Origin of the sequence: Psychrobacillus sp. OK032, assembly GCF_900111345.1 — a bacterium.
GTDB lineage: Bacteria > Bacillota > Bacilli > Bacillales_A > Planococcaceae > Psychrobacillus.
Genome location: NZ_FOGY01000012.1, coordinates 1 through 53,647, shown reverse-complemented (window position 1 = coordinate 53,647; position 53,647 = coordinate 1). Strand labels below are relative to the sequence as shown.

Genomic DNA, 53,647 nt, shown 5'->3' with positions numbered 1-53,647 from the left:
ACACCCGTTCCCATACCGAACACGGAAGTTAAGCTCTTTTGCGCCGATGGTAGTTGGGGGATTCCCCCTGTGAGAGTAGGACGTCGCTGGGCACTAAAAAAGAAGTTGTTATCGAGTAATCGATAACAACTTCTTTTTATTTTTACCTAGGAAATAATAAGGTTTAGATTTATATATTAATTCTATATTTAAGAGGAACATGTTCTATTCATGTATAATAAAACTAGACAATATGACAAGCTAGTGAGGTAATATAAAATGCAAGAGAAACGACCATTAGTAGAAGCATTAGAAAAGTTTCATAAACAAAAAAGCATTTCATTTCATGTGCCAGGTCATAAAAATGGTCTTCTATCAGGTTTACCCAATGTAATGAAGGAAACCATGCGGTATGATTTGACCGAGCTAAGTGGATTAGATGACTATCATCATCCAGAAGAAGCAATTAAAGAAGCAGAGCAGCTACTTTCAGATACATATGAAACGCAGAAAAGTTTTTTTTTAGTAAATGGAACAACTGTAGGAAATTTAGCTATGATTTATGCTACTTGCAAGTTTGGCGAGCAAATTATTGTACAAAGAAACGCTCATAAATCTATTTTTAACGCCATCGAATTAGTTGGAGCCGAGCCTATATTTGTAGCACCAGAATGGGATGAGCTAACGAAAACCGCATCTTATGTTTCACCAGATGTTATTAATAAAGCGATACAACAATATCCTATGGCTAAAGCCGTTGTACTAACCTATCCTAGCTATTACGGTGTTGCATCTTCTAACCTAAAAGATATTATTGATTTGTGTCATGTGAATAATATCCCGGTATTAGTCGATGAAGCTCATGGGGCACATTTTCACGTGAATAAGGGATTTCCGAAGTCTGCATTAATGTACGGAGCAGATGTAGTTGTTCAATCAGCTCATAAAACATTACCTGCACTAACGATGGGGTCTTTTTTACATTTTAATTCGAGATTAATTGAAGTAAGTACGATAAATAAGTATTTGCGAATGCTACAATCGAGCAGTCCATCCTATCTCTTACTAGCCTCACTGGACGATGCGAGAAGTTATGTCGCTAGATACAATGAGATAGACTATAAACACTTTATAGACAGAAGAAAGTTATTTATTCATACGTTGGAAACTATTTATCTTCTGGAAGTAGTGCAAGTAGACGATCCACTTAAACTGTTAATACGAGTAGGAGCATATGCTGGTTTTCAAGTACAAAAAGCATTTGAAGCGCAGAATATTTATGTAGAATTAGCAGATACACATCAAGTATTATTTATTTTACCTTTATTAAAAGGAGAGCATGAATATCCTTTTGCAGATATTAGGAAGCGTATAAAGCAAGCAGTAGATGAATTAAGAAAAGAATTGCCAAATAGTCCAGCGGATATCGAACCAGTTATTCAACATTCTATTTCAACATTACATATGAGTGTAGGTGTATTGAGTGAAATGCAAGGAGAATGGATTCCATATACACGTGCGATTGGAAGGATAGCAAAAGGAATGGTGATTCCCTATCCGCCTGGAATTCCCCTTTTAATAGCAGGTGAGAAAATCACAGTGGCTATGCTAACCGAATTAGAAGAATGGCTGGAAAAGGGTGCGGTATTTCAAGGAGAACATCGACTTTCAGAAAAATTAATATATGTAGTGGAGGAGTAATAGTGCAAAAAAGAGGGTATTTTATAACTAGTGAAGGTCCTGAAGGGGCTGGAAAAACAACTGTAATGAATTTACTTGGAGATCAATTAAAACAAGAGGGCTATGATGTTGTAATGACAAGAGAGCCGGGTGGGATTATGATTTCTGAAAAAATAAGAAACATAATTTTAGATAATGAGCATACAATGATGGAGAGTCGTACAGAAGCTTTACTATATGCGGCAGCAAGACGGCAGCATTTAGTTGAAATAGTACAGCCTGCCATCGAAGCTGGAAAAATAGTTATATGCGATCGTTTTATAGATAGTTCGCTTGCATATCAAGGTTTTGCAAGGGGTATTGGTGTAGAAGAAATACTAGCTATAAATAAGTTTGCAATAGGTAATATAATGCCAAACAAAACAATTCTTTTTGATATTGACCCGAGTGTGGGACTTGCAAGAATAAATGCGCATGAAAATCGCGAAAAAAATCGATTAGATGTAGAAAGTCTAACGTTCCACGAAAAAGTTAGAGAAGGTTATTTATCGTTAGTTGATCAGTATCCAGAACGTATTGAAGTAATTGATGCTTCTCGTTCAATCGATGCAGTATTAGAAGATGTATATAAAGTAATAAAAGGCGAATTAGAAATAATTAGATAATTCATGTTATAATAGAAAGAAGAAAATACAAAAGGAGTGAGTATCGATGAAATTGATAGTAGCGGTAGTGCAGGATCAGGATAGTAATCGATTGTCCAATGCTTTAACCAAAGCAAAATTTAGAGCGACAAAACTAGCAAGTACAGGTGGCTTTTTACGATCTGGGAATACTACTTTTTTAATCGGTACAGATGACTCATTAGTAGCTTCAGCTTTAGAATTGATCAGAGATAATTGTCGAGCACGAGAGCAAATGGTTGCACCTGTCTCTCCGATGGGAGGAAATGCAGATTCATATATTCCATACCCAGTAGAGGTTGAAGTTGGAGGAGCTACAGTATTTGTTCTACCGATTGAACAATTCCATCATTTTTAATGAGGGAAGGGGTAGAAAAAATTGAAGATAAATCAAGACTTACGAGTAGGTCTAGATCAGGTAAGAAAAGATTCTATGCAGAATGGTCCACGATCTGCGAATTTTGGACAAATGGTTACTAGACATGAACAAAGAATGCAAACGGAAACTATAACTAAACTGTTAGGAGATATATCAACGGCAGGAGATCGTCTTGCACGATCAAGGAATTTACGTGATATGGCAAAGTTTAAAATGCTAATTCGAAAGTTTCTACAGGAAGCCGTAGATTTTGGAATGGGATTAAAACAATCTCATACATGGAATCGTTTTGGTGAAGGTAGAAAGTTAAAGATTGTTGAAACAATTGATGAGAAATTAGTGGAACTAGCCGAAGAGATTTTAGACCAAGAGAAAAGCTCCATTGATCTATTAGATAAAATTGGAGAAATAAAAGGTCTTCTTATTAACCTTTACACGTAAACTTCCCGTGTTTTCGCCACCTGCGAGACACGGGATTTTTTAAGAGATAAAAAAGTATGTAATATTGGTAACCTAGCATTTCAGTATCCTCCAATTATTAATGCTCTATAACATTTACTTTTTCGCTCGCAAAGCACAGAAAACAAGTTGCAAATAATCAAGTGGAATTGGATAAAAAGAAGGTGATAAGATGAATAACTGGTCATTTGAAGCTGTAGATAAACTACAACCAGTGGCAATAAAGCAAATACAATCGATTATACAAAAAAAACGCATAGGGCATGCATATATCATTGAAGGTGCAAAAGGGACTGGAAAAGTAAAGGTGATGCAATTTTTTGTACAACTTATTTTATGTGAAAATCCTACTGAAAATGTTCCATGTGAAACATGTCGAAGTTGTAAAAGATTAAAATCAAATAATCATCTAAACTTTAAGGAAATTGAACCAGACGGTCAATTCATTAAGCGAGGCCAAATAGATGATTTAATCCATGAAATGAGTAAAACAGCTATTGAAACTGGTCGTAAAATATATGTCATCCATCATGCAGATCAATTGAATGCTAGTGCTGCGAATACATTATTAAAATTTTTAGAAGAACCACAAAGTGAGATAACGGCAATACTTTTAACCGATAGAATGCATGCACTAATTCCAACCATTCGTTCTAGATGCCAGCATTTAAGTTTAGCAGCCATGCCTCAATCGGTCCTAAAACAAAGACTTGTAGAAGAGGGGATAACGGATTCTATGGCCTCTACTGTATGTCGGATGACGAATCAAGTCGAAGAAGCAATTAAATTGTCGAAGGACGAGCATTTTGGACTTGCGAGGAAATCAGTGTTAAAATTGGTTGAAGCGAGTGGAAAAAGTGTTCAAGATGCACTGATGTGCATTCATGAAGATTTTGGTCCATTGCTCAAAGAAAAGGAACAAGCAGAACAAGCATTAGATTTACTACTATTCGCTTATCGTGATATAGTAGCTATAAAAGCAAGTAACGTCGCAGTCTGTACTTATCCGGATATGATACATTATTGGAATCAAGTTGCTCTACATACTACGTATGAGCAATTATCCAAGCAATTAGAAATAATTTTACATGCAAAACAAAACTTGCATAAGAACATGAACCGGACACTGATGATGGAGCAGTTAATGCTAAACTTGCAGGAGGTATTCACTTTTGTATAATGTTGTAGGAGTTCGCTTTAAAAAAGCGGGTAAAATATATTATTTTGATCCAGTTCATTTTGCGTTAGAGAAAGACGACTATGTGATTGTAGAAACTGCTAGAGGGATTGAATACGGCAAGGTAGTCGTACCGATCAAGCAAGTAGGAGAGCATGATGTTGTTCTTCCTTTAAAACAAGTAGTAAGACCATCTACTGAGAAAGATCGTATCCAAGTAGATGAAAATCGTTTAGAATCTGTACAAGCTTTAGCTTTAGGAACTGAGAAGATTTTAGAAAGATCTTTAGAGATGAAACTTGTGGATGTTGAATATACATTTGACAGAAACAAAATTATTTTTTATTTTACTGCGGAAGGTAGAGTAGATTTTCGTGATTTAGTAAAGGATTTAGCATCTGTATTTAGAACCCGTATTGAACTAAGACAAATTGGAGTGCGCGATGAAGCTAAAATGCTAGGTGGCATTGGTCCATGTGGACGTATGCTTTGTTGTTCTACATTTTTAGGTGATTTTGAACCGGTATCTATTAAAATGGCAAAAGATCAAAATTTATCATTGAACCCATCGAAAATATCTGGTCTATGCGGACGTTTAATGTGTTGCTTAAAGTATGAAAATGATGAATATGAGGAAGCAAGAGAACAAATGCCGGATATTGGCGATAAAATTGAAACGCCGGATGGTATTGGTAGAGTGGTAAGTATGAATATTTTAGAGCGAGTTTTACGTATAGAGTTAAATGATCCACAAAGAGTATTAGATTACACGTTAGAAGAAATTATTAGCCATGCGGAAAATCCGGTACAATGGTCAAGGCAATGAGGTGAATGTGTGATGGACCGTAATTTTTTAGATACAATTATAGAATTTGAAAAACAATTAGAGTCCACGCAGCTGCAATTTCGAGCTTTAAAAGAATTTGTGGCGATAATGGTAGAAGAACGTCAAACGCTACAACAAGAGAATAACCATTTAAGACAAAGACTCGATGAAATGCATGAAAAAGAAGCATTAAATGAGAAAGTTCGAGAAGAAAAATTAAACAAAGCGGACGTTGGAGAAGGTCATGATAATTTAGCACGACTTTATCAAGAAGGCTACCATGTTTGTCATGTTCATTTTGGAAGTTCTCGTAAAGAAGAAGATTGTCTATTTTGCTTATCATTTTTAAATAAACAAAACGTATGATCAATTGACTGATGCCACTCCAAAAGTGGGTGTCAGTCTTTTGTTTTAAGGTAAGAAAGTATAAACTTTTTTACTCAGTATCGATCTAGCTCGGGCACCTCTCTCCTGTGCACTGCTCGTCGCAGAAAGAGCACTGCCCTCGAGGCAAACAATAGTGCTTGCGCTTTTCTAATACTTGGAGGAATCAATTATGGAACAATGGTTAAAGGATGACGAACGACTAGATTATTTATTGGCAGAGGATTTACGCATTATTCAAAGTCCTTCTGTTTTTTCGTTCTCATTGGATGCTGTATTATTATCAAGATATACATATGTACCGATTAATAGAGGGAAAATTGTAGATTTATGTACGGGTAATGGGGCGATTCCCTTATTTTTAAGTGCCCGAACGAAAGCAGAAATAATAGGGATTGAATTACAAGAAAGACTTGCAGATATGGCCACAAGAAGCGTCGGGTATAACAAACTTTCTGAGCAAATTACGATTAAGCAAGCTGATGTAAAGGGAATTGCTGCACAAATTGGATCGGAAAAATATGATGTCGTCACTTGCAATCCTCCTTACTTTCCAGCGCATGAAGCGAGTGAGAGAAATTTAAAAGAACATTTAGCTATTGCTAGGCACGAGATTCACCTTACGCTAGAGGAAGCTGTTATTTCCGCAAGTGAACTGTTAAAGCAAGGTGGAAAAGCAGCATTTGTTCATCGCCCTGGGAGATTACTTGATATCGTTACCGCGATGAGGGCAAATCGACTAGAGCCTAAGCGTATTCGATTTGTCTATCCTAAGGAAGGAAAAGAAGCAAATACACTATTAATAGAAGCAATCAAAGACGGTAAGCCAGATTTAAAAATTTTACCACCCTTATATGTATATGGAGAAGATGGGCAATATACAGAAGAAGTAAAAGAGATGTTATATGGAAAAGAATGAAAAGATTCATACTTTCTACGTTTTAGAATGCAATGATGGTTCCTATTATGCGGGCTATACAAATGATTTAGACAAAAGAATTAATGTGCATAATGAAGGAAAAGGGGCAAAATATACACGAGCAAGACGCCCAGTTGCCTGTATATATAACGAAATATTCGATACGAAACGTGAAGCAATGCAAGCAGAATATGCATTTAAGCAATTATCGAGAAAACAAAAAGTTCATTATATGGGAGGGCAAATAGATGATGAAATCTCAGAAATCGACGGAGCACGAACAAACTAGTTGTTTGTATTTAGTTGCAACGCCCATCGGCAATTTAGAAGACATGACGATGCGTGCCATTCGAATATTAAAAGAAGTAGATATAATAGCAGCAGAAGATACACGCAATACGAAAAAACTTTGTAATTATTTTGAGATAACGACGCCACTTATGAGCTATCATGATCACAATCAGCAAACAGGGGGAGAAAAGATACTAGACTTATTAAAACAGGGAAAGCGTATAGCATTAGTGAGCGATGCAGGACTACCTTGTATTTCAGATCCAGGGGCAGATATTGCAGCAAAAGCAGTGGATGAAGGCTTTGGAGTCATTCCAATACCAGGAGCAAATGCAGCACTCAGTGCATTAATTGCATCGGGTTTATCGACACAACCTTTTTTCTTTTATGGATTTTTAAGTAGAAATAAAAAAGAAAGAAAGGAGGAAATTACACAGCTTCAAAAAAGACAGGAGTCTATTATTTTATATGAATCTCCACATCGGATAAAGGATTCCTTAAAAGATATGCAAGCCATTATGGATGGTGATCGTCAAATTGTATTAGCTAGAGAACTGACGAAAAAGTTCGAAGAGTTTATAAGAGGAACTATTGATGAAGTGGTAAGTTGGGTAGAGCAAAATGAAATTCGTGGTGAATTTTGTATCGTATTAAATGGTAATGATAAAGAACAAATAGATGAATTAGAAGTTTCATGGTGGGATAAACTAAGTATAGAAGAACATGTGAACATTATTATAGAGGAAAAGCAATGTACTACAAAAGAAGCGATTAAAGAAGTGGCGATCCAAAGAGGTTTGCCAAAAAGAGAAGTTTATCAAAATTATCATGTAGATTAATTAAAAACATCCATATTCTAAAACAGAATACGGATGTTTTTATTATTTTAGGTTATTTTGAATCTCTTTAATTAATAATTCCGCACCCTCAGCGCTTAGAATTAATTTACCACCAACAAGACGAAGATTGTCATCTGATACTTCACCAGTTACAGCGCAAGTCATGTTTGGCATATATTTTTTTAGGATGATTTTGTCGTCGTCTACATAAATTTCTAGTGCATCCTTTTCTGCAATACCTAAAGTACGACGAAGTTCAATAGGAATAACTACGCGTCCTAATTCATCAACTTTACGAACAATACCTGTAGATTTCATAATATTTTTTCTCCTCTCAAGAGTGCAAATTTTTCGTCATTATTCGACATGAATCACTTTCATACATACAATCATACCAAGTACTACCATTTTCGTCAATAATTAAATTACCGAAATAGTTGCGTTAAATGATAAAAAAATGACTATTTTATAGAGTAATAGATAAAAATTTGATTAATAAAATTAAAAATAGTTATTATTTTGAAATATTAACTGTTTTATTTAATAATAGTCAGGTAAGTATTATTGTATAACTATACATTGGATTTCTTAATTATTTGAAACAAATACGTCCTTTAGATAGAATAGAATATAAAGTAGATTTTCGCATTGGAGGCATTTTTACATTGAAAGATCAACAAAAAACATTTTACTTAACAACGCCTATTTACTACCCAAGTGGCAAGTTTCATATTGGTACTGCGTACACAACAGTAGCATCCGACGCAATGGCACGTTACAAACGACTAAGAGGATATGACGTTAGGTTCCTTACGGGAATGGACGAGCATGGTCAAAAAATTCAAGAAAAAGCACAAGAAGCAGGTATGGAGCCGCAAGCATACGTAAATGAAATTGCGGAAGCAGCGAAAAAAGTATGGGCATTGATGGACATCTCGTATGATGATTTCATTCAAACAACAGAAGAACGTCATACCAAAACGGTCGAAAAAATCTTTCAACGTTTTTTAGACAATGGAGATATTTATAAAGGAGAGTACGAAGGTTCGTATTGTACCCCTTGTGAATCTTTCTTTACAGAAAGCCAATTAGTGGATGGCAACTGTCCGGACTGTGGCAGACCTGTTCATAAAGTAAAAGAAGAGTCATATTTCTTTAATATGAAGAAATATGCAGATCGTTTATTAGCTTATTATGAAGATAATTTAGAGTTTATTGAACCAGAGTCTCGAAAAAATGAAATGATTAATAACTTTATTAAGCCTGGCTTAGAGGATTTATCTGTTTCCAGGACATCTTTCGATTGGGGAATTCGAGTACCGGGAGATCCAAAGCATGTTATTTACGTGTGGGTTGATGCTTTAACGAATTATATTACTTCACTTGGTTATCTATCGGAAGATGATTCATTGTTTAAAAAGTATTGGCCGGCAGATGTACATGTTGTAGGAAAGGATATTGTAAGGTTCCATACAATTTATTGGCCAATCTTCTTGATGGCATTAGATTTACCACTACCTAAAAAGGTGTTTGCACATGGATTTATCATGATGAAAGACGGTAAAATGTCTAAATCTAAAGGAAATGTTGTTTATCCTGAAATGTTAGTAGAACGTTACGGGTTAGACGCAACACGCTATTTCCTACTACGTGAGCTTCCATTTGGACAAGATGGCGTATTTTCTCCCGAATCGTTTGTGGAACGTACAAACTTCGATTTGGCAAATGATTTAGGTAATTTGTTAAATAGATCGGTATCAATGATTAATAAATATTTCAATGGAAAAGTTCCAACAACTCAAAGTGAGCCTACGGAATTCGATGCAGCTCTTCAGCAATTCGCAAAAGAAACTATTGAAAAGTATGAAGCGAGCATGGAGAAAATGCAGTTTAGTGTTGTATTAAGCGAATTGTGGGCTTTCATCTCTCGTACTAACAAGTACATTGACGAAACACAACCATGGGTACTTGCAAAAGACGAGGCACTTCGTGGTCAGTTGGCTGCTGTAATGACCAATTTAGCAGAAAGTTTACGTCAAATTGCAACACTAATCCAACCATTTATGACGAACAGTCCAAAAGAAATGATAAACCAGCTTGGATTGACAGAAGAACACTTGGAATGGGATAAGCTTGGGAACTTCCACGTGATTGAAGAGGGAATAGAAGTAATTCAAACTGGCGTACCAATATTCCCTCGTCTTGATGTAGATGTAGAAGTAGCTTATATTCGTGATCAAATGCGCGGCTCTGTGCAAACACCACAAGAAGAAGCTGAAGAGGAAGTTCAATCCGAAGAAATTTCAATCGATGATTTCTTTAAAGTTGATTTGCGAGTAGCTACTGTTATAGAATGTGAACAAATTCCAAAGGCCGACAAATTATTAAAACTGCAATTGGATATGGGTTATGAAAAACGTCAAGTTGTTTCAGGAATAGCGAAGCACTATAAGCCAGAAGAACTTATTGGGAAGAAAGTAATTGTTGTTGCTAATTTAAAACCGGTAAAACTTAGAGGAGAACTTTCCCAAGGGATGATTCTCGCTGGTGAAAAAGATGGTTATTTAACACTAGCTACAGTAGATGAAAAGCTTGAAAATGGCGCACAAGTAAAATAATAGTTAAAATAAACCTGTCGCAAAAGTGACAGGTTTATTTATCTTCGCATCTCTTATGTTGGTTAGAAAAGAACCACCTGAAGCGGATAACCAGCTGTAATTCTTAGTTAAATACTATTTGAAAATACCATCCAATAAAATATATGTGGTAATAAAGGAGGAAAAAGGATGTTTATAGACACGCATGTACATTTAAACGCCGATCAATACGAAGAAGATTTACAGGAAGTCATTGATCGAGCATTAGAAGCAAACGTAAAGAAAATGGTTGTGGTAGGATTTGATCGTAAAACCATCGAACGAGCAATGAAGCTAGCAGAACAATATTCATTCATTTACGCGGTAATTGGTTGGCATCCGGTAGATGCAATCGATTGCACAGAAGAAGACCTTAAATGGATTGAAGAGCTTGCTGCACATGAAAAAGTAGTAGGAATCGGTGAAACAGGGTTGGATTATCACTGGGATAAATCTCCAATAGAGATTCAACAAACATTATTCCGAAAACAAATCCGATTAGCTCAAAAAGTAAATTTACCGATTATTATACATAATCGAGAAGCAACCGAAGACGTTATTCGCATATTAAAAGAAGAAGATGCTTATCTAACGGGTGGAATAATGCATTGTTTTGGAGGAAGTGTCGAAACAGCAAGACAATGTATCGACATGAATTTCAAGATTTCACTTGGAGGTCCGGTGACTTTTAAAAACGCAAGGAAGCCTAAAGAGGTAGCTACGGAGATTCCTCTAGAGCATTTATTAATCGAAACAGATGCTCCCTATTTGGCGCCCCATCCTCATCGAGGAAAAAGAAATGAACCTGCGCTTGTACCACTTGTTGCGGAAGAAATTGCACGTTTAAAAGGACTTACGATTGAACAAGTAGCGGAAGCAACAACGAATAATGCAGAGCAATTCTTTCGCATAATAGATAAATAAATGTAAAGCTTAAGATGCTCATGGTGTAGCCGGTTTATAGCGTATTTGAATAGTGCAAAAAAATATAAAAAGTTGACAAGACGGCGAGTACTATATATAATCACTCGAGTGAACAAGGAGGCGTTTTTCATGTCAAATAATACCATGAAAAACCTGTTCTTTCATTCATTGAGGAGCAAGCAAACATTAGTAACTATTGCATCTTTACTATTGTTTCTTGCAGTCGTTTCTTTCGTTTTATTCGAAGGAACAAAGAAAACTGTTGCTTTAACAGTCAACGGTGAACAACAAGAGATATTAACACATGCCAATACAGTCGGAGAACTACTAAAACAACGTAATATAGTAGTTGCAAATGAAGACTTTTTACAACCCTCAGTGAACACTTCAATCAAAAATAATTTAGAGATTGAGTGGGAGCAGGCTAGACAAATAGAAATTACAGTAGATGGTGAAATTCAAACAATCAACACTACTGAACATTTAGTTTCAGAAATACTCGCAAAAGCGAAGGTTCAAATAAATGAACACGATGCTATTACACCTGCTGCGGATGCAGAGGTTGGACCGAATAACAAAATTGCAATTGAAAAAGCGTTTGAAGTCACGCTTTTAGATGGTAAAGAAGAGAAGAAGGTATGGTCCACTTCGACTACGGTCGCTGACTTTTTAAAACAACATAACATTCAATTGAATGAATTCGACCGAGTAGAACGGCAAATGGAAGAAATGGTCATTCCAGATTCCGTTATAAAAGTGGTGCGAGTAGAAAAGGTCACCGATGTAGTTGAGGAAGCTACAAACTTTGCAGTAGAAACGAAAAAAGATGACTCGCTATTAAAAGGGAAAGAAAAAGTTGTGCAAGCAGGCGAAAAAGGAACTGTTTCACGTACATATGATGTGATAAAAGAAAATGGGGTAGAAGTATCTCGTAATGTTATCAGTGAAAAAGTGACAAAAGAGCCTACGAAAAAAGTGGTTGCAGTTGGAACAAAAGTAGTAACTGCCAGTGTATCCCGTGGAGAAACTGCTTCCGATGCAGCTAGCGAAGGAAAAGATTTCTATGTAACAGCGACCGCATACACGGCTTATTGTAATGGTTGCTCTGGTGTAACTACAACCGGAATTAATCTAAAGTCAAATCCAGATGTTAAAGTAATTGCAGTGGATCCTAAAGTAATTCCACTAGGTTCTAAAGTTTGGGTAGAAGGCTATGGTTATGCGGTAGCTGGAGACACTGGTGGTGCCATAAAAGGAAACAAGATTGACTTATTTATGCCCTCCAAATCTAAAGCATATGATTTTGGACGTAAGAAGGTACGTATAAAAGTGCTTGATTGATGTTGTATAGCTTCCCTTTCGTTGATAGGGGGAGCTTTTTTGCGTTATGATAAGGAGTAATACAGTAGAAAAGAGGAAGTACCTTTGCGAATAAAAGAAGTAATAGTTGTAGAAGGTAAGGATGATACAACTGCTGTTAAGCGAGCTGTCGATGCAGATACGATAGAAACAAACGGATCGGCTATTTCCAAAGAAACACTTATAAAAATACAACATGCACAGGATAAAAGAGGGGTCATTATTTTTACAGATCCGGATTATCCAGGTAGAAGGATTCGTGCAATTATCGAAGAGCATGTGCCAGGTGTGAAGCATGCATTTTTATCGAAAGAAAAAACGATTGCCAAAAATGGAAAAGGACTAGGGATTGAACATGCAAAAGACGAAGATATCCGACTTGCACTTGCTAGTGTTTATACGCCTAAGTCTGATACAGATGTAGCAGAGGATATTCCTTTAAATATGTTGGTAGAAGGAAAGTTGATTGGTCATCCAAACTCCAAAGAACGAAGAACAAGGCTCGGAGAACGATTGAAAATTGGGTATACAAATGGAAAGCAACTACAAAAACGACTTTCCGTTTTTCAAATTAGTAGAGAACAGCTAGCAGAAGCAATTTCACAGCTGGATATGGAGGATAAATAATTTATGCAAAAAGATATAGCTACCCCAGTTCGCACGCAAGAAATACTAAAAAAATATGGTTTTTCATTTAAGAAGAGTCTAGGACAAAATTTTTTAATCGATCCGAATATTTTACGCAATATCGTAGGTCATGCTGAGCTTACAAAAGATTCTGCAGCGATTGAAATTGGACCAGGAATTGGTGCTTTAACAGAGCATTTAGCAAGATCAGCAGGAAAAGTAATTGCTTTTGAAATTGATCAACGACTGCTACCGGTATTAGAAGATACACTATCCCCATACGATAATGTAGAAATTATCCATTCAGATATATTAAAAGCAGACGTAAAACAAATATTCGCAGAAAAACTAGAGAACTATAACGATGTTATGGTCGTGGCGAACTTGCCTTACTATGTCACAACGCCTATCTTGTTAAAATTGTTAATGGACCGCCTACCCGTTCGAGGAATGGTTGTCATGATGCAAAAAGAGGTAGCGGATCGAATTACTGCAAAACCTGGAACAAAAGCATACGGTTCACTTTCTATAGCCATTCAATACTATATGAAAGCAGAAGTAGCAATGATTGTTCCTAAAGCAGTTTTTATGCCTCAACCTAATGTAGAATCTGCGGTTATTAAGCTAACACGTCATGAAACACCGCCCGTACAAGTTATTGATGAAGACTTTTTATTTCAAGTATCAAGAGGATCATTTGTACAAAGAAGAAAAACGATTATTAATAATCTGCAATCCTCTTTACCAAACGGGAAGCAGAAAAAAGAGTTAATCCTACAATCTTTAGAAAAAGTAGGTATTAATCCAACTAGAAGAGGTGAAACTCTAACTATTGAGGAATTTGGTCAGTTAGCGGATGAATTATATTCTCATTTTCATTAATGCTACTTGTTACAATATTAGTAATGTTTATAATCGAAAGTAGTCATAGGATGAAAAAAAAACGTTGACAAAGAGTGCTTTTGGTTGTTAAAATGTTTTGTTTGACAATAAAATAAATAGATGGTATAGTAATATTCAGTGAGGTGTAAGCGGAATGCCAAAAACTTTAGCTGATATTAAGAAGTCATTAGATCATCATTTAGGCAAGCGTTTGCAATTAAAAGCAAACGGGGGACGTAAGAAAACAATCGAGCGAGCTGGTGTACTAAGAGAAACTTATCATGCCGTATTCGTTATCGACTTGGATCAAGATGAAAATTCTTTTGAACGTGTATCTTATAGTTATGCAGACATTTTGACAGAAGCAGTAGAAATCACTATTTTTGATGAAGCAAATAATTTAATCGTTGTAAAATGAGTATTTAGAACTTTTACATTTTATATTAGAAAAAAACTCTTTCTCTGTTCTTTGGAATGGAAAAAGAGTTTTTTTTATTTTTTAGGACATACTATGAAAGCTAGTTGTTGAAAAGGAGGATTCACCACATGGCTAGAAAAGGTATTATGTCTAATGAATTAAAAGAAGAGATAGCAAAAGATCTTGGATTTTATGATGTAGTCAAAACCGAGGGCTGGGGTGGAATTAAATCACGTGATGCAGGTAATATGGTGAAAAGGGCAATTGAAATGGCCGAACAACAAATGAAATCACCAAAGTAAGCGAGATTCTCAAATAGATAACAATTAGCAACTAGAAAGGGCAGAGAAATCTGCCTTTTCTTTTTTTAGGCCAGCACGATACGGGTCATGCATCCGTTGCGACCTTAGAGTATATCCCGCAGACATAGGCGCTTCCGCTTTTCTTATGTACTGTGGTAAAATAGGGGACAATATATGTTAGAAAAGGAGCAGATGGGATGTACTATGTAAAAGCACCTGCCAAAATAAACCTAACCCTTGATGTACTACATAAACGTCCAGACGGTTACCATGAAGTCGAAATGATTATGACGACTGTTGATTTAGCAGACCGTATTGGATTGGAAATAAGAGAAGATGGAGCTATACATATATTATCGGTCGATCGTTTTGTTCCAAATGATCATCGTAATCTGGCATATCAGGCTGCGAAGATATTACAAGAAATGTACCATGTGAAATTGGGCGTTTCGATAAAAATTGAAAAAAACATTCCTGTTGCGGCCGGACTAGCTGGCGGAAGTAGTGATGCAGCTGCCACTTTAAGAGGACTAAATACGGTATGGAATTTAGGACTTACATTGGACGAGCTTGCTCAAATAGGTACCAAAATTGGTTCAGATGTAGCTTTTTGTGTATATGGTGGAACAGCACTTGCAACTGGTAGAGGTGAAAAAATTGAAAAGCTGCCATCTCCTGCAAATTGCTGGGTTATTCTTGCGAAGCCAACACTCGGAGTTTCAACTGCGGATATTTATGGAAATTTAAAAATAAACGACATAATACATCCGAATACAGAGCAAATGATTAGATCTATTAAGGAAAAAGATTTTGATTTGATGTGTGCATCTGTAGGGAATGTACTAGAAGAGGTTACATTGAATTTATATCCAGAAGTGGCAGTACTAAAAGATCAGATGCAAAAATTTGGGGCAGATGCCGTATTGATGAGTGGTAGTGGTCCAACTGTATTTGGGTTAGTAAATCAGGAATCCAGAGTACAAAGAGTATATAACGGACTTCGCGGGTTTTGCGATGAAGTATACGCTGTTCGATTAATTGGAGACAGAGACACACTTGCTTAAATGCGGATGTTTGTGTTAAGTTTTTTATAAAATATTCGTGTTTGGAGGTGATTGGATGAAGTGGAAAAGAAGTGAACGATTAGTAGACATGACGCAATTCTTAATGGAACATCCTCATAAATTAATCCCTTTGACATTTTTTGCTTCTTTATACGAATCGGCCAAATCTTCCATCAGTGAAGATTTAACGATTGTAAAAGAAACATTTGAAGAAAGAGGCAGAGGTTTACTTGTAACTGTACCTGGAGCAGCAGGCGGTGTTAAGTTTATTCCGACGATGACGAATGAAGATGTAAAAATTGTAGCGGAAGAGTTGATGGAACAACTCTCTAAAGCAGAACGGTTGTTACCCGGTGGCTATTTATACATGACAGATTTGTTAGGAAGCCCAACTTTAATGAATAAAGTTGGGAAAGTGTTTGCTTCTGCTTTTGCGAGTGAAAAAATAGATGCCATTATGACGGTTGCTACCAAAGGAATTCCTATTGCACACGCCATAGCAAGACATTTAAATGTGCCAGTAGTTGTTGTTCGAAGAGACAGTAAAGTTACAGAAGGTCCGACGGTAAGCATTAATTATGTATCTGGATCTGCAAGACGTATTCAAACGATGGTTCTTTCTAAAAGAAGTATGGAAAAAGGACAACGTGTGTTGATCACTGACGATTTTATGAAAGTCGGTGGAACGATTAACGGGATGAAGAGTTTACTGGAAGAATTCAATTGTGAGCTTGCAGGTATTGCAGTATTAGTAGAAGCAGAGCATAAAGGTGAGCAGTTGGTGGATGACTATTTATCTCTTGTAAAACTACACGAAGTAAATGAAAAAAGTGGTACTATTGCTTTAACAGAAGGAAATTATTTTGTGAAGGGTGGAAGTTTAGATGAAAGCAGTATCAACAACTAATGCACCAGCAGCAATCGGACCTTATGTACAAGGAGTTATTGTAAATGGAATGTTTTATAGTTCAGGTCAAATTCCACTAACTCCAGCGGGAGAAGTTGTAGAAGGTTCTATTACAGAACAAACAGCACAAGTATTTGCTAATTTAGAAGCAGTGTTAACAGAAGCTGGCTCTTCCTTATCCAAAGTCGTAAAGACATTGGTGTTTTTGAAAGATATGAATGATTTTGCTGAATTTAATGAAGCATATGAGAAACATTTCGCTGGGCATAAACCAGCCCGTTCTGCGGTAGAGGTAGCAAGGCTACCGAAAGATGTAAAAGTAGAAATTGAAGTAATTGCATTAGTTTAAACAAAAAGTATGTTTTCTTCGGAGAACATGCTTTTTTTATATTAAGCACAATATAGGAATAATGCGCATTAATAAGTTTCCGCTGCTGGCCGGACGCTTTCAGCAGGCATGGCTTCAGCCTCCTCAGGCCAACAGGATGTTGGTCACGAAGGCGTCGCCACACGAGGTGGCGTTCTTAGCCTTCGTTCCTTTGTGCGATCCTACGGGGTCTTCAGCTCATGCACTTGCCGCTTCGCTTTCGGTGCAGAAAAGATCTTCTATTTCGGCTGGAGTCGCCGCCCTTAATCCACTCTTATGTAGCATTTACTGAAAATAAGATCCAATAAATGGTTGAATGAGACGGAATCCACTGCGAATGCTACATACTTTCTCATAGTAAAGCCTTCACTTGTCCTGAGATGGCATTTTCTAATTTGCTTTTATATTTATTGCGAATATGCTCTGGAATATTGCGTGTAATTATATAATGTGCATAAAATGATTCTCACTAAGTAACTGCTAGGGATGTTGATAAACCTTAGTGCTCTATTCAATTTAGCTATTGATTAGTCAGCAAGTTCCATTGATTGCAGCGAAAGGCGGCGACTCTAGCCGAGGTCAACAGGATGTTGGTCACGGAAGCGTTGCCACACGATGTGGCACACTTAGCCTTTCGTTCATCTGTTGAGACAGATGAGACATCACAACGTACGCGTAAGCGGCGTTGATGGCTCATCGCTCACCCGGCGGAAAGCGTCCGCCGGCGGCGAAAATCATAGTGTTATCTCTATATAGCTCGAACTATATCCTTAAAACAGTAATTTTATTTTATAATATTAAAAATATTCTTATTTAAAAGAAGGAAAAAAGAAATTCTTGTGGAATAGTAATTGATAGAAAGAGATGCAACTATGAAAAAGGGTGGTGATTAAATGGAAGTAACTGACGTGAGGTTACGCAAAGTACTAACAGATGGTCGAATGCGGGCTATCGCTTCCATTACACTGGACAACGAGTTTGTTGTGCATGATATTCGAGTGATAGATGGGAATACAGGGTTATTTGTTGCAATGCCTAGTAAAAGAACTCCAGAAGGTGAATTTAGGGATATTGCCCATCCGATAAATCCTGGAACTAGAAACAAAATTCAAGAAGCGGTACTTTATGCGTATCATTTAAGTAGCGATGCAGAGGAAAAGAAACTAACAGAAGCAAGCATGTAATATAAGAAAAGCACAAGCTCACTTCTACCAACACAGTTTTTTCTCATATGATGAAGCTGAGGAGCGACGTGCTTCTGCAATGAGCTGTGTGCAGTAGTTTATACAAGTTAAAAATGCACAACAAAACCATTTCTATTCAGAGATGGTTTTTTTTGTGCAATAAATTTATCTATAATACTTGTTTTGTCATGTATTTGTCAAGAGATATTTCCTTGAAAAATCGCTCCATTTCCGCTATAGTCAAAAGAGGAAATTAGCCCACTGGAGGGAAATCGGAAAATGACAAATACTTTTGCGGTTGTACTAGCAGCTGGTAAGGGAACTCGTATGAAGTCAAGTCTATATAAAGTACTGCATCCTGTATGTGGAAAGCCTATGGTAGAACATGTTATCGATAACATGGAAAAGCTAGGCGTTGAAAAAATCGTGACTGTTGTTGGTCATGGTGCGGAAGTTGTTCAAAGTGAACTAGGAAGTAGAAGTGAGTATGTACTTCAAGCAGAGCAACTAGGAACAGCGCATGCAGTTTTACAAGCAGAAACAACACTTGCCAGTCTATCTGGAACCACTATAGTGATTTGTGGGGATACACCACTTATTACAGCGGAAACAATGAGAGATTTATTAAATCATCATAAACAAACAGGAGCTAAAGCAACGATTTTAACTGCAATTGCTAATGATCCAACTGGGTATGGAAGAATTATCCGTGCAGAAGGTGGAAACGTAAAAAGTATTGTAGAGCAAAAAGATGCATCTGCAGAAGAACAGCTAGTAGATGAGATTAACTCAGGTACTTACTGTTTCGATAATGAAGCATTATTCAAATCGTTAAAATTAGTGAAAAACGAAAATGCACAAGGTGAATATTATTTACCGGATGTGATCGAAATCTTACAAAAAGAAGGAGAAGTAATTTCTGCGTTTGCAGCAAATGATTTTGACGAAATTCTTGGAGTAAACGATCGAATTGCACTTTCTCAAGCAGAACAAATTATGCGAACACGTATTGCTTATCATCATATGCGTGAAGGCGTAACAATTATTGATCCTCAAAGTACATATATTAGTAGCGATGCAGTAATTGGTGCAGACACTGTCATTCAACCTGGCGTTATTATTGAAGGAAAAACTACCCTTGGGGAAAACTGTATAATTGGTCCAAATAGTCATCTTGTTTCAAGTATTATCGGAAACGGAACAACAATCCATTCATCCGTTGTATTATCGAGTGAAGTCGGCGATCATACAGCAATTGGTCCATTTGCGCATATTCGACCACAATCTGATGTTGGAAATGACGTGAAGATTGGTAATTTTGTTGAAGTGAAAAAATCGACAGTAGGAAATGGCAGTAAAATTTCTCACTTAAGTTATATGGGTGACGCTTCGATTGGCTCAAATGTTAATATTGGGTGTGGAACGATTACAGTAAATTATGATGGAAAAAATAAATTTGTAACAACAATTGAAGACGATGCCTTTGTTGGATGTAACTCCAATTTAATAGCACCTGTTACAATTGGTAATAATGCTTATGTTGCTGCTGGTTCTACTATTACAAAAAATGTCCCTGGTGAAGCACTTGCAATAGGTCGTGCACGACAAGAAAATAAAGAAGGCTATGTAAATAAACTAAAATAACCGATTCCTCAGGAGGATTATCATGTCAGAACAATATGCAAATTCGAAGTTGAAAATATTCACTTTAAATTCTAATAAAGAATTAGCCGAAGAAATCGCAAAAGAAGTAGGAGTTCCACTAGGAAAAAGCACAGTTACTAGATTTAGTGACGGCGAAGTTCAAATCAATATTGAGGAAAGTATCCGTGGATGTGATGTTTTTATCGTCCAATCAACTTCTGCCCCTGTAAATGAACACATCATGGAATTACTAATCATGCTAGATGCTTTAAAACGTGCATCGGCTCGTACAATAAGTGTTGTATTACCTTACTATGGCTATGCTCGTCAAGATAGAAAAGCACGTGCTCGTGAACCAATTACAGCTAAGCTTGTAGCAGATCTTTTAACAACAGCAGGGGCAACTCGTGCTATCGTATTGGATTTACATGCTCCACAAATTCAAGGATTCTTTAATATTCCGATTGACCATTTAGTGGCAGCACCGATTTTATCAGATTATTTCTTAGAAAAAGATATTGATCCTTCTGAATTAGTTATTGTATCTCCTGACCATGGTGGTGTAACACGTGCTCGTAAAATGGCGGATCGCTTAAAAGCACCGATTGCTATTATCGATAAACGTCGTCCGCGTCCAAATGTTGCAGAGGTAATGAATATTGTTGGTAATGTAGAAGGTAAGACTGCTATATTAATCGATGACATTATTGATACTGCTGGTACTATTTCTATTGCAGCGCAAGCGTTAATGGAAAGTGGTGCAAAAGAAGTATATGCTTGCTGTACGCACGCAGTACTATCAGGTCCAGCTATTGAACGTATCGATAACTCAGTAATTAAGGAATTAGTTATTACGAATTCTATTGTATTATCAGAAGAAAAAACGTCTCCCAAAATTAAAGAATTATCAGTAGCAAAACTATTAGGTGACGCAATCGTACGTGTATTTGAAGAGAAATCAGTTAGTACTTTGTTTGACTGATTATAGCTTTAATCAATAGGGATTATTAAAATGAAGTTAGCCGTTGTTGCATCCGTGTGACAACGGCTAACTGACTTTCATCATGCAGAACTAAGCGTAATTCGAAATTTGGACACAATTACGCCGAGGTGTAATTAATAAATGTTTGAAAACTTCCGGTGGTGGGTATATATAGTGATAGAACCTATCGGGAGGATGAGAAATAGATGAGTACAGTTGTAAAATCACAAGCAAGAGGTCCAAAAGAAAAAAACAAATTAAGAAATAATGGATATATTCCGGCTGTAGTGTATGGTTTTGAAGTAGAGTCACAACCAATTGCAGTAGAAGAAAAAGATTTAACCAAAACACTCCGTGAAGTTGGTCGTAATGGAGTCATTAAGCTTGAACTTAACGGCAAAACAGTTAACGTCGTGATGAGTGATTATCAGATGAATGTTCTAAAAGGTCAAATGATTCATGCAGACTTCCTAGCGATTAACATGAAAGAGGAATTAGAAGTAAATGTTTTAGTAAATACTGTTGGTAATTCAGTAGGTGTGTCAGAAGGTGGATTGCTGCAACAACCAAATAGAGAAATAACGATTACCGTGAAGCCATCTAGTATTCCTGAAAGCATTAACATTGATATTTCGGAAATGGCAATTGGTGACACGTTAACAGTTGCAGATGTTCGTAATAAAATAGAATACACCATAATTAATGATGATGATTATACATTAGCTACTGTGTCAGCACCAAGAGTAGAAGATACAGAGGAAACTGATACAGGAGAAACAGCTGAAGAAGCAAAAACAGAAGAATAATAAAACAAAAGAGATTGTCCTAAGGCAATCTCTTTTGTTTGTGATAAAATAAAGGAAATACGGATTAAAGGAATGGAAATGAATGAAAATTATTGTTGGTCTAGGAAATCCGGGTAAGCAATACGAAGCTACGAGACATAATATTGGTTTTCATGTAATAGACGAGCTTGCAAATCGCTTCAACATACCCCTCACACAATCCAAGTTTAATGGAATGTATGGTATTTCCCATGTCGGCACAGAAAAAGTGATGCTCTTGAAACCATTAACATACATGAACTTATCGGGTGAATGTATCGTGCCAATGATGAATTATTTTGAAGTAAACGACGATGACCTCGTAGTTATTTATGATGATCTAGATCTACAAGCAGGAAAGCTTCGACTTCGTCAAAAAGGAAGTGCTGGCGGACATAATGGCATTAAATCAATTATACAGCACATCGGGACGCAGGCTTTTAACCGAATCCGAATAGGGATTGATCGACCTACGAATGGGATGAAGGTTCCGGATTATGTGCTTTCCAAATTCAGCGACGACGAAAGAATCGAAATAGAATCAGCAGTGAAAAAAAGTGCCGATGCATGCGAAGATTGGTTGTCGAAAAGTTTTTTAGAAGTGATGAATAAATACAATGGTGCATAAATATTAACGAAAAGACCTATACTTCCTAAAAGGAGGTTTGATGGTTATGCCGATTCATTATAAATGTCGCCATTGTGAAACAGAAATTGGTCAATTACCATTTGATAGTATAGATGAGCAGTTTCTAACTAAACACGAAATAACACCGGAAGAACAACATGAATACATAGTAAATGGAGCTGAGGGAGAGTATACCGTACAATGCATATGTGAAGAATGTCAAAATTCTCTTCAAACGTTTCCAAACTACTATGCATTAAAAAAGTGGATACAGTAAAGATGCTTTGGCACGATTTCGTGCACAAAGCCTTTTCTGTTTTGTACTCATTCAAAGAAGTTCTTTTGTTTGTTGGATAGGGGAGGATTGAATGGAACTTTTAAGCAATCTATTAATCGAAGATACACATATACAAAAACTAGTAAGAGAATTAGAGAGCGGAAGTGATCAACAACTAATAACCGGACTTACTTCTAGTGCAAGAGCTGTCTTCACAGAAATGCTGTACAAAGCTCGTCAGAAAGCTATTTTAATTGTTACTCCGAACTTGCTCCATGCTCAAAAACTGACAGAGGACTTAGTAAAACTTATTGGAGAGGATTTAGTGCGCCTATACCCTGCAGACGAGCTTATAGCTGCAGATATATCCATTACGAGCCCAGAGCTTCGTGCACAACGTCTTGAAGCATTAGATCATATGCTGACGAAAAAAAACGGAATTTATATAGTCCCAATCGCTGGATTGAAAAAGCATATGCCCAACGTAAAAGACTGGAAGGAAAGTACAATCTCCATTGTTGAAGGCGAAGAGGTTATTCTGGAGTCATTTCTCCAAAGTTTAGTGGATATGGGATATGTAAGGCAACCTATGGTTACTGCCCCAGGAGAGTTTGCTTTAAGAGGCGGAATCATTGATATTTATCCTTTGTATTTAGAAAACCCGATACGTATTGAGCTATTCGATACAGAAGTGGATTCGATTCGAACTTTCTCTGCAGAAGATCAGCGTTCTTTAGAAAAATTAAAGGATATTCGAATACTACCAGCTACCGAGTATGTCTTAACAGAAAGTAAAAAGAAGTTACTTGCACAAAAATTAGAGCAATCTTTAGCGGAAAGCTTGAAAAAAGTAAAATTACAGGAAATGAAGGATCAATTTTATCAACATATTCAACACGATATCGAACTTTTGAAACAAGGTGAGCAACCGAAAGAATTTATGAAATACGTTTCATTATTAGATGATGATAATAGCTTCTTAGGTAACTATTTCGATCAAAACGGATTGGTTTTATTTGACGAGCTAGGAAGAATTCAAGAAGTGGCTGAGACGTTAGAAAGAGAAGAGAATGACTGGTTTTTATCGCTACTAGAAGAAGGAAAAACCGTTCATGATGTAAAGCCTGCGTTTCATTTAAAAGAAATTATTCAAATGCTTCCCAATGAAAAAGTCTATTCTTCTTTGTTTTCCCGTACATTTTCAGGCATAACGATTAAAAAAAATGTAAGCATTTCATGTAAACCGATGCAAAACTTTCATGGACAAATGCACTTATTGAAAAATGAAGTGGAGCGGTTTATACAAGGGAAGTTTCGTGTCGTTATTCTAGCGGACGGAAAAGAACGAGCTCAAAGAATTCATACTGTTCTAGAAGATTATGAAATAGTTTCTAAGATAGGTGCCTCTACGAAAGATTTACAAAAACCCGGTATATTTATCGTAGAAGGGGATTTAGATGCAGGTTTTGAGTTACCACTTCAACGAATAGCTGTTATTACCGATGCTGAATTGTTTAAACAAAGGCATAAGAAAAAAACGAGAACACAAAAAGTTTCAAATGCAGAAAGAATCAAAAGCTATTCCGAAATAAAGCCTGGAGACAATGTCGTACATATACACCACGGGATAGGGAAGTATATCGGAATAGAAACGCTATTAGTTAATGGGATTCATAAAGACTATTTGCATATTCGATATCGCGGTGAGGACAAACTTTTTGTACCTGTCGATCAAATAGATCTTATTCAAAAGTATGTCGCTTCTGGAGAAAAGGATCCGAAGCTCCATAAACTAGGTGGAGCAGACTGGAAGAAAACAAAAACAAAAGTATCTGCGGCCGTTCAAGATATTGCAGATGAATTGATAAAACTATATGCGAAACGAGAAGCGGAAGTAGGATATGCTTTTGAGCCAGACGGTGAAATGCAAAGCTCATTTGAAGCAGCTTTCCCTTATGAAGAAACAGAAGATCAGCTTCGTACGATTCGTGAAGTGAAACAGGATATGGAAAGAGCTCGTCCGATGGATCGTTTAGTATGTGGGGACGTAGGATACGGAAAAACCGAAGTAGCTATTCGTGCGGCTTTTAAAGCAGTGATGGAAGGAAAACAAGTTGCGTTTCTCTGTCCTACAACGATTCTTGCTCAACAGCATTACGAAACGATGCTAGAACGTTTTCAAGACTTTCCGATTGAAGTCGGTTTACTTAGTCGTTTCCGATCTAAAAAACAACAAACAGAAACGATTAATGGACTGAAAAAAGGAATGGTAGATGTAGTAGTTGGAACGCATCGAATTTTATCAAAAGACGTTGTCTACCATGATTTAGGACTTCTGGTTGTCGATGAAGAACAACGGTTTGGTGTAAAGCATAAAGAAAAGATTAAACAATTAAAAACAAATGTAGATGTTATGACGCTAACCGCTACACCAATTCCGCGTACATTGCATATGTCGATGATTGGTGTGCGTGATTTATCTGTTATTGAAACACCACCTAAAAACCGTTTTCCTGTTCAAACATACGTTATGGAATTTAATGGAGCACTCGTCCGGGAAGCAATTGAAAGAGAACTTGCAAGGGGAGGACAGGCGTTTTATCTGTATAACCGGGTGGAAGATATCACTCGAAAAGTAGATGAAATCCAAATGCTTGTGCCAAGTGCAAGAGTTGGGTTTGCACATGGGCAAATGTCTGAAACAGAGCTTGAGTCGGTTATTATTAGCTTTTTAGAAGGTGAATATGATGTCCTAGTAACGACGACCATTATTGAGACAGGTATTGATATACCAAATGTTAATACGCTTATTATTCATGACGCGGATAAAATGGGATTGTCTCAGCTTTATCAATTACGTGGAAGGGTAGGACGTTCTAACCGGGTGGCATATGCCTATTTAATGCATCAAAGAGATAAAGTGTTAACTGATGTAGCGGAAAAAAGATTACAGGCAATTAAAGAGTTTACAGAGCTCGGTTCCGGATTTAAAATTGCGATGCGAGATCTTTCTATTCGTGGAGCAGGTAACTTACTTGGATCCCAGCAACATGGGTTTATTGATTCAGTTGGTTTCGATCTGTATACACAAATGCTAGAAGATGCAATAGAAGAAAAAAGAACAGGGATTAAAAAAGAAGACATTCCAGATCTAGAGATCGTGTTATCTACGGATGCTTATATTTCAGATGAGTACATTCCAGATGGGTACCAAAAAATTCAAATGTATAAACGTGTGAAAGCAATGGAAAAGGATGAGGAGTATTTGGATCTTGTGGACGAACTACAAGACCGTTTTGGTGATTTGCCGCTTGAAGCTGAGAAATTATTACGTATTGCACGGATGAAGGTTTTTGGTAAATCGGCAGGAGTAGAATCTATCAAAGAAGTAAATAAAATTGTTTCTATTCGCTTTAGTGTACAAGGCACACAAAATATAAATGGTGCCTTCCTTGTAGAGAAATCGATGAAATACGGGCGTGCAGTAGGGTTTACAATGGATAATAATAATCTGGTCATTACAATAGATGAACGGAAAACAGGAAAGTTTGACTCGTTTGATGTATTAGAAGAAATGATGTTAATTCTTCCAGAAGCAAAAAAAGAAATAGCGTAAGCTAAATTCCACTTTGCATATTTTTTGGTAATGTGATGCATACTATGGCAGAAATGAACTTTAGTTTCCAATCTGTCGAAAGTGAGGCAAATTACATGAAAGCAACTGGCATCGTACGTCGTATTGATGATTTAGGTCGAGTGGTTATACCGAAAGAAATACGTCGAACACTTCGCATCCGAGAAGGAGATCCGTTAGAGATTTTTACGGATAGAGATGGAGAAGTAATTTTAAAGAAGTATTCACCTATAAGCGAGCTTGGAAGTTTTGCAAAAGAGTACGCGGAAACTTTGTATGAGACTTTAGGAACTCCGGTTCTAATAAGTGACCGTGATGAAATGATTGCAGCGGCTGGATTATCGAAAAAAGATTATTTAAATCGTAGGCTAAGTCCAGACGTAGAGGAAATAGTCGGCAAGAGATCCATTGTAATGGAAAAACATGAAAACTCTGTAGAGTGGGTACCTGGAATTTTTGAAACAGTTAAGTCCTATTGTATCGCACCTATAATTGCATCTGGAGATCCAATTGGTGCAGTATTTTTAATATCAAAAGTGCATTTTATCGGGGAAGCAGAACTAAAAGCAGTCGAAACTGCTGCAAATTTCCTGGCAAAACAAATGGAAAGCTAAAAAAGTCTTCCTCTTTCACAAAAGAGGAAGATTTTTTTGTGCTTTAGAAAATTATAAAGTCTATGGCATGGAATACTTTCGCTCAATCGTAGTGTCGGCTAGGATTTCCGCTTCAAGCGGACGCTTTCCGCGGGGTGAGCGATGAGCCATCACCGCAGCGCGTACGTTTTGATAGCTCATCTGTCTCACCAGAGGAACGAATGCTAAGTGCGCCACATCGTGTGGCAACGCCTTCGTGACCAACATCCTGTTGGCCTCCGCTGGAGTTGCCGCCTTCCGCTGCAATCAACAGGACTTGATTACTAATTAGTATCACTGCCGAAATCCAGTAAATGGTTGAGCGAGACCAAATACACTGTGAACGCGACAAACAAACCTTCGAATACGACAAAATCCATCTTGAAAACGACAAACTGACTGGTGAACACGACAAACTTTCTCCTATCATTGCGCAATTGGACCATCATGTTGCGAGTTCAAGGTAATGTTGCGCATATGGTAATTCTAACTAAGTCACCGCTAGGAGGGATTGATAAAGCCAAAGTTCTATTTTAGATATTGATTTTGCTAATAAGTTCTGTTGATTTTCGCTGCATGCGGCGACTCCAGCGGAAATCCAAGTGGTAACTACCTTAAGCTGCATTATTTCTATACTGCACACCGCTCCCTAGGCTGAAAAACAAGATACACATAAAGGCCATTTATGTTTTTTATTGTTCAGGTCCAACGCCTTCAGTTATTCTTGTTATAATAAATGCACTGCTGGATGGAAGAAGGATTTAACTATGAGTAATGATTGGAATATGAAGACTTATATGAAAGGGGCTGCAATGCTAACTGTTGCAGCGATTATTGTAAAGCTGCTAAGTGCAGTGTACCGAGTGCCTTTTCAAAACCTAGTTGGCGATGAAGGTTTTTATATTTATCAACAGGTTTATCCGTTTATAGGAATTATTACAACCTGGACTTCCTATGGTTTTGCGGTAGCATTATCGAAAATATTATCAGACTATAAAGCAAGCGGAAAAGAATATGTAATACCACAAGTTCGGCGAATTGCTTTTATCTACATTGCGATACTTTCCATAATATCTTTTATAGTTCTGTATGTTGGAGCGAATTTTTTCGCGGAGGCGATGGGGGATGGAAATTTAGCATCCTTGTTAAAAGCTGGCTCATACGTCATTTTATTAATGCCAATGCTTGCAGTATTAAAAGGAGAATTTCAATCTAACGGGCATATGCAACCGGTAGCGTATGCGCAAATAGTGGAGCAGGCAACCCGAGTTTCCGTTATATTACTTGGTACATGGATTGTCGTATCGAAGAGCTTCGATTTATATAAAGCTGGCAGTATGGCAATGTACGGTGCGGTAGCGGGTGAACTTGCAGGTGTAATATTTTTAATAACTATTTCTAGGAAAATAATTGGTCGAAAGAAGACGAATAACAAACAGAGAGATGTACAAATATGGCCGATTGTAAAAGATTTGACGATAATTAGTATTAGTGCCAGTATAAGTGCGTTATTATTTTTACTGTTACAGCTAGTAGATTCATTTACCATTTTTCAAATGCTTCTAGAAAGTGGTTTGGAGAAGCAAGAGGCTATGGAGACAAAAGGAGTCTATGATCGCGGTCAACCGCTTGTACAACTAGGTATTGTTATTGCTTCTACATTATCATTGGCAATCGTTCCACTTGTCGCACATCGAATGAATAAAGAAAAAGGTAGAACAGCAATACCTTTTATGCAGCTTACGTTTCGAGTAGCTTTTACATTTAGTATTGCTGCAGCATTAGGTCTAATCGTAGTACTTCCATTTGTGAATGAAATGCTTTTTCAAACGAGAGATGAATCGATCACTTTAATGGTATTTTCTTTTCAAATTGTATGGATGTCTCTGATTCTCACGTTGATGGCGATGCTACAAGGAAGTGGAAGAGTAAAGCTTCCTACACTGTTTTTATTGCTCGGTGTGTGTAGTAAATGGCTCGTAAATGGTATGCTTGTACCAGTATATGGCGTGTTAGGGGCTGCTATAGCGGGAAATATTAGTTTAATAATTGTTTTTGTATGCATGTTTTATTATTTTAAAAGAAGTTGGAAGATACGTTTTGCTTCTTTCGCATTTTACAAAGGAATTGCTATTGCGTCTATAATGATGGTCGTAAGTGTTGCAGTTTATAGTTTAGTAGCGGATGCGTACTTTTTTGATTGGTTACCTAGTCGCATAGAGGCACTAGTGATATCTTTAAGTGCCGTTACAATTGGAGCAACCATTTTTTTAATTATTTTAGCAAAAAGACGTGTTATAGCGGAGAAAGAGTGGTTTTTGTTGCCATTTGGTAGACGAATGGCCACTTTCCAGTTGTGGTTAAATAAAGAACAGTAAGGGTGTGAGCAGATGAATGAAATAACGATTATCGGACTTGGAGCAAGTGATTTGGATCAGCTGCCTTTGGGTATATATAAAAAATTAAAAGCAACAGAGCATTTATATGTGCGTACAGAGCAACACCCAGTATTGCAGGAGCTAAAAGCAGAAGGTCTAATATGGACAAGTTTTGATAAGGTATATGAAGAAAATGATCAATTTGAAACCGTCTATGAAGAAATAGTACAAACACTACTAAAGTTAGCAGACGATACGTCCGTTACATACGCAGTGCCCGGACACCCGCTAGTAGCAGAACAAACAGTTCAGTTATTAATCGAAGCGGAGCGAAAAGGAAATGCAAAAATTAGAATCGAAGGTGGACAAAGCTTTTTGGATCCTATTTTTGCAGCTTTACGTATTGATCCAATTGAAGGGTTTCAACTATTAGATGGAACTAGTTTTAAACGAGATGATGTTCAAATGGGATCACATGTATTGATTGGACAGGTGTATGACGCATTTAGTGCGTCTGAAGTAAAGCTAACGCTTATGGAAAAGTATCCAGATGATTATGAGGTAACTATTGTAACGGCAGCGGGTTCGAACCAAGAAAAACTAACGAAAGTACCTTTATATGAGTTAGATCATGTTATGGAGCTTGATAATTTAACGACGTTGTATGTTCCGCCTATACGAGTGCAGGAAAAACGGTTGAAGGAATGGCAAACACTGCGCCAAATCGTTGCAGATCTAAGGGGTCCTAATGGGTGCCCATGGGATAAGGAACAAACACATATAACGTTGAAAAAATATGCAGTAGAAGAAGTTTATGAGCTATTACAGGCGATAGACGAGGAAGATGATGATCATATTATCGAAGAACTTGGGGATGTCCTTTTACAAGTGTTTTTACACGCACAAATTGGAGAGGATAGTGGATACTTCAGTATGGAAGATGTACTTAACTCCATTTCGGATAAGATGATTCGTAGGCATCCACATGTATTTGGGGATGTCACCGCAAATAGCACGGAAGACGTAATGCGCAATTGGCAGCAAATAAAGGCAGAAGAAAAAGATGAGTACGCAGGATCATTATTAGACGGTGAGTTGCGTTCGGACTCCACGCTTCTAACATCTTTCAATTATCAAAAGAAAGTGGCGAAGGTTGGTTTTGACTGGCCAGATGTATCTGGTGCTTGGGAAAAGTTCCATGAAGAGCTAGGAGAATGGAAAAAAGAATTACAATCGGGGACAAAGGAAACGCAAGTGGATGAGCTAGGAGATTTGTTATTTACAATTGTTAATCTAGCAAGATTTTATGGACTGTCTCCAGAGCAAGCAATGATACAAGCAAATGAAAAATTTAAAAGAAGATTTCAATTTATCGAGTTAAGTGTTCAAAATGGAAAAGGAAACTTTTCAGACTATGACTTAGAAGAGCTCGATGGGTTTTGGAAAGAAGCAAAGAAACTAGAGAGGTAGTGTTGACATGAGATTAGATAAGTTTTTAAAAGTTTCTAGATTGATTAAACGGAGAACACTCGCAAAAGAGGTCGCGGATCAAGGAAGAATAACGATTAACGGAAAAGTAGCAAAAGCAAGCTCCGATGTCAAAGCAGGAGATGAGTTATCAATTCGATTCGGTCAAAAAGTAGTAACCGCTTCTGTTGATGCAATCAAAGATTCAGCGAAAAAAGAAGAAGCCGCATCAATGTTTACAATTATAAAAGAGGAAAGACTAGAAAAAGTAGACCCAGCATTTATTGATGATGAAGAGTAATCTAAATATAAGATTAGAAAAAAAAGCGTGACGCATTTGTCATGCTTTTTTTTTACGTGCATACAATGACATTAGGACAAGGAGAGGAGAGAGCAAATGCAATATCAAGCAGAAAATCAAACAATTACTATTCCATCGGGGGACCATTTAATATCGCTGAGAAATCGAAAAAGAATGGACTTAACTTCTGTAAAAGCAATTGAACGATTTGACCAACAAGAGTTCTATGTAAGAACATCACAAGGATTGCTTCTCATTAAGGGAGAAGAACTGAAAATCGTCCATTTAGATGTAGACAAAGGCCTGCTAACTCTAGATGGAATTGTGAAGGCCATACAGTATGACGAGGAGCAGAATTTAGACGGTGCTAGAGGGTTACTTCATAAACTATTCGGATGACACTCTCTTTACAATTTTTTAGTTTATTATTAATGATATTGAGTGGGGTATTTATAGGTGCGATAATTGAAGGGACACGCTTTGTGATGAATAGTTTTCCAAAGCGTACCTTTGTTTTCAAATACAGCACTGCTCTAGAAATAATAATATGGATTGTGCTTGGATTAGGGACTTTTTATATTCTTTTTCGTGTGCGAGATGGTATATGGAGAATTTATGATCCATTAGCACAAATAGTAGGCATTCTCTTGTATGAGCAATTGTTTCAGCCAATTTTTCGATTTGCTGGAAGGGTTTTTTTGCGTATTGTAATCCAACCCATTTGGTTTGTCATCCGCATAATTATAACAATAATTAGTAAAATTTTCCGATTAATAAGATTTATCATCATAACTATAGTACGACCGTTTCACTTTGTATATAAAAAAATATGGCATTTGGCCCTTAAGAAAAAACCCAACTTCCGTTATAATAAAAAGTACACGAAAAATTGAGATACTTTGACGGGAGAGAGCGAAATGGGAGAAAAGCAAAGAAATGTATCCGCTGGGAAACAAGTTGCAGCAATTAATACAGATTATGTTCGCTCTATCGAACGTCAAGAAAATCGTAAAAAAGCAAAAAAGGTTCGTTTATTTAGGCGTTTAGCTGTTTTTGGAATCATGTCTTTGGCGCTTGTAGGATTTTTAATATCTACCTTAGTAAGCAGTAATCAGACATTAGAGCAAAAACAATTACAAAAAGAGAAAGTCTCGGAAGAATTAGCGAAAGTCCAGGAAGAACAGGAAATGCTAAAGCTTCAAATTTCTAAATTAAATGATGATGAGTACATTGGAAAATTATTAAGAAAAGAATATTTCCTTTCAGAAGAGGGAGAAATCATCTTCACGCTTCCAGATGCTAAAGAGAAATAAATATAAAAAAACAAGTTATAAAAGAGTAGTCTTATTGACACTCTTTTTTTGTTAGTTATAATAAAGGTAGGAGCGGTATGAAAAAATCATACTAATTCGTTAAAGAGTCGCTTAAATTTTAAGGAGGAGCATTTTTTTTATGTCAATTGAAGTAGGCAGCAAGGTACAAGGTAAAGTAACAGGAATCACTAACTTCGGAGCGTTCGTCGAGCTACCAGGAGGCTCAACAGGTCTAGTTCACATTAGTGAAGTTGCGGATAATTATGTGAAAGATATTAATGAGCATTTAAAGGTTGGAGACATTGTCGAAGTTAAAGTGATGAATGTTGAAGCGGACGGCAAAATCGGATTATCTATCCGTAAAGCAAAGCCTCAAGCGGAAAGACCAGAGAGACCAGAACGTTCTCAGCGTCCACGTGGCAATAATCGCCCAAATGATCGCGATCGTCCAGTGAAAGAGAATTTTGAGCAAAAAATGACACGATTCTTAAAGGACAGTGAAGATCGTTTATCTACGTTAAAGCGTGCAACTGAATCTAAGCGCGGCGGCAGAGGCGCAAAAAGAGGATAACATGCTGTCTGTTTTATCGGTAGAAAAAATGTTTAATAGATGAAAGGTGTTCAGCTTAGCTGACGCCTTTTTTGTATAAACAATTTATTTGAAGATGCATGCTATCGGAGGGGGAAGTCATGACAAAAGAGGAAATACGACAAGCGCACTTAGGATACTTGAATTGGATAGACTCATTATCAAAGTTAAACGAAGAAAAAGCTAATACACCTTACAAGACAGGAAAGTGGTCGCCAAACGAGATAATTATGCATTTAGCAGAGTGGGATCGATTTACTTTAGTGCAACGTATACCTAGTATGAGAGAAGGTGAAAAGCTTGAAGCGTTTCCAAATTTCGAAGCCTTTAATGCAAAAGCCGCAACCCTTGCTCATGAACAAACATTTAAAGAAACCCTCTCTTACGCAAAACAGCAACGTCAAAAAATCATGGAACAACTTGAAGCAATTACTGAAGTAGAATGGGATAAGGTTTTCTACATTGGAGATCATAAAGAAACTATTCGTAATTACTTTACTAGTTTTGTGGAGCATGACTATCATCATCGAGTGCAAATTTCAACCGAATAGAAAAAAGAGGCACCCAAAGCTTCAAGGGTGCCTCTTTTAAATGGAAATACAAACTTTTCTAGATGGGAGAAATGGCGTTTAGTTGGAAAAGTAATTCTAAGCACCGTCTCACTTCCCTAAAGAAAATCCTTCGAATAAGCGACCACCATATGGTTGTAATATTTTATCAACCATTTTGATCACTTCATTTTTCAGACCGGTTTTATAATAAAGATCATAAGCTTCGACAAATTGTTCTGCAAAAACTTCATCATATTCTTTTAGTGAACGCGCGATCCATTTTGAGGCACCAATCCATCTACGATTCGTACGTAATGTAAACTCGCTGGTCAGTTCAGCCAATGTATTAGCGATAAATAATTCTTCCGCTCTGTCATTACTTCCGATAAAGTCATCCAAAGCATCTGTTATAAAATAGCGCTTTAAGTTTATAGTTTCTTCTGACCATGATTCAGGACCGATGACTAATAGTTGTTTTGCTTCCTCTTGAATTGCTTCCAAAATACCTTCATTTTTCAAGGAAACACCTTCTGCAATCATCCTTGGTAAAGAAGGTCTTGCCCTTTTACGATCGCTTTCAAAGTAACTTTTGTAAGAGGTTAAATTATGAACAAATACTTCTATTGGCCAACCACCGACAATAAGTGACTCTCTATAGGAGGAATGAATATTTTTGCTAAATACAACAATGTCCAAATCGGAAGTTTCCGTCGCTTTCCCTCGGACTATGCTCCCTGCTAAAATAGCACCTTGGCAATTGGGAAAGTGGAGAGATATAAATTGTTTTGCAGCTTCAACAGGTTCGAGTCTATTTGGATGCATGTTGCAATCTCCTTCATTAATATAAATGAAAAAAAAGCAATTCCAAAAGTTTACCTTTTGAAATTGCTTTTTTTATTTGATGACCCCTACGGGATTCGAACCCGTGTTACCGCCGTGAAAGGGCGGTGTCTTAACCGCTTGACCAAGGGGCCATATTAAAATTTGTCATTTTTATTATGATAATTATCCGTGTGAGTATAAGATAATAATCAATAAAAATGTATGGCGGCAGAGGGAGTCGAACCCACGACCTTTCGGGTATGAACCGAGTGCTCTAGCCAGCTGAGCTACACCGCCGTTTTAACGAACAATTAATATATTACAAGCCTTTCGTTAAAGTGTCAATACTTCTTTTAAAAATTTATAAAAAGATAAAAAGAAAGTTTATTCCGACAAATTAAAAGTGGTGAATATTTTACAAATATAATTTATATGCATCGTAAACTGTCTCGGTTTGAATCTCAATTAAGTGACCAAATATATCTATTAATCGGCACTACCAGTACACTTGGTGCAATCCCGATGGCTTTGCTTAATCACTCAATATAAATGTGAACAGTCCTTTTACAAGTTTCACTTCATGACCGAAACCGTCGAAAAGTTTTTATTGGATGATGTCAGAAAGAGACATACTTTTTGTACATGCAGTAGGTATAATTCCATCAATAGTTGAATACGGGGAGGTATATGATTTGAAAACAATGTATGAGCAAGAACAAAAAAGAGGTTTTTCTTTTAGAAAGGTGATAGAAAGTATACTAGCACGCAAAGTGTCCATTTCACTTACAGTTATTTTCTTTGTTCTTTCATTTTTCTTAGCACAAGTTGTACTCTTTGAAGCTTCTGTACCATTTTTTCTTCCAATTTGGGCACTTGTTAGTTTACGGTTTCCACGGTTTCTTCCATGGACATTGGCAGGAGCTTTACTCGGTAGTGTGACGTTAGGACTTGGACAAGTTGTGATCCATGCATTGCAGGCAATTCTATTTCCTCTTTATTCGAAAAGGATTCTAAAGAAAATACCTGTGCCTCTCTTTATTTTAATGGACGTCGTAATCATCCAATCTATATGGCAGTATGTTTCGTATAGTGGTGATGTTCCTGGTACTGTTTGGTTAGCGATAGCATATGAAGGGGTACTAGCTTTATTCATGACGATATTTTTGTTTCAGCTTTTCCTTCCTATGCCAGACTTCATCCACAAAAGATGGACGGCCGAGAGAATGGGGGCAGCATTACTAATAGGAGCGCTAGTATTAACTGGGATGTCTTCTTATATTTTCGGATATGTTTCTGTCCCCTTAATATTTACTCATTTAGTTATTGCGATATCAGCAGCAGTAGGTGGCGTTCAGTTGGCAACGGTAGTTGCGGTACTCGCCGGGACGGTTTTGAGTATTTCCAAGCTTAGTTTTAGTGGAATGATTGCTGTGTATGCACTAACTGGCTTTTTTGCGGGACTTCATAAACCTTTTGGAAGGTTGTGGCAAGCATTTGGTATGCTCGGAGCAACATTTTTCTTTCTACTATATGATCGGACTTTACCTTTAGATGCCGTTTATATTGGATCTCTAGTTACTGCTTCTTTATTGTTTTTTATTATTCCATCTAGCTGGATCAAAACTTTAAAGGATCAATTATTTCCGGATACTTCAAATATACTTTTAAAAAGGCAAAAGTGGATGACGGAAAAAGTAAATCATCAGCTACAGGAGTTTCAACATTTTGTTGACTTTATCACACGGTTTATATCGGATCGATTTGAACCGAAAGCAGCGGCTCAAAAAGGACAATCCTCCGCGCTACCCGTTTGTCAGTCCTGTTTTCGTTATGAAACATGTTGGGGAGAAAAATCAAATGGAATTCCGGCTTTGACGAAACAATGGGAAGAGCAACCTAATAAGTCGAGGTTCCATATAGAAAAGAGAATGCAGTACAAATGTATAAAGCCAGCCCAAATTATGAAGGAGTTAAAAGAGAAGGAGGCGAAAAAACAATTATCATATGAAATGCAACATGGCAAAAAAATGTTCGCACTTAAACTTCGTGATATGGGTAATCATATGGGAGAGCTTATGAGTAATTTGGAAAATGATGTAACATTGTATACTTCACATGAAGAGGAAATAAAACAAAAGTTTCAGCAATGCAATATCTCATACTTCCAAATTGATGTACTCAATATTGAAATAGGTCAAATGGAAGTAGTATGTTGTTTACCGATTGATTCAAAAGCTAAAATGACCGGAGAAAGACTGATATTGCCAATTTTATATGACTTGTGGAAAGAACCTTTCGAAATTACATCGATGAAAGAGATGACTCTTCCGTATGAACATGTACAAATGACTTGTAAATCATCCGTACGTTTCGAAGTAACGCATGATATTTATACTTCTTCTAGTAGAAATACGATTTATTCGGGGGATGCACATGCGGTGTTTCAACTACATCCTGGTCTACTTGCGGTTATTTTATCGGATGGTATGGGGAATAATGTAGAGGCACACCGAGAAAGTAGAAGAGTGATGCAATTTATGCGTGAATGTTTGAATAAAAAAATGGACCCGGAAACAACAATGCATACGTTGCACTACATGATGAGCTTGCAAGACGATACGGATAGTTATGCGACGGTGGATTTAGCATTAATCGACTTACAAAACGGAGAGCTTTGGTCATGGAAGGCGGGAAGTATGTCAACGTATTTAATCAGAGGTAATGAAATGCGAAAAATTGAAAGTCAACATGTGCCATTTGGATTTTTACCAACCTTTTCGATCGAGGCCAGAAAAGTGGATATAAAAGATGGAGATGTATTAGTGATGCTTTCGGATGGTGTCTTTTCTGCAAATACATCCATCGAAAAACAAGAAATGTATTACAAGAAAATACTACAAGATCCTTCGATGAATGCAGAGCGTTTTGTGAAAACGTTAGAAGAGACATATTCTTTACCAGGAGATGATCGAACTGTTATTTTCATGCAAGTGAAACACGCGGTCCCAGAATGGTCCATTTTTTCACCGCGCCAAGCAGCAAAATACCAAGAAAACATGGTACACTAAAAAGAAAAGTGGAAGCAGCACCTATGTCTGCCCCGACAGGCAAGAGGAAAAGCGAGGAGGCAGTTCCTTAGCCACCACAAGCGCTTTTGTTTGCGACGAGCTTTGCGCGGGAGCAGCTTTTTCCCCATTTGACCCCGAGGGAATCCTATAGGTGAATATTTATTACTTTCTTACAATCAAGAAAAAAGGTGAAAAGATGCAGCCATTCATTCGGAAAGTAAAAGAATATATTGACAAGCATCAACTCATAAATGAAGGTGATCGTCTCCTTGTTGCTTGTTCTGGTGGAGCAGATTCTCTAGCATTGGTCCATTTTTTAAATACTTTAAAAGAAACATATCATGTCGAAATAGGGATTGCGCATGCAGATCATCAGTTAAGAGGTGAGGAATCAGCTGAAGATAGTAGATTTGTCGAACAATTTGCAGCAAATTTAAATATTCCATTTTACGCAGCAACTCTAGAAGTACCAAAACGGGTTGCTGCAGAGGGTGGAAATGTACAAGTAATATGTCGAGAAGAGCGATACTCCTTTTTCGAAAAAACGATGAAAAACTTTAACTATAAGAAACTAGTGCTTGGTCATCATGCAGATGATCAAATCGAATCGGTGATTATGTCACTAACAAGGGGCTCAAATTCCTCCACTATCACAGGAATACCAAGATCAAGACCTTTTTCAGAAGGTCACATCATCCGTCCGTTTCTATGTATAACGAAAAAAGAGATTTTCAAGTATATTGATTTTAATGAGCTATCATTTAGACATGATCCAAGCAATGATAAACATACATATACTAGAAATCGTATTCGTCATACAATTGTTCCGCTTTTGAGAGAGGAAAATCCCAATGTAAGTGAGTGTATTCATTCATTCGTAGAGAAACAAAAGCAGGATGAGGACTTTCTTCAAGACATGGCGAGAGAAAAGTATGAACAGCATGTGACAGTTGATCATGAAGGCGTTTTTTTTCTAGATACAAAGTGCTTTACAGAAGTGCCCATTGCTTTACAAAGAAGAATGATTCTACTACTATTAAAGTATCTATACAAAAACTCCGAAATACTTCTAAATGATCACTTAATTGATTCCATTTTGGCTGCTTGTAATAAGCATGATGGCAATATCACCATTCATTTGCCTCAGGATTATTTCCTCGTACGTCATTACAATATAGTTCAGTTTTCCTCTGGTAAACAACAACCTATCATTGCTAGGAATGTAGTGAAAGAGGACAGTTGGATTAATGTTGGTGCTGGTTATTCCATCTATTTAACGAGAAACTTGACCGACGCTATTTCCGGTGAAAAATGGTTTGTCCAACTGGAAAGTGGTTTCCCTCAATTATCGATACGTCAAAGAGAGGAAGGAGATCGAATCCAGATAAAAGGGATGACTTCTCCTAAAAAAGTATCTCGAGTATTTATAGATGAAAAAGTTTCAGCACAGGAAAGAATAGAGTGGCCACTACTTGTAACATCGAAAAACGAAATAATTGCAGTAATTGGACTTCGTTATGGAGAAATATTTTCAAAGAAATATCACTCGCAAAACTATGTCTTATACATAAAGCGAGACTAATCATTAGGGGGGACTAAATATGTTAGAAAAAGACATACTTAATGTTTTATTAACAGAGGAACAAATTGAAGAAAAAGTACGTGAATTAGGTGCAACATTAACAACAGAATACAAAGATAAGTTCCCGCTAGCTATTGGTATTTTAAAAGGGGCAATGCCTTTTATGTCGGATTTGATGAAGCGTGTAGACACGTATATTGAAATGGATTATATGGATGTATCCAGTTATGGAAACGCTACCGTTTCTTCAGGAGAAGTCAAGATTATTAAAGACTTAAACACTAGTGTGGAAGGTCGCGATATTTTAATTATTGAAGATATCATTGATAGTGGTATGACTTTGAGCTACCTAGTGGATCTATTTAAATATCGTAAAGCAAAATCGATTAAACTGGTTACATTGCTTGATAAACCTACCGGAAGAAAAGTAGACCTCAAAGCGGATTATGTTGGTTTTGAAGTGCCGGATGCATTTGTTGTTGGTTATGGATTAGATTATGCAGAAAAGTACCGTAATTTACCATATGTTGGCGTATTGAAGAAAGAAGTTTATTCTTTTTAAATCAAATGATAATTTAAAAGGCTTTTCATTGTACGTTAAAAAAATCGTATGATAAGATTATCTTTAGTTTTTCTGTTTACCTTGTGAGGAGGCTGGGAATGAATCGAGCATTGCGCTACGCTATATTATACTTATTGATATTCTTTGTAATTGTTGGGATATTTGCGACGTTTAATTCGGGCAATGAACCAACTAAAAATATTCGTTATGACGAATTTATGAATTCTCTTGCAAATGGAGAAGTAACAAGCTTTAGTATGCAGCCTGAACAAGGAGTTTATTTTGTTGAAGGTAAAATGAAGGGCTACGAAGAAGGGGAAACTTTCTTAACAAAGCTCCCATATAATTTTGAACAAGCACAAGCCAAAGTTTTATCGCTGGCAGAAGCAAATGCAGTTGAAATTGACGTGATAGAAGCGCCTAAAACAAGTGGTTGGGTTCAATTTTTCACTGGATTGTTACCATTTCTAATTATCATTATTTTATTCTTCTTCTTACTTAGTCAATCACAAGGCGGTGGTAACCGTGTGATGAACTTCGGTAAGAGTAAGGCGAAATTATATGATAATGAAAAGAAAAAAGTAAGATTTACAGATGTGGCTGGTGCAGATGAAGAAAAAGCCGAGCTAATAGAAGTAGTAGATTTCTTAAAAGATCCAAGAAAATTTGTGGAAATTGGAGCACGTATTCCAAAGGGAATTTTGTTAGTAGGTCCACCGGGTACTGGTAAAACATTGCTTGCTCGTGCTGTTGCAGGGGAAGCTGGAGTGCCGTTCTTCTCTATTAGTGGATCGGACTTCGTTGAGATGTTTGTCGGTGTCGGGGCATCCCGTGTGCGTGACTTGTTTGAAAATGCGAAAAAAAATGCACCTTGTATTATTTTCATCGATGAAATTGATGCGGTAGGTCGTCAACGTGGAGCTGGTCTTGGTGGTGGTCACGATGAGCGTGAACAAACACTTAACCAATTGCTAGTTGAAATGGATGGTTTCGGAGCAAATGAGGGTATTATTATTATCGCTGCAACGAATAGACCAGATATTTTAGACCCAGCACTTCTTCGACCAGGTCGTTTTGACCGTCAAATTACTGTAGGTCGTCCAGATGTTAAAGGACGTGAAGCGGTACTTAAAGTACATGCTCGTAACAAACCACTGGATGATTCAGTAGATTTAAAAGCAATTGCACAACGTACACCAGGATTCTCTGGTGCAGATCTAGAAAACTTGTTAAATGAAGCGGCACTCGTTGCTGCTAGACGTAATAAGAAAAAGGTTGATATGAGTGATATTGACGAAGCAACAGACCGCGTAATTGCAGGTCCTGCTAAATCAGGAAAAGTTATATCAGCTAAAGAACGCAATATTGTTGCATTCCATGAAGCGGGGCATGTAGTTATCGGGTTAACGCTTGATGATGCGGAAATCGTTCATAAAGTAACCATCGTTCCTCGTGGTCAAGCGGGTGGATATGCAGTAATGCTACCAAAAGAAGATCGTTATTTCATGACAAAACCGGAGTTGCTAGATAAAGTAGCAGGATTACTAGGTGGACGTGTAGCGGAAGATATCACATTTGGTGAAGCTTCCACAGGTGCACATAATGACTTCCAACGCGCTACTGGTATTGTTAGAAGTATGGTTACCGAATATGGTATGAGTGACAAACTTGGTCCAATGCAATTTGGTCAAGCGCAAGGAGGTAACGTCTTCCTTGGACGTGATTTCAATTCGGAGCAAAACTATTCTGATGCAATTGCTTATGAAATTGACCATGAAATGCAAACAATGATTAAAGAGCAATATGAACGCACAAAACAAATTTTAACGGAAAGACGCGATCTTTTAAATTTAATTGCGAATACGTTATTAGAAGTGGAAACGTTAGATGCTGCTCAAATTAAGCATTTAGAAGAGCACGGAACACTTCCAGATAGACCTTATGAACAAGCGAATCAGGAAGTAGAAGTGAATTTAAAAAAAGAAGAAACACCTGACGCGGTAGGCGCTCCAGCAGATCCATCTACTGGTGACTTACCAAAAGAAGAAGGTACTGCGAGCATACCGGAAAAAGCAATTCAGGAAGAACGAAGAGATTAATAGAATGTGAAAGCTGGTTGTTTATCGCATAAGTGCGAGGGCAATCAGCTTTTTCTTGCCTTAGGAAATTCTAAAATCGATAGCATGTAAAAACTTTCTCTTAACAACATAAGGTATGCCACTATATAGGGATAATGCGTCGCAGTAGAATACCGCAAGGGCAGTTGATTTCCGCTCCAGGCGGAGGCTTATCGCTCACCCCGCGGAAAGCGTCCGTCCTGCAGTGGAAATCCTAGCGGACACTTCTTACGACACATTATCCTTATATTGCGCAATATGCCGTTCGCGATTGCCGTTTGTTTGTCGGGGTATGTCAGGCTACTGTGCTTTTGTTCTAGTCCCCATATATGGTATGATGTGTTGGAAAACTTACTAAAGTGAGGACAAGTCAGATGATACTTGTGTTAGATACAGGAAATACGAACATCGTTTTAGGGGTATATGAAAACGATGTATTGATCCATCATTGGCGGATGGAAACTGATCGCCTTAAAACAGAGGACGAATATGGAATGCAGGTGAAAGCATTATTTTCACATGCAAATATTGCTTTTGAGCAAGTAAAAGGAATTATTATTTCATCTGTAGTACCTCCTATTATGTTTTCTTTAGAAGCGATGTGTAAAAAGTACTTTGGTATAAAACCATTAATAGTAGGTCCCGGTGTTAAAACGGGCTTAAATATAAAATATGAAAATCCTCGAGAAGTGGGAGCGGATCGAATTGTAAATGCGGTCGCAGCCATACATGAATATGGTGTACCACTAATTATTGTAGATTTTGGAACTGCAACAACCTATTGTTATGTCAACGAAAAAGGAGACTACATGGGTGGAGCTATTGCTCCAGGTATTGGGATATCAACAGAAGCATTATTTACGAAAGCGAGTAAACTTCCTCGGATTGAACTAACAAGACCGGAACATATCATTGGGAAAAATACCGTATCAGCTATGCAAGCAGGTATTGTGTATGGCTATGTAGGACAAGTCGAAGGCATCGTGAACCGCATGAAAAAAGTATCGAAAAAAAAGCCTAAAGTAATTGCTACAGGTGGCATGGCTTCTTTAATCGGAGAAGAAACAACCGTAATGGACGTTATTGATCCTTTTTTAACGTTAAAAGGATTATATTTAATATATCAACGAAATATAGATGAAAGAGGTATGAGATAAATGAAAGATTATTTAGTAAGAGCATTAGCTTTTGAAGGAAGTGTTCGTGCATTTGCTGTTCGGACCACAGATACAGTTGGTGAAGCACAACGTCGTCATGGGACATGGCCTACAGCATCGGCGGCTCTTGGAAGATCGATGACAGCTACTGTAATGATGGGTGCGATGTTAAAAGGGGAAGACAAACTCACCATCAAAGTAGAAGGAAACGGTCCAATTGGTCCTATGATTATTGATAGTAATGCAAAAGGGGAAGTACGAGGATATGTCACGAACCCACAAACACATTTTGACCTGAATGATAAAGGGAAATTAGACGTTCGTCGTGCAGTAGGGACGGAAGGTACGCTTACAACAGTAAAAGATTTAGGTATGCGGGATTTCTTTACGGGACAAGTACCGATTACTTCTGGTGAGATTGCAGAAGATTTTACGTATTATTTTGCTGTGTCAGAACAAGTTCCTTCTTCTGTTGGACTTGGTGTATTAGTTAATCCTGATAATACAATTTTAGCTGCAGGTGGATTTATTATTCAACTGATGCCAGGTGCGGACGATGAAACAATTACAATAATTGAAGAGCATTTAAATAAAATGGAGCCAGTTTCTAAGTTGATCGAAAGAGGATTAACTCCAGAAGAATTGCTATATGAGATTTTAGGACAAGAAAATGTACAAGTTTTAAGTACAATGCCAGTTGCATTTGAATGTAATTGTTCCAAAGATAGATTCGGAAGTGCAATTATCAGTTTAGGTGAAAGTGAAATTCGTGAAATGATTGCAGAAGATGGAGGCGCAGAAGCACACTGTCATTTCTGTATGGAAAAGTATAACTACTCAGTAGAAGAATTGGAGTCGTTTATTGATGAAATCAACGCGTAAAAACGAAGATTCTCAACCAAAACGACGTTTAAAAACGAAACCAGTACTTCTCGTGCTTGGCTTACTTTTGTTAGGTAATTTACTATGGTTTATTGCTTGGTTAATACCGAATGATAAGGCTGTTGAAACGGAAGAAGAAGTTGCTTCAGTTGATGGGAAAGTTATTACGAAAGAGCAATGGATGGCTTCAATGGAGTCGATATATGGAAAAGAAGTTTTATTAGATATGGTGAATGCAGAAGTAATGGAAGCAGCTGCCGAGAAAAACAATATTAAAGTAAGTGAAACAGAAATTGATTTGGAGCTTGCACTTATTCGGTCGACTCAAGAAGGAGTCGATACATCATTTCAATCATTCGATGAAGAGGTGATGCGTAAAAGAGTTCGAGCCCGATTAATTTTAGAAAAAGTATTAGCAAAAGATATTGTTATTGAGGATACTGACATTAAAGCATTTTATGAGAACAATAAAAACTTATACAATATACCAACTTCTTATCGAACAAGTGTTATTTATAGCTCAACAGAAGACGAAGCAAAAGAAGTGGTGAAGGAACTGGAAAATGGTTCTTCTTTTGATGGATTAGCAAGAGAACGCTCCTCCGATATAAGCTCAGCTAGTTTAGGTGGGGATATTGGCTATGTTGTAGAAGGTACAGAAACAATAGATGAAGCGTTGTGGAAAGCTCTTCCGAAAATAGACGTGGGTAAATGGAGCGATGTTATCCCTTTATCAGATGGTCGTTTTGCAGTAGCGCAAGTGAATAGTGTATTCAAAGGGCAGTCTTTTTCGTTTTCTGATGTAGAAGATCATATTCGTAGAGAGCTTGCACTAGATCAATTGCCACAATCAGTTACACAAGAAGCATTCTGGGAAGAATTTAATGCGGATTGGTTTTATAGTGAAAAGTAAAAGCATACTCTAAAGGGTATGCTTTTTTTAATTATCATCAATCTGGCACCCAAGCGCTCTATCATTCGCTTTTGCACAAGAGAATCTTGCAAAAAGTGAGCGGTAAGCTTCGGAAAACGATTTATTGGACAACTAGTGTAACTTAATGGGTACTAAAAATTTTCTTGTTATTTATTTGGAACTATTATTGACAATGTTTCTCTATCATTGGTATGATTAAGAAAATAAAACCTATTAACTAAGTAGGGATTAGGAGTGGAACTATGACGAAGTTAGCACAATCCGTATTAGATTTAATTGGAAAAACACCGATCGTAAAATTAAACAGAGTAACTAACCCAGAAGATGCAGAAGTTTACGTAAAACTAGAATACTTCAACCCTGGAAGTAGTGTAAAAGACCGTATTGCATTTGCCATGATTGAAGCTGCTGAAAAAGAAGGAAGATTAAAAGAAGGTAGCACAATTATTGAACCAACTAGTGGAAACACTGGTATTGGACTAGCAATGATCGCAGCTGCAAAAGGCTATAATGCAGTACTAGTAATGCCAGACACAATGAGCTTAGAGCGTAGAAACCTACTTCGTGCGTACGGTGCTGAACTAGTGTTAACACCTGGAGTAGATGGCATGAAGGGTGCAATAGCAAAATCGGAAGAACTAGCAAATGAAAATGGATGGTTTATGCCACAACAATTCAATAATGAAGCGAATCCAGAAATACATCGTTTAACAACAGGACCTGAAATCGCTGAAGCGTTTGACGAGTTACACGGATTTGTATCAGGAATTGGAACTGGTGGAACGATTACTGGTGCTGGTGGTGTATTAAAAGAAAAGTTCCCGGGCATTCAAGTAGTTGCAGTGGAACCTAAAGATTCAAACGTATTATCTGGTGGTAAGCCAGGTCCACATAAAATCCAAGGAATCGGTGCTGGTTTTGTTCCGAAAGTATTGGATACAGAAATATACGATTCCATTACTCAAGTATCGAATGAGGATGCATACGAAACATCCCGCGCGGTTGCAAAATCAGAAGGTATCCTAGGTGGAGTTTCTGCAGGAGCAGCTATTTACGCAGCGCTTCAACTTGCAAAACAACTTGGTAAAGGTAAAAAGGTAGTGGCAATTATTCCTGATAATGGAGAGCGCTATTTAAGTACACCGTTATACCAATTCGAAGATTAATGTGTTGAGTGGAGAGGAGGCGATTATCGCTTTCTCTCTTTTTTTGTGGCGAAAAGGAGTAGTTTCAAGTTAAGATGGAGGCAAACCGTTTTTAGGGGGATTTGAAAAAGTGGATTTACAAATTCAAACGCATGCATTTCAACTATCAAAAGAAGCGTTTTTTTATGCATATAAAGAGATGACAAAAGAGGAATCTCATCATTTATTTTTTGAAAGTGGGCGGGGAGGCCATATATCTGTTGCAGCATGGAATCCTTTAGCTATAACTAAATCTATCGAAACTGGACTGCATATAAAATGGCGGGATGGAAAAGTAGAAGAACGTCTGGGAGAAGCGTTGGAGGAGTTAGAAAAGTTAGTCGCTTCGTACAAACTTCCATTTCGAGAAGACTTACCGGATTACCAAGGTGGGGCTGCTGGTTTTATAAGCTATGATTATGCAAGAAAAATAGAGGTATTACCGACAGTAGCGGTAGATGATTTACATATTCCAGATTTATATTTTTATTTGTTCGATGTTTGGGCGGTATTAGACGTTGAGACAGAAGTCGTTACACTTATGAAGTTATCTACGAGTGACTTAGATTTGATAAAATTAGAAGAACAATATAGGACTGCTGCGGAAAAGAGTGTCGCACCAAGTATTTTCCAATCAGGATCAGCAGTGGAGGTACAGGAAGATCATTCGGAACTACATGTATCTGTCAGTTCCTCTGAATTTGAGGATGCAGTTCGAAAAGTACAGCAATATATTGCGCAAGGGGACGTTTTTCAAGTAAACTTATCCGTTCGTCAATCAAAAGAGCTTAAGGCTCAACCAATTGCTATGTACGAGGCAATGCGAGCTTTTAATCCATCTCCTTATATGGCATTTATTCATGCGCCGGAATTTGCGGTTGTATCAGGATCGCCAGAATTACTAGTGAAGAAAAAAGGTACCGAATTATCGACTCGCCCGATTGCGGGTACGAGACCCCGTGGCAAAAGTGATGCGGAGGATATCAGATTAGCAAATGAACTAATAGAAAACGAAAAAGAACGGGCAGAGCATGTGATGCTTGTAGACTTAGAGCGAAATGATTTGGGAAGAGTTTCTGCATACGGAACAGTCGAAGTAGACGAATTCATGGTTATTGAACGATATTCGCATGTTATGCATATCGTTTCCAATGTAAAAGGAATGCTTCGCTCAGGTACATCAAATGCTGAAATTATTCGCGCGATGTTCCCGGGTGGAACGATTACAGGGGCTCCTAAAATTCGGACGATGGAGATTATCGAAGAGCTTGAGCCGGTTCGTAGAGGATTATATACAGGATCTATTGGCTGGTTAGGATTTTCAGGTGATTTAGAGCTCAATATTGTGATTCGTACTGCATTTATTCAATCTGGAATGGCCCATATTCAAGCTGGAGCAGGTATTGTTATTGATTCCATTCCAAATGCAGAATATGTAGAGTCATTAAACAAAGCAAAAGCGGTTTGGCAAGCGAAGGCCATGGCAGAGGGGGAAATTGGATGATTTTAATGATTGATAACTACGATTCCTTTACATATAATCTCGTTCAATACATTGGTGAAATAGGAGTAGAAGTAAAAGTTTTTCGGAATGATGCTTTGACACTAGATACCATTGAACTTTTAGCACCTCAAGTTATTGTTGTCTCTCCAGGACCTTGTACGCCAAACGAAGCAGGAATAAGTTTAGATGTAATTACGCATTTTGCTGGGAGGATCCCCATCTTTGGTGTTTGTTTAGGACATCAATCGATCGGACAAGCATTTGGTGGAAACGTTATTCGTGCTAAAAAGTTAATGCATGGGAAAACTTCTCCCGTTTTTCATGATGGAAAAGGGGTCAATAATAACATGCCGAACCCTTTTCACGCGACACGATACCATTCTCTTCTAGTAGAAAAAGAATCACTGCCAGATTGTCTTGAAGTAACTTCATGGACGGAAGAAGGAGAAATTATGGGATTGCGTCATAAAGAGTTCGCAATCGAAGGGGTGCAGTACCATCCAGAGTCGATTATGACGGAAGAGGGGAAAAAACTCATCCGAAATTTCATCGAAAAGTATAGCATCCCTGCTGAGGAGTGTGTGTAAATGGACGCTTGGAAGGATGGCAAGTTATATCACAGAAGTGAATTGGCTATTTCTGCATATGATCATGGTTTTTTGTACGGGCTAGGCTTCTTTGAAACCTTTCGCACGTATGATGGCCAGGTGTTTTTATTCGATGAACATTGGAATCGTCTTTCCCGCGCTTTGGCTGATTTTCGTATGACAATGCCATATGATAAAAAAACTATTTTAGCTGCTATTAAAGCGTTAACAGAAGCGAATAACGGGGAAGATGGCTATTTCAGGTTAAATATTTCGGCGGGTACGCACGATATTGGACTTCAGCCGTCTCATTATGGTGAGCCTACTGTGATTTTATTCCGAAAAGCTTTGCATATTGCACCTAGAGGCACAGAGAAAAAAGCAATATGGCTTAAAACGACTCGGAATTCTCCGGAAAGTGCAAATCGTCATAAATCCCATCATTATGCAAATAATATACAAGCAAGATTTGAAGTGGATTCATTAGCGACGCATGAAGGTATTTTTCTAACAGCAGAAGGATTTGTCGCAGAAGGTATTACGTCCAATGTGTTTTGGGTTGCAGACGGGAAATTATATACACCGTCACTTGCAACTGGGATACTTGCTGGAATAACTCGGGAATGGATTTTAAATAAGTTCCAAGTGGAAGAAGGCTTATTTACAAAAGAGCTACTTGAATCAGCAGATGAGGTATTTATAACAAATGCAGTACAAGAAATCGTCCCTATTAAAGAGATAGATGATAAACCATTTTTAGGAAATAACGGACCTGTATATACAGAGATACATAATGTGTATGAAAAATGTATGCAGGAGGAAAGGACAGGACAGTAAGATGAATTTACAATATCATACCGGACTCTTTGAAGGTGGAGGAGTTTTATTAGACTTCAGGAAAGAAACCATTGTGATGGGGATATTGAACGTCACTCCGGATTCTTTTTCAGATGGTGGAAAGTTTAACGAAATAGATTCAGCTGTTGCACGTGCGAAGCAAATGGTTGCAGACGGAGCGAAAATCATTGATATAGGAGGAGAATCTACTAGACCTGGCCATACTGTTATTTCAGATGAAGAGGAAATTGCACGAGTTGTTCCAGTCATCCAGGCGATTCGCGCAGAAGTAGATGCGGTTATATCCATTGATACGTACAAATCAGCAGTTGCCCGGGCTGCAGTCCTTGCAGGGGCACATGTGATTAATGATATTTGGGGTGCAAAAAGAGATCCTAAAATTGCGGAAGTGGCTGCTGAACTAAACGTTCCGATTATTTTAATGCATAACCGAGACAACGAAGAATATAACGATTTCTGGATTGAAGCTAGGCAAGACTTAAAAGAATGTATCCATATAGCGAAAGAGGCTGGTGTTCCAGACGAGCATATTTGGTTAGATCCAGGCATTGGCTTCGGTAAAACGACTGAGCAAAATATTTGGATGATGCAACATTTAGGTGAATTAGTCAATATGGGGTATCCCGTATTATTAGCAACATCTCGTAAACGTTTAATCGGTAATGTGTTGAAGCTTCCTGTGGAAGAACGGATGGAAGGAACGGGTGCAACTGTTTGTTATGGTTTGCAGCTTGGTTGCCATATGGTACGTGTGCACGATGTGAAAGAAATTGCGCGCATGACGAAAATGATGGATGTACTGACAGGAAAAGAAACGTACGAGGAAAGTAGGGACTAACTGTTATGGATTACATTCATTTGAATGAATTAGAGTTTTATGGCTACCATGGTGCTTTGTCAGAAGAAACAAAGCTTGGCCAAATTTTCCGAGTAACGATTACTTTAGCATGTGATTTAAAAAGAGCAGGTGAAACCGATGATTTAGAAGAAACGGTAAACTATGCCGAAGTTTTTGAGTTATGTAAGGAAATTGTAGAAGGTAAACCGTATTTATTAATAGAGGCAGTTGCAGAAACAATTGCTTCGCGTATTTTAGAAGAATATAAAACAAAGGTTAGTGGATGTCGTATTCAATTGGTGAAGCCTAATCCGCCAATTGCAGGACATTACGCTTCGGTTGCAGTAGATATTACGAGAGGGTCATTATGAATAGAGCATATATTTCATTAGGCTCAAATATTGGTAATCGGCTTCATTTCCTTCAGCAAGCGGTCTTTTTATTGCAAGGTGCGAAGGATGTAAAGGTGCGCCAAGTATCCTCGGTATATGAAACGGATCCAGTAGGATATGTAGATCAGGATGCTTTTTTGAATATAGTAGTGGAGCTCGAGACCTCATTGACCCCGCACGAATTACTTCAAACATGTAACGAAATAGAAGCGGAATTAGGACGTACAAGAGAAATACATTGGGGTCCCCGAACCGTAGACCTTGACATTTTGTTGTATAATGAAGAGAGTATGAAAACGGAGAACCTCATTATTCCGCATCCAAGGATGACTGAAAGAGGCTTCGTCCTTATACCATTAGTTGAAATAAACCCAGATTTAAGAGAACCTATAACAAATCGTTCTATCATGGAGTTTGCGCATGCTTTAAAAGAAGGCGTCCATTTATGGCAAACTTTCAATGGAGTAGACGCATTCATACACTTTACGGATAGATAAATATAAAGAAGGTGAATGTAAATGACAAATGCATCGACCAAACCATTTCAAATTGGTGACTTTGTGATGGATAACCGAGTTGTACTAGCCCCGATGGCTGGTATTTGTAACTCAGCTTTCCGTTTAACTGTCAAAGAATTTGGAGCAGGACTAGTTTACGCTGAAATGATTAGCGATAAAGGGATTGTTCAAAAAAACGAAAAAACATTGAGTATGCTTTATATCGATGAACGTGAAAATCCACTTTCGCTTCAGATCTTTGGGGGAGAGAAGGATACGCTAGTTGCTGCTGCTAAATATGTAGATCAACATACATCTGCTGACATCATTGATATTAATATGGGATGCCCAGTAAATAAAATAATCAAATGTGAGGCAGGAGCTAGGTGGCTTCTTGATCCGGAAAAGATTTACGAAATGGTTTCAGCGGTTGTAGATAATGTTAAAAAACCAGTAAGTGTAAAAATGCGTACAGGTTGGGATGATGAGCATCTCTATGTAGTCGATAATGCTCGTGCTGTAGAACGTGCTGGTGGAGCAGCGGTTGCAGTACATGGTCGTACGCGTTTGCAAATGTATGAAGGACATGCGAACTGGGATTTGATACGCCAAGTAAAAGAATCGGTAGATATTCCTGTTATTGGAAATGGCGATGTGAATACACCTCAAGATGCAAAACGTATGCTAGACGAAACGGGTGTAGATGCTGTGATGATTGGTCGCGCAGCGCTTGGAGATCCTTGGATGATTTATCGTACAGTAGAATATTTAGAAACTGGTGAATTAAAACCAGAACCAACTGTTCAAGAAAAAATAGACGTATGTTTATTACACTTTGATCGCTTAACTGCTTTAAAAGGCGAAGGAATTGCGGTAAGAGAGATGCGTAAACACGCATCTTGGTACTTAAAGGGTATCCGTGGAAATGGTACAGCAAGAAATATGATTAACCAAACCGAAACCGCACGAGAGCTGAAAGATTACATGCGTTATTTTGCAGAGGAAGCTTCTAAGGACTATACTGCTGTCGATTCAATTCTTGCTTAATAGCAAAAAGATGGGCTGTCACGTTTAGTGACGGCTCTTTTAAGTTTCAATAGTTAATCTGAATAGTGGAAAATATCGAACGGTGAAGGAAAAAGATGAACAGAACACAGAAATTGTGTACAATAAGTTCAATGTAATAAAAGATACTTGCGGATAGTAAGTAGTGGAGGAGTGACCAACATGTCTAATGTAGAAGAATTAAATGATCAACTTTTGGTGAGAAGACAAAAGATGACTGCGATACAAGAGAAAGGATTAGATCCTTTTGGTGGAAAATTTGAGCGAACACATTTAAGTAATGAAGTGGTTACAGAGTATGAAGAGTTTACAAAAGAACAATTAGAAGAAACAACACATGAAGTAGTTATAGCTGGTCGTATCATGACGAAGCGTGGAAAAGGGAAAGCAGGATTTGCTCATATCCAAGACTTTGGCGGTCAAATTCAAATTTATGTGCGTAAAGATGCAATTGGTGAAGATGCATATGAATTATTTAACTCAGCCGATTTAGGAGATATCGTCGGGGTACGAGGAAATGTTTTCCGAACACAAGTAGGGGAGTTATCCGTTAAAGCGGTTGAATTCACATTTTTAACGAAATCGCTACGTCCAATGCCTGAGAAATTCCACGGATTAAAAGATGTAGAACAACGCTACCGTCAACGTTACTTAGATTTAATGACAAGTGACGAAAGTAAAACGACTTTTATTACTAGAAGTCGTATCATTCAATCTATGCGTCGTTACTTAGATGGACAAGGTTACTTAGAAGTGGAAACGCCGTTATTGCATTCTATTGCTGGTGGAGCAGCAGCACGTCCTTTCATTACACACCACAATGCACTTGATATGGAACTATATATGCGTATTGCAATAGAGTTACATTTAAAACGCCTAATTGTAGGTGGATTAGAAAAAGTATATGAAATCGGACGTGTATTCCGTAATGAAGGTGTTTCAACACGTCACAATCCTGAATTTACGATGATTGAGTTATATGAAGCGTATGCAGATTATCAAGATATCATGAACTTAACGGAAAACTTAGTCTCACATGTTGCACAAGAAGTATTAGGATCTACAACGGTTAAATACGGTGAAGACGAGATTAATCTAGCTCCGGGCTGGAGACGTTGGCATATGGCAGATGCAGTAAAAGAAACTACTGGAGCGGACTTCTGGAATGAAATGACGAAAGAAGAAGCACACGCATTAGCGAAAGAACACGGAGTAGAAGTGAAACCTTCTATGGAAGTAGGTCATGTATTAAATGAATTCTTCGAACAAAAAGTAGAAGAATCATTAGTTCAACCAACCTTCATTTATGGACATCCTGTAGAAGTATCACCTCTTGCAAAGAAAAACCCAGAGGATGGTCGTTTCACAGATCGCTTTGAATTATTTATCGTACGTCGTGAACATGCGAATGCATTTACAGAGTTAAACGATCCAATTGATCAACGCCAACGCTTTGAAGCGCAGTTAGTAGAAAAAGAAGCGGGTAATGACGAAGCTCACGAAATGGATGAAGATTTCTTAGAAGCATTAGAATATGGTATGCCTCCGACTGGTGGACTAGGAATAGGGATCGACCGATTAGTAATGCTATTAACGAATTCAGCTTCTATTCGAGACGTATTATTATTCCCAACTATGCGTCATAGAGATTAATCAATAATAATGTAGAAAAGAGATGCTACTATTTGTAGTATCTCTTTTTTTATAACCGTCCTATATATTGTGTTGAAATAGTATATAGAAAGTTTATTAACTTTGTTTTAGAAAAGTACTTGTCAAACTTATTAGATGGTGATATAGTTATCAAGTTGTCATTTTCACTACTGATTTCAACCGAAAGAAAAATAAAAAAGTTGTTGACAGTGAGAAAGAGAAATGATAAGATATTAAATGTCGCCGAAACAAGACGACAACATGAACATTGAAAACTGAACATGCAAAACGTTAAGAAATATAGCTTGAAAGATTAACTTGTTAGTCTGATAGCAAAACAATTATGACATCATTTAATGATGATGCCAGCAAAACAAAATGAGCTTTTTAAGTTCTCTATTATGGAGAGTTTGATCCTGGCTCAGGACGAACGCTGGCG

The 53,647-nt window shown here is 37.5% G+C and carries 54 protein-coding genes, 2 tRNA genes and 1 rRNA gene; 53 read left to right on the top strand and 4 right to left on the bottom strand.

Annotated elements, in window-relative coordinates; all coding sequences use genetic code 11:
• The 11 genes from rrf to rsmI form a co-directional block, all read left to right on the top strand.
• Nucleotides 1–92: ribosomal RNA gene (gene rrf, locus BMZ04_RS19910) — 5S ribosomal RNA — on the top strand; the annotation flags it as partial.
• 166 nt (nucleotides 93–258) lie between these two features.
• Entirely contained in the window at nucleotides 259–1,680 is a 1,422-nt protein-coding gene (locus BMZ04_RS19905; RefSeq protein WP_093276583.1) for an aminotransferase class I/II-fold pyridoxal phosphate-dependent enzyme, read from the top strand.
• Between the two features lie 2 nt (nucleotides 1,681–1,682).
• Complete coding sequence (tmk, locus tag BMZ04_RS19900) at nucleotides 1,683–2,324, top strand: dTMP kinase (RefSeq protein WP_255368027.1); 642 nt, start codon at nucleotides 1,683–1,685, stop codon at nucleotides 2,322–2,324.
• A gap of 46 nt (nucleotides 2,325–2,370) precedes the next feature.
• Nucleotides 2,371–2,700 carry a cyclic-di-AMP receptor gene (locus BMZ04_RS19895; protein WP_093276576.1) on the top strand — a complete coding sequence of 110 codons (330 nt, stop codon included), beginning with the start codon at nucleotides 2,371–2,373 and terminating at the stop codon, nucleotides 2,698–2,700.
• Nucleotides 2,701–2,721: 21 nt separating this feature from the next.
• The gene (locus BMZ04_RS19890) at nucleotides 2,722–3,162 is read left to right on the top strand and encodes a YaaR family protein (protein ID WP_093276571.1); all 441 of its coding nucleotides are present in this window, start codon (nucleotides 2,722–2,724) and stop codon (nucleotides 3,160–3,162) included.
• 190 nt (nucleotides 3,163–3,352) lie between these two features.
• Nucleotides 3,353–4,360 (top strand): DNA polymerase III subunit delta', encoded by a 1,008-nt coding sequence (gene holB, locus BMZ04_RS19885; protein ID WP_093276566.1) that lies wholly within the window; start codon nucleotides 3,353–3,355, stop codon nucleotides 4,358–4,360.
• Nucleotides 4,353–5,183, top strand: a complete 831-nt coding sequence (locus BMZ04_RS19880) for a PSP1 domain-containing protein (protein WP_093276561.1) — start codon at nucleotides 4,353–4,355, stop codon at nucleotides 5,181–5,183. The genes holB and BMZ04_RS19880 overlap by 8 nt, the downstream gene beginning before the upstream one ends.
• Nucleotides 5,184–5,195: 12 nt before the next feature.
• Nucleotides 5,196–5,549, top strand: a complete 354-nt coding sequence (yabA, locus tag BMZ04_RS19875; RefSeq protein WP_177184518.1) for a DNA replication initiation control protein YabA — start codon at nucleotides 5,196–5,198, stop codon at nucleotides 5,547–5,549.
• Nucleotides 5,550–5,739: 190 nt separating this feature from the next.
• Complete coding sequence (locus tag BMZ04_RS19870; protein ID WP_093276551.1) at nucleotides 5,740–6,486, top strand: tRNA1(Val) (adenine(37)-N6)-methyltransferase; 747 nt, start codon at nucleotides 5,740–5,742, stop codon at nucleotides 6,484–6,486.
• Nucleotides 6,473–6,775, top strand: a complete 303-nt coding sequence (locus BMZ04_RS19865) for a GIY-YIG nuclease family protein (protein WP_093276547.1) — start codon at nucleotides 6,473–6,475, stop codon at nucleotides 6,773–6,775. The genes BMZ04_RS19870 and BMZ04_RS19865 overlap by 14 nt, the downstream gene beginning before the upstream one ends.
• Nucleotides 6,738–7,616, top strand: coding sequence for a 16S rRNA (cytidine(1402)-2'-O)-methyltransferase (gene rsmI / locus BMZ04_RS19860; protein ID WP_093276594.1), 879 nt, complete (start codon nucleotides 6,738–6,740; stop codon nucleotides 7,614–7,616). The genes BMZ04_RS19865 and rsmI overlap by 38 nt, the downstream gene beginning before the upstream one ends.
• A gap of 42 nt (nucleotides 7,617–7,658) precedes the next feature.
• Here the strand turns inward: rsmI and BMZ04_RS19855 are convergent, their stop codons facing one another.
• A complete protein-coding gene (locus BMZ04_RS19855; RefSeq protein WP_093276543.1) occupies nucleotides 7,659–7,934 on the bottom strand; it encodes an AbrB/MazE/SpoVT family DNA-binding domain-containing protein in 276 nt (91 codons plus the stop codon).
• 347 nt (nucleotides 7,935–8,281) lie between these two features.
• Here BMZ04_RS19855 and metG point away from each other — a divergent pair, with 347 nt between their 5' ends.
• The 26 genes from metG (at nucleotide 8,282) to BMZ04_RS19720 (ending at nucleotide 33,506) form a co-directional block, all read left to right on the top strand.
• Nucleotides 8,282–10,234, top strand: a complete 1,953-nt coding sequence (metG, locus tag BMZ04_RS19850; RefSeq protein WP_093276538.1) for a methionine--tRNA ligase — start codon at nucleotides 8,282–8,284, stop codon at nucleotides 10,232–10,234.
• A 168-nt stretch (nucleotides 10,235–10,402) separates the two neighbouring features.
• Nucleotides 10,403–11,176, top strand: coding sequence for a TatD family hydrolase (locus BMZ04_RS19845; RefSeq protein WP_093276533.1), 774 nt, complete (start codon nucleotides 10,403–10,405; stop codon nucleotides 11,174–11,176).
• Nucleotides 11,177–11,305: 129 nt separating this feature from the next.
• The gene (locus tag BMZ04_RS19840) at nucleotides 11,306–12,517 is read left to right on the top strand and encodes a G5 and 3D domain-containing protein (protein ID WP_093276527.1); all 1,212 of its coding nucleotides are present in this window, start codon (nucleotides 11,306–11,308) and stop codon (nucleotides 12,515–12,517) included.
• A gap of 84 nt (nucleotides 12,518–12,601) precedes the next feature.
• Nucleotides 12,602–13,162 carry a ribonuclease M5 gene (rnmV, locus tag BMZ04_RS19835; protein WP_093276518.1) on the top strand — a complete coding sequence of 187 codons (561 nt, stop codon included), beginning with the start codon at nucleotides 12,602–12,604 and terminating at the stop codon, nucleotides 13,160–13,162.
• Between the two features lie 3 nt (nucleotides 13,163–13,165).
• Complete coding sequence (rsmA, locus tag BMZ04_RS19830; protein ID WP_093276514.1) at nucleotides 13,166–14,044, top strand: 16S rRNA (adenine(1518)-N(6)/adenine(1519)-N(6))-dimethyltransferase RsmA; 879 nt, start codon at nucleotides 13,166–13,168, stop codon at nucleotides 14,042–14,044.
• 154 nt (nucleotides 14,045–14,198) lie between these two features.
• On the top strand, nucleotides 14,199–14,462 hold the full coding sequence (veg, locus tag BMZ04_RS19825; RefSeq protein WP_053591096.1) for a biofilm formation stimulator Veg: 264 nt from the start codon (nucleotides 14,199–14,201) through the stop codon (nucleotides 14,460–14,462).
• A 128-nt stretch (nucleotides 14,463–14,590) separates the two neighbouring features.
• On the top strand, nucleotides 14,591–14,764 hold the full coding sequence (locus BMZ04_RS19820) for a small, acid-soluble spore protein, alpha/beta type (protein WP_093276510.1): 174 nt from the start codon (nucleotides 14,591–14,593) through the stop codon (nucleotides 14,762–14,764).
• A 197-nt stretch (nucleotides 14,765–14,961) separates the two neighbouring features.
• Nucleotides 14,962–15,828, top strand: coding sequence for a 4-(cytidine 5'-diphospho)-2-C-methyl-D-erythritol kinase (ispE, locus tag BMZ04_RS19815; protein ID WP_093276505.1), 867 nt, complete (start codon nucleotides 14,962–14,964; stop codon nucleotides 15,826–15,828).
• 55 nt (nucleotides 15,829–15,883) lie between these two features.
• Entirely contained in the window at nucleotides 15,884–16,735 is an 852-nt protein-coding gene (gene purR / locus BMZ04_RS19810; RefSeq protein ID WP_093276500.1) for a pur operon repressor, read from the top strand.
• Nucleotides 16,713–17,084 (top strand): RidA family protein, encoded by a 372-nt coding sequence (locus BMZ04_RS19805; RefSeq protein ID WP_093276497.1) that lies wholly within the window; start codon nucleotides 16,713–16,715, stop codon nucleotides 17,082–17,084. Before purR ends, BMZ04_RS19805 begins: the two co-directional genes overlap by 23 nt.
• Before the next feature lie 911 nt (nucleotides 17,085–17,995).
• Entirely contained in the window at nucleotides 17,996–18,286 is a 291-nt protein-coding gene (gene spoVG, locus BMZ04_RS19800) for a septation regulator SpoVG (protein WP_093276492.1), read from the top strand.
• Nucleotides 18,287–18,565: 279 nt separating this feature from the next.
• Nucleotides 18,566–19,930 carry a bifunctional UDP-N-acetylglucosamine diphosphorylase/glucosamine-1-phosphate N-acetyltransferase GlmU gene (gene glmU / locus BMZ04_RS19795; RefSeq protein WP_093276487.1) on the top strand — a complete coding sequence of 455 codons (1,365 nt, stop codon included), beginning with the start codon at nucleotides 18,566–18,568 and terminating at the stop codon, nucleotides 19,928–19,930.
• 22 nt (nucleotides 19,931–19,952) lie between these two features.
• Complete coding sequence (locus tag BMZ04_RS19790) at nucleotides 19,953–20,912, top strand: ribose-phosphate diphosphokinase (protein ID WP_093276482.1); 960 nt, start codon at nucleotides 19,953–19,955, stop codon at nucleotides 20,910–20,912.
• 206 nt (nucleotides 20,913–21,118) lie between these two features.
• Nucleotides 21,119–21,718 carry a 50S ribosomal protein L25/general stress protein Ctc gene (locus BMZ04_RS19785; protein WP_093276477.1) on the top strand — a complete coding sequence of 200 codons (600 nt, stop codon included), beginning with the start codon at nucleotides 21,119–21,121 and terminating at the stop codon, nucleotides 21,716–21,718.
• An 82-nt stretch (nucleotides 21,719–21,800) separates the two neighbouring features.
• Nucleotides 21,801–22,364 carry an aminoacyl-tRNA hydrolase gene (gene pth / locus BMZ04_RS19780; RefSeq protein ID WP_093276472.1) on the top strand — a complete coding sequence of 188 codons (564 nt, stop codon included), beginning with the start codon at nucleotides 21,801–21,803 and terminating at the stop codon, nucleotides 22,362–22,364.
• Between the two features lie 46 nt (nucleotides 22,365–22,410).
• Complete coding sequence (locus BMZ04_RS19775) at nucleotides 22,411–22,641, top strand: anti-sigma-F factor Fin (protein ID WP_093276466.1); 231 nt, start codon at nucleotides 22,411–22,413, stop codon at nucleotides 22,639–22,641.
• Between the two features lie 91 nt (nucleotides 22,642–22,732).
• Nucleotides 22,733–26,257 (top strand): transcription-repair coupling factor, encoded by a 3,525-nt coding sequence (mfd, locus tag BMZ04_RS19770; protein ID WP_093276461.1) that lies wholly within the window; start codon nucleotides 22,733–22,735, stop codon nucleotides 26,255–26,257.
• Nucleotides 26,258–26,352: 95 nt separating this feature from the next.
• Nucleotides 26,353–26,889 carry a stage V sporulation protein T gene (gene spoVT, locus BMZ04_RS19765; protein ID WP_093276590.1) on the top strand — a complete coding sequence of 179 codons (537 nt, stop codon included), beginning with the start codon at nucleotides 26,353–26,355 and terminating at the stop codon, nucleotides 26,887–26,889.
• A gap of 785 nt (nucleotides 26,890–27,674) precedes the next feature.
• Entirely contained in the window at nucleotides 27,675–29,285 is a 1,611-nt protein-coding gene (locus BMZ04_RS19755; RefSeq protein WP_093276451.1) for a putative polysaccharide biosynthesis protein, read from the top strand.
• Between the two features lie 12 nt (nucleotides 29,286–29,297).
• Nucleotides 29,298–30,755, top strand: coding sequence for a bifunctional methyltransferase/pyrophosphohydrolase YabN (gene mazG, locus BMZ04_RS19750; protein ID WP_093276447.1), 1,458 nt, complete (start codon nucleotides 29,298–29,300; stop codon nucleotides 30,753–30,755).
• 7 nt (nucleotides 30,756–30,762) lie between these two features.
• Complete coding sequence (locus BMZ04_RS19745; RefSeq protein ID WP_093276442.1) at nucleotides 30,763–31,053, top strand: RNA-binding S4 domain-containing protein; 291 nt, start codon at nucleotides 30,763–30,765, stop codon at nucleotides 31,051–31,053.
• 96 nt (nucleotides 31,054–31,149) lie between these two features.
• Nucleotides 31,150–31,452: a sporulation protein YabP gene (gene yabP / locus BMZ04_RS19740; RefSeq protein ID WP_093276438.1), complete on the top strand. Its 303-nt coding sequence runs from the start codon at nucleotides 31,150–31,152 to the stop codon at nucleotides 31,450–31,452.
• On the top strand, nucleotides 31,449–31,946 hold the full coding sequence (gene yabQ, locus BMZ04_RS23215; protein ID WP_093276433.1) for a spore cortex biosynthesis protein YabQ: 498 nt from the start codon (nucleotides 31,449–31,451) through the stop codon (nucleotides 31,944–31,946). Before yabP ends, yabQ begins: the two co-directional genes overlap by 4 nt.
• 24 nt (nucleotides 31,947–31,970) lie before the next feature.
• Nucleotides 31,971–32,366 carry an FtsB family cell division protein gene (locus tag BMZ04_RS19730; protein WP_093276429.1) on the top strand — a complete coding sequence of 132 codons (396 nt, stop codon included), beginning with the start codon at nucleotides 31,971–31,973 and terminating at the stop codon, nucleotides 32,364–32,366.
• A 139-nt stretch (nucleotides 32,367–32,505) separates the two neighbouring features.
• Nucleotides 32,506–32,937 (top strand): S1 domain-containing RNA-binding protein, encoded by a 432-nt coding sequence (locus BMZ04_RS19725; protein WP_093276424.1) that lies wholly within the window; start codon nucleotides 32,506–32,508, stop codon nucleotides 32,935–32,937.
• Nucleotides 32,938–33,056: 119 nt separating this feature from the next.
• The gene (locus tag BMZ04_RS19720) at nucleotides 33,057–33,506 is read left to right on the top strand and encodes a DinB family protein (protein WP_093276420.1); all 450 of its coding nucleotides are present in this window, start codon (nucleotides 33,057–33,059) and stop codon (nucleotides 33,504–33,506) included.
• Nucleotides 33,507–33,614: 108 nt separating this feature from the next.
• Here the strand turns inward: BMZ04_RS19720 and BMZ04_RS19715 are convergent, their stop codons facing one another.
• The 3 genes from BMZ04_RS19715 to BMZ04_RS19705 form a co-directional block, all read right to left on the bottom strand.
• On the bottom strand, nucleotides 33,615–34,328 hold the full coding sequence (locus tag BMZ04_RS19715) for a nucleotidyltransferase domain-containing protein (protein ID WP_093276411.1): 714 nt from the start codon (nucleotides 34,326–34,328) through the stop codon (nucleotides 33,615–33,617).
• Nucleotides 34,329–34,408: 80 nt separating this feature from the next.
• Nucleotides 34,409–34,480: transfer RNA gene (locus BMZ04_RS19710), tRNA-Glu, on the bottom strand.
• A 71-nt stretch (nucleotides 34,481–34,551) separates the two neighbouring features.
• Nucleotides 34,552–34,625, bottom strand: a tRNA-Met gene (locus BMZ04_RS19705).
• Between the two features lie 404 nt (nucleotides 34,626–35,029).
• Between BMZ04_RS19705 and BMZ04_RS19700 the strand changes: the two genes are divergently transcribed.
• From BMZ04_RS19700 to lysS, 16 genes are all read left to right on the top strand, one after another.
• The gene (locus tag BMZ04_RS19700; protein WP_255368028.1) at nucleotides 35,030–37,396 is read left to right on the top strand and encodes a SpoIIE family protein phosphatase; all 2,367 of its coding nucleotides are present in this window, start codon (nucleotides 35,030–35,032) and stop codon (nucleotides 37,394–37,396) included.
• 151 nt (nucleotides 37,397–37,547) lie between these two features.
• Entirely contained in the window at nucleotides 37,548–38,978 is a 1,431-nt protein-coding gene (gene tilS, locus BMZ04_RS19695; protein ID WP_093276401.1) for a tRNA lysidine(34) synthetase TilS, read from the top strand.
• 19 nt (nucleotides 38,979–38,997) lie between these two features.
• Nucleotides 38,998–39,540, top strand: coding sequence for a hypoxanthine phosphoribosyltransferase (gene hpt, locus BMZ04_RS19690; RefSeq protein WP_093276396.1), 543 nt, complete (start codon nucleotides 38,998–39,000; stop codon nucleotides 39,538–39,540).
• A 98-nt stretch (nucleotides 39,541–39,638) separates the two neighbouring features.
• Entirely contained in the window at nucleotides 39,639–41,639 is a 2,001-nt protein-coding gene (ftsH, locus tag BMZ04_RS19685; protein ID WP_093276391.1) for an ATP-dependent zinc metalloprotease FtsH, read from the top strand.
• Nucleotides 41,640–42,031: 392 nt separating this feature from the next.
• A complete protein-coding gene (locus BMZ04_RS19680) occupies nucleotides 42,032–42,814 on the top strand; it encodes a type III pantothenate kinase (protein ID WP_093276386.1) in 783 nt (260 codons plus the stop codon).
• Nucleotides 42,815–43,696 (top strand): Hsp33 family molecular chaperone HslO, encoded by an 882-nt coding sequence (gene hslO / locus BMZ04_RS19675; protein ID WP_093276382.1) that lies wholly within the window; start codon nucleotides 42,815–42,817, stop codon nucleotides 43,694–43,696.
• Nucleotides 43,680–44,609 carry a peptidyl-prolyl cis-trans isomerase gene (locus tag BMZ04_RS19670; protein ID WP_093276378.1) on the top strand — a complete coding sequence of 310 codons (930 nt, stop codon included), beginning with the start codon at nucleotides 43,680–43,682 and terminating at the stop codon, nucleotides 44,607–44,609. Before hslO ends, BMZ04_RS19670 begins: the two co-directional genes overlap by 17 nt.
• Before the next feature lie 263 nt (nucleotides 44,610–44,872).
• Nucleotides 44,873–45,796, top strand: a complete 924-nt coding sequence (gene cysK / locus BMZ04_RS19665) for a cysteine synthase A (protein ID WP_093276373.1) — start codon at nucleotides 44,873–44,875, stop codon at nucleotides 45,794–45,796.
• A 109-nt stretch (nucleotides 45,797–45,905) separates the two neighbouring features.
• Entirely contained in the window at nucleotides 45,906–47,318 is a 1,413-nt protein-coding gene (locus BMZ04_RS19660) for an anthranilate synthase component I family protein (RefSeq protein WP_369802697.1), read from the top strand.
• Nucleotides 47,315–47,905 (top strand): aminodeoxychorismate/anthranilate synthase component II, encoded by a 591-nt coding sequence (gene pabA, locus BMZ04_RS19655; protein WP_093276370.1) that lies wholly within the window; start codon nucleotides 47,315–47,317, stop codon nucleotides 47,903–47,905. The genes BMZ04_RS19660 and pabA overlap by 4 nt, the downstream gene beginning before the upstream one ends.
• Nucleotides 47,906–48,742 (top strand): aminodeoxychorismate lyase, encoded by an 837-nt coding sequence (gene pabC, locus BMZ04_RS19650; protein WP_093276366.1) that lies wholly within the window; start codon nucleotides 47,906–47,908, stop codon nucleotides 48,740–48,742. It begins immediately after the preceding gene.
• Between the two features lies 1 nt (nucleotide 48,743).
• The gene (gene folP / locus BMZ04_RS19645; protein ID WP_093276363.1) at nucleotides 48,744–49,601 is read left to right on the top strand and encodes a dihydropteroate synthase; all 858 of its coding nucleotides are present in this window, start codon (nucleotides 48,744–48,746) and stop codon (nucleotides 49,599–49,601) included.
• A 5-nt stretch (nucleotides 49,602–49,606) separates the two neighbouring features.
• Nucleotides 49,607–49,972, top strand: coding sequence for a dihydroneopterin aldolase (gene folB / locus BMZ04_RS19640; protein WP_093276360.1), 366 nt, complete (start codon nucleotides 49,607–49,609; stop codon nucleotides 49,970–49,972).
• Nucleotides 49,966–50,490 carry a 2-amino-4-hydroxy-6-hydroxymethyldihydropteridine diphosphokinase gene (folK, locus tag BMZ04_RS19635; protein WP_093276355.1) on the top strand — a complete coding sequence of 175 codons (525 nt, stop codon included), beginning with the start codon at nucleotides 49,966–49,968 and terminating at the stop codon, nucleotides 50,488–50,490. The genes folB and folK overlap by 7 nt, the downstream gene beginning before the upstream one ends.
• A gap of 21 nt (nucleotides 50,491–50,511) precedes the next feature.
• Nucleotides 50,512–51,537, top strand: coding sequence for a tRNA dihydrouridine synthase DusB (gene dusB, locus BMZ04_RS19630; RefSeq protein WP_093276350.1), 1,026 nt, complete (start codon nucleotides 50,512–50,514; stop codon nucleotides 51,535–51,537).
• A 180-nt stretch (nucleotides 51,538–51,717) separates the two neighbouring features.
• Nucleotides 51,718–53,208, top strand: a complete 1,491-nt coding sequence (gene lysS / locus BMZ04_RS19625) for a lysine--tRNA ligase (RefSeq protein ID WP_093276345.1) — start codon at nucleotides 51,718–51,720, stop codon at nucleotides 53,206–53,208.
• Nucleotides 53,209–53,647 lie beyond the last annotated feature (439 nt).

Coding starts and splice junctions, on each gene's coding strand:
- BMZ04_RS19855 (WP_093276543.1), bottom strand. CDS start 7,934: ATGAAATCTACAGGTATTGTTCGTAAAGTTGATGAATTAGGACGCGTA.
- yabP (WP_093276438.1), top strand. CDS start 31,150: ATGCAATATCAAGCAGAAAATCAAACAATTACTATTCCATCGGGGGAC.
- yabA (WP_177184518.1), top strand. CDS start 5,196: ATGGACCGTAATTTTTTAGATACAATTATAGAATTTGAAAAACAATTA.
- BMZ04_RS19820 (WP_093276510.1), top strand. CDS start 14,591: ATGGCTAGAAAAGGTATTATGTCTAATGAATTAAAAGAAGAGATAGCA.
- folP (WP_093276363.1), top strand. CDS start 48,744: ATGAATTTACAATATCATACCGGACTCTTTGAAGGTGGAGGAGTTTTA.
- BMZ04_RS19720 (WP_093276420.1), top strand. CDS start 33,057: ATGACAAAAGAGGAAATACGACAAGCGCACTTAGGATACTTGAATTGG.
- BMZ04_RS19680 (WP_093276386.1), top strand. CDS start 42,032: ATGATACTTGTGTTAGATACAGGAAATACGAACATCGTTTTAGGGGTA.
- hpt (WP_093276396.1), top strand. CDS start 38,998: ATGTTAGAAAAAGACATACTTAATGTTTTATTAACAGAGGAACAAATT.
- BMZ04_RS19870 (WP_093276551.1), top strand. CDS start 5,740: ATGGAACAATGGTTAAAGGATGACGAACGACTAGATTATTTATTGGCA.
- BMZ04_RS19905 (WP_093276583.1), top strand. CDS start 259: ATGCAAGAGAAACGACCATTAGTAGAAGCATTAGAAAAGTTTCATAAA.
- BMZ04_RS19745 (WP_093276442.1), top strand. CDS start 30,763: ATGAGATTAGATAAGTTTTTAAAAGTTTCTAGATTGATTAAACGGAGA.
- ispE (WP_093276505.1), top strand. CDS start 14,962: ATGTACTATGTAAAAGCACCTGCCAAAATAAACCTAACCCTTGATGTA.
- mfd (WP_093276461.1), top strand. CDS start 22,733: ATGGAACTTTTAAGCAATCTATTAATCGAAGATACACATATACAAAAA.
- folB (WP_093276360.1), top strand. CDS start 49,607: ATGGATTACATTCATTTGAATGAATTAGAGTTTTATGGCTACCATGGT.
- ftsH (WP_093276391.1), top strand. CDS start 39,639: ATGAATCGAGCATTGCGCTACGCTATATTATACTTATTGATATTCTTT.
- BMZ04_RS19730 (WP_093276429.1), top strand. CDS start 31,971: ATGGGAGAAAAGCAAAGAAATGTATCCGCTGGGAAACAAGTTGCAGCA.
- dusB (WP_093276350.1), top strand. CDS start 50,512: ATGACAAATGCATCGACCAAACCATTTCAAATTGGTGACTTTGTGATG.
- lysS (WP_093276345.1), top strand. CDS start 51,718: ATGTCTAATGTAGAAGAATTAAATGATCAACTTTTGGTGAGAAGACAA.
- BMZ04_RS19715 (WP_093276411.1), bottom strand. CDS start 34,328: ATGCATCCAAATAGACTCGAACCTGTTGAAGCTGCAAAACAATTTATA.
- BMZ04_RS19865 (WP_093276547.1), top strand. CDS start 6,473: ATGGAAAAGAATGAAAAGATTCATACTTTCTACGTTTTAGAATGCAAT.
- mazG (WP_093276447.1), top strand. CDS start 29,298: ATGAATGAAATAACGATTATCGGACTTGGAGCAAGTGATTTGGATCAG.
- BMZ04_RS19775 (WP_093276466.1), top strand. CDS start 22,411: ATGCCGATTCATTATAAATGTCGCCATTGTGAAACAGAAATTGGTCAA.
- spoVG (WP_093276492.1), top strand. CDS start 17,996: ATGGAAGTAACTGACGTGAGGTTACGCAAAGTACTAACAGATGGTCGA.
- BMZ04_RS19790 (WP_093276482.1), top strand. CDS start 19,953: ATGTCAGAACAATATGCAAATTCGAAGTTGAAAATATTCACTTTAAAT.
- pabC (WP_093276366.1), top strand. CDS start 47,906: ATGGACGCTTGGAAGGATGGCAAGTTATATCACAGAAGTGAATTGGCT.
- BMZ04_RS19895 (WP_093276576.1), top strand. CDS start 2,371: ATGAAATTGATAGTAGCGGTAGTGCAGGATCAGGATAGTAATCGATTG.
- spoVT (WP_093276590.1), top strand. CDS start 26,353: ATGAAAGCAACTGGCATCGTACGTCGTATTGATGATTTAGGTCGAGTG.
- hslO (WP_093276382.1), top strand. CDS start 42,815: ATGAAAGATTATTTAGTAAGAGCATTAGCTTTTGAAGGAAGTGTTCGT.
- rsmA (WP_093276514.1), top strand. CDS start 13,166: ATGCAAAAAGATATAGCTACCCCAGTTCGCACGCAAGAAATACTAAAA.
- glmU (WP_093276487.1), top strand. CDS start 18,566: ATGACAAATACTTTTGCGGTTGTACTAGCAGCTGGTAAGGGAACTCGT.
- purR (WP_093276500.1), top strand. CDS start 15,884: ATGAAGTGGAAAAGAAGTGAACGATTAGTAGACATGACGCAATTCTTA.
- BMZ04_RS19845 (WP_093276533.1), top strand. CDS start 10,403: ATGTTTATAGACACGCATGTACATTTAAACGCCGATCAATACGAAGAA.
- pth (WP_093276472.1), top strand. CDS start 21,801: ATGAAAATTATTGTTGGTCTAGGAAATCCGGGTAAGCAATACGAAGCT.
- BMZ04_RS19725 (WP_093276424.1), top strand. CDS start 32,506: ATGTCAATTGAAGTAGGCAGCAAGGTACAAGGTAAAGTAACAGGAATC.
- BMZ04_RS19755 (WP_093276451.1), top strand. CDS start 27,675: ATGAGTAATGATTGGAATATGAAGACTTATATGAAAGGGGCTGCAATG.
- rsmI (WP_093276594.1), top strand. CDS start 6,738: ATGAAATCTCAGAAATCGACGGAGCACGAACAAACTAGTTGTTTGTAT.
- veg (WP_053591096.1), top strand. CDS start 14,199: ATGCCAAAAACTTTAGCTGATATTAAGAAGTCATTAGATCATCATTTA.
- BMZ04_RS19840 (WP_093276527.1), top strand. CDS start 11,306: ATGTCAAATAATACCATGAAAAACCTGTTCTTTCATTCATTGAGGAGC.
- cysK (WP_093276373.1), top strand. CDS start 44,873: ATGACGAAGTTAGCACAATCCGTATTAGATTTAATTGGAAAAACACCG.
- yabQ (WP_093276433.1), top strand. CDS start 31,449: ATGACACTCTCTTTACAATTTTTTAGTTTATTATTAATGATATTGAGT.
- BMZ04_RS19700 (WP_255368028.1), top strand. CDS start 35,030: ATGTATGAGCAAGAACAAAAAAGAGGTTTTTCTTTTAGAAAGGTGATA.
- pabA (WP_093276370.1), top strand. CDS start 47,315: ATGATTTTAATGATTGATAACTACGATTCCTTTACATATAATCTCGTT.
- holB (WP_093276566.1), top strand. CDS start 3,353: ATGAATAACTGGTCATTTGAAGCTGTAGATAAACTACAACCAGTGGCA.
- BMZ04_RS19670 (WP_093276378.1), top strand. CDS start 43,680: ATGAAATCAACGCGTAAAAACGAAGATTCTCAACCAAAACGACGTTTA.
- BMZ04_RS19805 (WP_093276497.1), top strand. CDS start 16,713: ATGAAAGCAGTATCAACAACTAATGCACCAGCAGCAATCGGACCTTAT.
- BMZ04_RS19785 (WP_093276477.1), top strand. CDS start 21,119: ATGAGTACAGTTGTAAAATCACAAGCAAGAGGTCCAAAAGAAAAAAAC.